Source organism: Pseudomonas sp. (assembly GCF_035497915.1).
Lineage (GTDB): Bacteria > Pseudomonadota > Gammaproteobacteria > Pseudomonadales > Pseudomonadaceae > Serpens.
Map to the genome: position 1 here is coordinate 56248 of NZ_DATJCS010000054.1, position 53548 is coordinate 109795.

48 protein-coding genes, 1 tRNA gene and 4 pseudogenes (1 of these 53 cut by a window edge) are annotated in these 53548 nt (G+C 66.6%); 15 read left to right on the forward strand and 38 right to left on the reverse strand.

The features are described from left to right. The 5 genes from VL129_RS16790 to VL129_RS16810 all read right to left on the reverse strand — a co-directional run. A protein-coding gene (locus tag VL129_RS16790) for a flavohemoglobin expression-modulating QEGLA motif protein (RefSeq protein WP_325414758.1) crosses the window boundary here: on the reverse strand, positions 1-1288 show its 5' portion. Its footprint begins 2 nt before the window's first position; only the first 1288 of its 1290 coding nucleotides appear in the window; its start codon is at positions 1286-1288; only part of the stop codon is in view: it crosses the left edge, with 1 base visible at position 1. 6 nt (positions 1289-1294) lie between these two features. Continuing rightward, entirely contained in the window at positions 1295-1846 is a 552-nt protein-coding gene (locus VL129_RS16795) for a hypothetical protein (protein WP_325414760.1), read from the reverse strand. Between the two features lie 120 nt (positions 1847-1966). Then, positions 1967-3469 (reverse strand): lysine--tRNA ligase, encoded by a 1503-nt coding sequence (gene lysS, locus VL129_RS16800; protein WP_325414762.1) that lies wholly within the window; start codon positions 3467-3469, stop codon positions 1967-1969. 138 nt (positions 3470-3607) lie between these two features. Further along, a protein-coding gene (gene prfB / locus VL129_RS16805; RefSeq protein WP_325414764.1) for a peptide chain release factor 2 occupies positions 3608-4703 on the reverse strand; the annotation gives its coding sequence in 2 pieces (ribosomal slippage) (positions 3608-4630 and positions 4632-4703; 1095 coding nt in all). Positions 4704-4966: 263 nt separating this feature from the next. Beyond that, positions 4967-6058, reverse strand: coding sequence for an NADH:flavin oxidoreductase/NADH oxidase (locus tag VL129_RS16810; RefSeq protein WP_325414766.1), 1092 nt, complete (start codon positions 6056-6058; stop codon positions 4967-4969). A gap of 191 nt (positions 6059-6249) precedes the next feature. Between VL129_RS16810 and VL129_RS17250 the strand changes: the two are divergent. Together VL129_RS17250 and VL129_RS17255 are read left to right on the forward strand one after the other, a co-directional pair. Beyond that, positions 6250-7026, forward strand: a pseudogene (locus VL129_RS17250) (MCP four helix bundle domain-containing protein); the annotation flags it as partial. A gap of 339 nt (positions 7027-7365) precedes the next feature. Further along, positions 7366-7884, forward strand: a pseudogene (locus VL129_RS17255) (methyl-accepting chemotaxis protein); the annotation flags it as partial. A 180-nt stretch (positions 7885-8064) separates the two neighbouring features. Here VL129_RS17255 and recJ read toward each other — a convergent pair. Beyond that, the gene (recJ, locus tag VL129_RS16820; protein ID WP_325414770.1) at positions 8065-9780 is read right to left on the reverse strand and encodes a single-stranded-DNA-specific exonuclease RecJ; all 1716 of its coding nucleotides are present in this window, start codon (positions 9778-9780) and stop codon (positions 8065-8067) included. A gap of 72 nt (positions 9781-9852) precedes the next feature. Beyond that, positions 9853-10392 (reverse strand): YaeQ family protein, encoded by a 540-nt coding sequence (locus VL129_RS16825; protein ID WP_325414772.1) that lies wholly within the window; start codon positions 10390-10392, stop codon positions 9853-9855. A gap of 165 nt (positions 10393-10557) precedes the next feature. Between VL129_RS16825 and VL129_RS16830 the strand changes: the two genes are divergently transcribed. Further along, entirely contained in the window at positions 10558-12267 is a 1710-nt protein-coding gene (locus VL129_RS16830; protein WP_325414774.1) for a hypothetical protein, read from the forward strand. A 21-nt stretch (positions 12268-12288) separates the two neighbouring features. Here the strand turns inward: VL129_RS16830 and VL129_RS16835 are convergent, their stop codons facing one another. From VL129_RS16835 to VL129_RS16870, 8 genes are all read right to left on the reverse strand, one after another. Then, entirely contained in the window at positions 12289-12975 is a 687-nt protein-coding gene (locus tag VL129_RS16835) for a phospholipase D-like domain-containing protein (RefSeq protein ID WP_325414776.1), read from the reverse strand. After that, positions 12972-18248, reverse strand: coding sequence for a DNA repair ATPase (locus VL129_RS16840; RefSeq protein WP_325414778.1), 5277 nt, complete (start codon positions 18246-18248; stop codon positions 12972-12974). Before VL129_RS16840 ends, VL129_RS16835 begins: the two co-directional genes overlap by 4 nt. Before the next feature lie 95 nt (positions 18249-18343). After that, positions 18344-20386: a flotillin family protein gene (locus VL129_RS16845; RefSeq protein ID WP_325414780.1), complete on the reverse strand. Its 2043-nt coding sequence runs from the start codon at positions 20384-20386 to the stop codon at positions 18344-18346. A 43-nt stretch (positions 20387-20429) separates the two neighbouring features. Continuing rightward, positions 20430-21059, reverse strand: a complete 630-nt coding sequence (locus VL129_RS16850; protein ID WP_325414782.1) for a hypothetical protein — start codon at positions 21057-21059, stop codon at positions 20430-20432. Positions 21060-21117: 58 nt separating this feature from the next. Beyond that, the gene (locus VL129_RS16855) at positions 21118-21813 is read right to left on the reverse strand and encodes a PspA/IM30 family protein (RefSeq protein WP_325414784.1); all 696 of its coding nucleotides are present in this window, start codon (positions 21811-21813) and stop codon (positions 21118-21120) included. A 245-nt stretch (positions 21814-22058) separates the two neighbouring features. Then, positions 22059-22325, reverse strand: coding sequence for a DUF3509 domain-containing protein (locus VL129_RS16860; protein WP_325414786.1), 267 nt, complete (start codon positions 22323-22325; stop codon positions 22059-22061). Between the two features lie 71 nt (positions 22326-22396). Next, positions 22397-23455: a quinolinate synthase NadA gene (nadA, locus tag VL129_RS16865; protein ID WP_325414788.1), complete on the reverse strand. Its 1059-nt coding sequence runs from the start codon at positions 23453-23455 to the stop codon at positions 22397-22399. A 147-nt stretch (positions 23456-23602) separates the two neighbouring features. Beyond that, positions 23603-23678 (reverse strand) — tRNA-Lys (locus VL129_RS16870). A gap of 140 nt (positions 23679-23818) precedes the next feature. Here VL129_RS16870 and VL129_RS16875 point away from each other — a divergent pair. Both VL129_RS16875 and VL129_RS16880 read left to right on the forward strand, forming a co-directional pair. Continuing rightward, entirely contained in the window at positions 23819-24850 is a 1032-nt protein-coding gene (locus tag VL129_RS16875) for a cytochrome-c peroxidase (RefSeq protein ID WP_325414789.1), read from the forward strand. Then, the gene (locus VL129_RS16880) at positions 24847-27447 is read left to right on the forward strand and encodes an EAL domain-containing protein (protein WP_325414791.1); all 2601 of its coding nucleotides are present in this window, start codon (positions 24847-24849) and stop codon (positions 27445-27447) included. The genes VL129_RS16875 and VL129_RS16880 overlap by 4 nt, the downstream gene beginning before the upstream one ends. 51 nt (positions 27448-27498) lie before the next feature. On the opposite strand, the gene ybgF is transcribed toward VL129_RS16880, so the two are convergent. The 12 genes from ybgF to aspS all read right to left on the reverse strand — a co-directional run bounded on the left by ybgF (position 27499) and on the right by aspS (position 37740). After that, positions 27499-28263 carry a tol-pal system protein YbgF gene (gene ybgF, locus VL129_RS16885; protein WP_325414793.1) on the reverse strand — a complete coding sequence of 255 codons (765 nt, stop codon included), beginning with the start codon at positions 28261-28263 and terminating at the stop codon, positions 27499-27501. A 5-nt stretch (positions 28264-28268) separates the two neighbouring features. Further along, positions 28269-28781, reverse strand: coding sequence for a peptidoglycan-associated lipoprotein Pal (gene pal / locus VL129_RS16890; RefSeq protein WP_325414795.1), 513 nt, complete (start codon positions 28779-28781; stop codon positions 28269-28271). 54 nt (positions 28782-28835) lie between these two features. Next, the gene (gene tolB, locus VL129_RS16895; RefSeq protein WP_414705219.1) at positions 28836-30122 is read right to left on the reverse strand and encodes a Tol-Pal system beta propeller repeat protein TolB; all 1287 of its coding nucleotides are present in this window, start codon (positions 30120-30122) and stop codon (positions 28836-28838) included. Positions 30123-30136: 14 nt separating this feature from the next. After that, complete coding sequence (gene tolA / locus VL129_RS16900) at positions 30137-31027, reverse strand: cell envelope integrity protein TolA (protein ID WP_325414799.1); 891 nt, start codon at positions 31025-31027, stop codon at positions 30137-30139. Then, positions 31027-31485: a protein TolR gene (tolR, locus tag VL129_RS16905; protein ID WP_325414801.1), complete on the reverse strand. Its 459-nt coding sequence runs from the start codon at positions 31483-31485 to the stop codon at positions 31027-31029. The genes tolA and tolR overlap by 1 nt, the downstream gene beginning before the upstream one ends. Positions 31486-31495: 10 nt before the next feature. Next, complete coding sequence (gene tolQ / locus VL129_RS16910) at positions 31496-32191, reverse strand: protein TolQ (RefSeq protein ID WP_325414802.1); 696 nt, start codon at positions 32189-32191, stop codon at positions 31496-31498. A gap of 2 nt (positions 32192-32193) precedes the next feature. Beyond that, positions 32194-32634: a tol-pal system-associated acyl-CoA thioesterase gene (gene ybgC / locus VL129_RS16915; protein WP_325414804.1), complete on the reverse strand. Its 441-nt coding sequence runs from the start codon at positions 32632-32634 to the stop codon at positions 32194-32196. 19 nt (positions 32635-32653) lie between these two features. Next, positions 32654-33679, reverse strand: coding sequence for a Holliday junction branch migration DNA helicase RuvB (gene ruvB / locus VL129_RS16920; RefSeq protein WP_325414806.1), 1026 nt, complete (start codon positions 33677-33679; stop codon positions 32654-32656). Continuing rightward, positions 33680-34285, reverse strand: coding sequence for a Holliday junction branch migration protein RuvA (gene ruvA, locus VL129_RS16925; protein ID WP_325414808.1), 606 nt, complete (start codon positions 34283-34285; stop codon positions 33680-33682). 40 nt (positions 34286-34325) lie between these two features. Continuing rightward, positions 34326-34850 carry a crossover junction endodeoxyribonuclease RuvC gene (ruvC, locus tag VL129_RS16930; RefSeq protein ID WP_325414810.1) on the reverse strand — a complete coding sequence of 175 codons (525 nt, stop codon included), beginning with the start codon at positions 34848-34850 and terminating at the stop codon, positions 34326-34328. A 208-nt stretch (positions 34851-35058) separates the two neighbouring features. Further along, positions 35059-35808: a YebC/PmpR family DNA-binding transcriptional regulator gene (locus tag VL129_RS16935; protein ID WP_325414812.1), complete on the reverse strand. Its 750-nt coding sequence runs from the start codon at positions 35806-35808 to the stop codon at positions 35059-35061. Positions 35809-35964: 156 nt separating this feature from the next. Next, a complete protein-coding gene (aspS, locus tag VL129_RS16940) occupies positions 35965-37740 on the reverse strand; it encodes an aspartate--tRNA ligase (RefSeq protein ID WP_325414814.1) in 1776 nt (591 codons plus the stop codon). A 218-nt stretch (positions 37741-37958) separates the two neighbouring features. Between aspS and VL129_RS16945 the strand changes: the two genes are divergently transcribed. The 5 genes and pseudogenes from VL129_RS16945 to VL129_RS16965 all read left to right on the forward strand — a co-directional run bounded on the left by VL129_RS16945 (position 37959) and on the right by VL129_RS16965 (position 41513). Beyond that, positions 37959-38426, forward strand: a complete 468-nt coding sequence (locus VL129_RS16945) for a Dps family protein (protein WP_325414816.1) — start codon at positions 37959-37961, stop codon at positions 38424-38426. Between the two features lie 218 nt (positions 38427-38644). Further along, a pseudogene (locus VL129_RS16950) lies at positions 38645-38965 on the forward strand (cold shock domain-containing protein membrane protein); the annotation flags it as partial. 81 nt (positions 38966-39046) lie between these two features. Further along, a pseudogene (locus tag VL129_RS16955) lies at positions 39047-39259 on the forward strand (cold-shock protein); the annotation flags it as partial. A gap of 167 nt (positions 39260-39426) precedes the next feature. Continuing rightward, positions 39427-40644 (forward strand): serine/threonine transporter SstT, encoded by a 1218-nt coding sequence (gene sstT / locus VL129_RS16960; protein WP_325414818.1) that lies wholly within the window; start codon positions 39427-39429, stop codon positions 40642-40644. A 14-nt stretch (positions 40645-40658) separates the two neighbouring features. Next, a complete protein-coding gene (locus tag VL129_RS16965) occupies positions 40659-41513 on the forward strand; it encodes a pseudouridine synthase (RefSeq protein ID WP_325414820.1) in 855 nt (284 codons plus the stop codon). On the opposite strand, the gene VL129_RS16970 is transcribed toward VL129_RS16965, so the two are convergent. After that, a complete protein-coding gene (locus tag VL129_RS16970; protein WP_325414822.1) occupies positions 41507-41713 on the reverse strand; it encodes a SlyX family protein in 207 nt (68 codons plus the stop codon). The genes VL129_RS16965 and VL129_RS16970 overlap by 7 nt on opposite strands. Then, positions 41710-42141, reverse strand: a complete 432-nt coding sequence (locus VL129_RS16975) for an HIT family protein (RefSeq protein ID WP_325414824.1) — start codon at positions 42139-42141, stop codon at positions 41710-41712. Before VL129_RS16975 ends, VL129_RS16970 begins: the two co-directional genes overlap by 4 nt. A 294-nt stretch (positions 42142-42435) precedes the next feature. On the opposite strand from VL129_RS16975, the gene VL129_RS16980 reads away from it, so the two are divergent. Continuing rightward, on the forward strand, positions 42436-43710 hold the full coding sequence (locus VL129_RS16980) for an OprD family porin (protein WP_325414826.1): 1275 nt from the start codon (positions 42436-42438) through the stop codon (positions 43708-43710). Between the two features lie 153 nt (positions 43711-43863). On the opposite strand, the gene VL129_RS16985 is transcribed toward VL129_RS16980, so the two are convergent. Continuing rightward, positions 43864-44271, reverse strand: a complete 408-nt coding sequence (locus VL129_RS16985) for a PaaI family thioesterase (protein WP_325414853.1) — start codon at positions 44269-44271, stop codon at positions 43864-43866. 101 nt (positions 44272-44372) lie between these two features. On the opposite strand from VL129_RS16985, the gene VL129_RS16990 reads away from it, so the two are divergent. Continuing rightward, a complete protein-coding gene (locus VL129_RS16990; RefSeq protein ID WP_325414828.1) occupies positions 44373-46088 on the forward strand; it encodes a proline--tRNA ligase in 1716 nt (571 codons plus the stop codon). 260 nt (positions 46089-46348) lie between these two features. Here VL129_RS16990 and VL129_RS16995 read toward each other — a convergent pair whose 3' ends face one another. From VL129_RS16995 to VL129_RS17005, 3 genes are read right to left on the reverse strand one after another with little or no spacing between them, the layout of a single operon-like run. Continuing rightward, positions 46349-46621 (reverse strand): acylphosphatase, encoded by a 273-nt coding sequence (locus tag VL129_RS16995; protein ID WP_325414830.1) that lies wholly within the window; start codon positions 46619-46621, stop codon positions 46349-46351. Continuing rightward, a complete protein-coding gene (locus VL129_RS17000) occupies positions 46618-47076 on the reverse strand; it encodes a TlpA family protein disulfide reductase (RefSeq protein WP_325414832.1) in 459 nt (152 codons plus the stop codon). Before VL129_RS17000 ends, VL129_RS16995 begins: the two co-directional genes overlap by 4 nt. Beyond that, positions 47073-48302, reverse strand: coding sequence for a YihY family inner membrane protein (locus VL129_RS17005; RefSeq protein WP_325414834.1), 1230 nt, complete (start codon positions 48300-48302; stop codon positions 47073-47075). Before VL129_RS17005 ends, VL129_RS17000 begins: the two co-directional genes overlap by 4 nt. Before the next feature lie 99 nt (positions 48303-48401). Here VL129_RS17005 and arsC point away from each other — a divergent pair, with 99 nt between their 5' ends. The 3 genes from arsC to VL129_RS17020 are packed head-to-tail and all read left to right on the forward strand — an operon-like array spanning position 48402 to position 49760. After that, positions 48402-48755: an arsenate reductase (glutaredoxin) gene (arsC, locus tag VL129_RS17010; protein ID WP_325414836.1), complete on the forward strand. Its 354-nt coding sequence runs from the start codon at positions 48402-48404 to the stop codon at positions 48753-48755. Continuing rightward, positions 48752-49357, forward strand: coding sequence for an NAD(P)H:quinone oxidoreductase (gene wrbA, locus VL129_RS17015; protein ID WP_027590433.1), 606 nt, complete (start codon positions 48752-48754; stop codon positions 49355-49357). Before arsC ends, wrbA begins: the two co-directional genes overlap by 4 nt. After that, on the forward strand, positions 49350-49760 hold the full coding sequence (locus tag VL129_RS17020; protein ID WP_325414839.1) for a DUF2069 domain-containing protein: 411 nt from the start codon (positions 49350-49352) through the stop codon (positions 49758-49760). Before wrbA ends, VL129_RS17020 begins: the two co-directional genes overlap by 8 nt. Positions 49761-49889: 129 nt before the next feature. On the opposite strand, the gene VL129_RS17025 is transcribed toward VL129_RS17020, so the two are convergent. The 5 genes from VL129_RS17025 to VL129_RS17045 form a co-directional block, all read right to left on the reverse strand. Then, positions 49890-50915, reverse strand: coding sequence for a pirin family protein (locus tag VL129_RS17025; RefSeq protein ID WP_325414841.1), 1026 nt, complete (start codon positions 50913-50915; stop codon positions 49890-49892). Between the two features lie 33 nt (positions 50916-50948). Next, positions 50949-51650, reverse strand: coding sequence for a hypothetical protein (locus tag VL129_RS17030; protein WP_325414843.1), 702 nt, complete (start codon positions 51648-51650; stop codon positions 50949-50951). A 47-nt stretch (positions 51651-51697) separates the two neighbouring features. Next, positions 51698-52294, reverse strand: coding sequence for a class I SAM-dependent methyltransferase (locus VL129_RS17035; protein ID WP_325414845.1), 597 nt, complete (start codon positions 52292-52294; stop codon positions 51698-51700). A gap of 120 nt (positions 52295-52414) precedes the next feature. Then, on the reverse strand, positions 52415-52951 hold the full coding sequence (locus VL129_RS17040) for a DUF4256 domain-containing protein (RefSeq protein ID WP_325414847.1): 537 nt from the start codon (positions 52949-52951) through the stop codon (positions 52415-52417). 3 nt (positions 52952-52954) lie between these two features. Next, positions 52955-53269, reverse strand: a complete 315-nt coding sequence (locus tag VL129_RS17045; protein ID WP_325414849.1) for a hypothetical protein — start codon at positions 53267-53269, stop codon at positions 52955-52957. Positions 53270-53548 lie beyond the last annotated feature (279 nt).

The following is a 53548-nucleotide window of genomic DNA, read 5'->3' on the forward strand; positions in this document are numbered from 1 at the left end:
ACAGGATATTCGCGTAATCCGCCTCGACCCGGTCCAGGCTCAGGTGGTTGAGGAAGTTGGAGAAGCACATCCAGGCCGACAGCGCATTCATGTCACGAAACTGCGCCGGCAGGTACTTTGGTGGCGCCACCAGCCCCTCTTCCACCAGCTGGCGCAGGGTGCGCATGTCTTCCAGGGTGGTCTTGCCGCAGAACAGCAGCGGAATCTGCTCCAGCTTGCCCTGGCGCACCGCCAGCTGGATGTAGTTGTAGATGAGGATGAAACCCTTCAGGTACGACAGGTCCTTGGTGAACGGCAGGCCGTCCGGCGCCGAGCCGCGGAACACCCGGCTGGCGTTGCCGTAGCTCTCGTCCTCCCCATAGCCCTGGGCCAGGAAGAAGCGGTAGACGTCGATGAAATCGGCGCCCTCCTCGGCCATGTGGATGGCCCGGGTACGGTTGGTCAGCTTGCGCAGGCGCGACGGGTAGGAGGCGAAGGCAATCACCTCCATGAGGATCGCCAGGCCTTCCTGGGTCACCGTGGAGGTCGGCGGACCCTTGGCCAGGAAGGTGCAGATCGGCTGGCTGAGGCCGTTCAGGGTGGTGCCCACGTGCACCAGTCCTTCGTGCACTTCCAGTGCCTGCAGGTCGCGCTCGTTGAACATCGCGTCACTGCGGATCTTGATGTAGTCGGCGCCGGCCGCCGCGTCGGCGACGATGCCGTCGGACTCGAACACCCGCACCACACCCTCGCCCCCGTCCTCACCGAACACCCGATCCAAGCGCCACTGGAGGATCTCCACCGCCTGGGCGGCGTTGAGGGTCTTGGGCTCGTCGGCCAAGTCGCCGCGGCTGGCGATGTTGTTCAGGTAGTCGGAGAGCATCAGCCCCAGGTCGGCCAGGGTCGGGTCGCCGGCGTGGAAGGCGTCCGAGGCCGCGCCGTAGAGCTCCTGGGAAATCAGCCCAAAGTCGCTGGTCCCGCGTGCCTCGAGCATGCGGATGACCATGCGGTACTCGCGGCACATGCGGCGCATGATCTGCCCGACCGGGCTGAACTGGCCGAGCTGACGGGTGATGTCCCGCTCGATCTCCTGGAACTCGCGCTTCTTGGCCTCGGCGTCGAAGGCCAGCGGCCGGGTGTGGTAGTAGCTGCGGTCCACCTCCGGCAGGCGCTGGCCGCCAGAAGCCAGGAACGCCTGGCGGATCGAGTCGTCCCACTTCACCGCATCGAGGATGCGGATCGGCACCTGCGCCTCGACGAGACGGTCGGAGAGGTCACGCACCCTCTGCTGATAGGGATCCAGCGGCATACCACCTCACTGCTCGGCGCGCTGCAGGCGCGCCACTTCGATGAAGACATCGGCGTTGGCCGGGTCGTCCAGGTAGGTGAAGACCTCGGCCAGCGCCGAGCGGATCAGCACGCCCTCGCCTTCGGCGGTGTCCACCGCCTCGCCGGCCAGCCGGCCGGACTCGATTTCCCGCAGCAGGCGCGTCACGTCCAGGTTGAACAGCACCAGCTCGCCGCCACGGGTCAGCTCGAAGCCGAGGATGGCGAAATTGCCGCCCAGCCGGCGCGGCAACCCGGCCGACAGGTACCAGCGTCGGCCGTGGCGGGCCACGGTGAAACCGTATTCTTCAGCGCTGTCGAGATCGTCCGGATCCCCTTCGCTGCGCACGGCACGGTATTGATGGTTGCCCACCCGACTGATGCGCAGGAACACGTCCTCGCCCCAGTCATCCTCGCCCTGCCAGGTGCCAAGCAGCGGAATGGGCGCCGCCTCGCTGGCCGGCAACGGTTCGCGAAAGGTCGCCAGGCAACCGCCCAGCAGCAGCACGGATGCAATCACCAGCGCATGCCAGATGCGCATGCCTTCTCTCCTTGTCGAAACGACCCTGAACCAAGCGTAGGGGCAGATCTTCCGCCCAGCCGCAAGCGGCGTCAAACGCCTACAAAAAACCGCCCGAAGGCGGTTTCTTGTAGGCGGCGATCAGTTCTGCGGACGCATGTGCGGGAACAGGATCACGTCGCGGATCGACGGTGAGTTGGTCAGCAGCATCACCAGGCGGTCGATGCCGATGCCTTCGCCGGCGGTGGGCGGCATGCCGTATTCCAGGGCGCGCACGAAGTCGGCGTCGAAGTGCATGGCCTCGTCGTCGCCGGCGTCCTTGTCCTTGACCTGCTGCATGAAGCGCTCGGCTTGGTCTTCGGCGTCATTGAGCTCTGAGTAGGCGTTGGCGATCTCGCGGCCGCCGATGAACAGCTCGAAGCGGTCGGTGACGCTGGGATCGTCATCGGAGCGACGCGCCAGCGGCGACACTTCGAACGGATAGCGGGTGATGAAGGTCGGCTGTTCCAGCTTGTGCTCGACCAGCTCCTCGAAAATCATCGTCTGCAGCTTGCCCAGACCCTCGAAGCCCTTTACATCGGCGCCGGCCTTCTTGGCGATGGCGCGGCACTTGTCGAGGTCCTGCAGATCCTCGGCGGAGATTTCCGGGTTGTACTTGAGGATCGAGTCGAACACCGACAGGCGTGCGAACGGCTCGCCGAAATGGAACACCTTGTCGCCGTACGGCACGTCGGTGCTGCCGAGCACCGCGAGGGCCAGCTCGCGGAACAGCTCCTCGGTGAGGTCCATGTTGTCCTCGTAGTCCGCGTACGCGTGGTAGAACTCGAGCATGGTGAACTCGGGGTTGTGGCGCGTGGACACACCCTCGTTACGGAAGTTGCGGTTGATCTCGAAGACCTTCTCGAAGCCGCCAACCACCAGGCGCTTGAGATACAGCTCCGGCGCGATGCGCAGGAACATCGGCAGGTCCAGCGCGTTGTGGTGGGTTTCGAACGGCTTGGCCGCCGCGCCGCCCGGAATCACCTGCAGCATCGGGGTTTCCACTTCGAGGAAGCCGCGCTCGGCGAGGAACTTGCGGATGTGGGCGATGACCTGGGAGCGCACGCGGAAGGTCTGGCGAGTTTCCTCATTGACGATCAGGTCGACATAACGCTGACGATAGCGCTGCTCGGTGTCGGTCAGGCCGTGGTGCTTGTCCGGCAGCGGACGCAGCGACTTGGTCAGCAGGCGCACCTTCTCCATGTGCACGAACAGGTCGCCCTTGTTGGAGCGTTGCACGGTGCCCTCGGCGCCGATGATGTCGCCCAGGTCCCAGGTCTTGATCTCGGCCAGAGTCTCTTCCGGCAGGGTCTTGCGATCCACGTACACCTGGATGCGCGCGCTGGTGTCCTGGATGACCATGAAGGCGCCGCGGTTGAGCATGACGCGCCCCGCCACCTTGACCGGGATGCGCTCCGCTTCCAACTCTTCCCGGGTCTTGTCCGCGTAGTTCTGCAGGATGTCGCCAGCCAGGCAGTCGCGGCGGAAGTCGTTGGGGAAGACATTGCCCTTGGCGCGCTCGGCGGCAAGTTTTTCCTTGCGCTGGGCGATCAGGCGGTTTTCTTCCTCGTGCAGGGCGTGCGGGTTCAGCGGTTGTTCGCTCATGGTGTCTGTGTTTCCCGTCAGGGCGCGGCGCCGTGCCGCGTCATCGCTGGGTGCGCGGGCGCACCGGGTTGTTTCGTCTGCACGAAGGCAGGCATTCGAATCGGGGCGCGCCGTATGCACGCCCCGGTGGATGGGGGCTTACAGGCCCTGTTTCAGGCTGGCCTCGATGAACTCGTCCAGATCGCCGTCGAGCACCGCGTCGCAGTTGCTCTCTTCGACGCCGGTCCGCAGGTCCTTGATGCGCGACTGGTCGAGCACGTAGGAGCGGATCTGGTGACCCCAGCCGATATCCGACTTGGTGTCTTCCAGCGCCTGGGAGGCCTCGCGGCGCTTCTGCATCTCCAGCTCGTACAACTTGGCGCGCAGCATCTTGAAGGCGCGGTCCTTGTTGGCGTGCTGGGAGCGTTCGTTCTGGCAGCTCACCACGGTATTGGTCGGCAGGTGGGTGATGCGCACCGCAGAGTCGGTGGTGTTCACGTGCTGGCCACCGGCGCCCGAGGAGCGGTAGGTGTCGATGCGCAGGTCCGCCGGGTTGATCTCGATCTCGATGTTGTCGTCGATTTCCGGCGAGGCGAACACCGCAGTGAACGAGGTGTGGCGGCGGTTGCCGGAGTCGAACGGACTCTTGCGCACCAGACGGTGCACGCCGATCTCGGTGCGCAGCCAGCCGAAGGCGTATTCGCCGCGCACGTGCACGGTGGCACTCTTGATGCCGGCCACTTCGCCTTCGGTGAGTTCGACGATTTCCGCGTCGAAGCCGTGCTTGGCGGCCCAGCGCAGGTACATGCGCAGCAGCATGTTGGCCCAGTCCTGGGCCTCGGTGCCGCCGGAACCGGCCTGGATGTCCAGGAACGCGTTGCTGGCGTCCATATCGCCGCTGAACATGCGGCGGAACTCCAGTTTTTCCAGGGCTTCGCGCAGACGCGCCAGCTCGGCGACCACATCGTTCACCGCGCCTTCGTCGTCTTCTTCGACGGCCATGTCCAGCAGCTCGCGGGAGTCGGCCAGGCCGCTGCTCAGCTCATCGAGGGTTTCGACGATCTGCGCCAGCGTGGAACGCTCACGACCCAGGCTCTGTGCGTATTCCGGGTTGTTCCAGACGTTCGGATCTTCGAGCTCGCGGTTTACTTCGACCAGGCGATCAGCTTTCTGATCGTAGTCAAAGATACCCCCGAATGGTCTGGGTCCGTTCGGACAGGTCCTTGATGCTGTTCAGGATCGGATTGATTTCCATGGCAGGCGGCACTCGCAGATGAAGCTTCGGAAAAGCCGGCGAGTATACCGCAGCAGGTTGCGGCTGGCAGCACGGGCGTCGCTTCGACGCCGCCCGGGGCCGGGGTCGCAGCGCTGCGGTCGGCCCCATCGGCGTAGCCAGACGGATTGACGGGAAACCTGTGGGGCCGGGTATATCCCGGCCAGCGGGATACGCCCTGCACGCGGAGCTGGACCGCAACTCCGTCGGCCGGCGTCAAGCCGGCCCCACAGCGGGGCCCCACGCTAGCGGATCGGCGTATCCCGCTGCGCCGCCCGCACGTACTGTGCTGGCCAGGGCACCGAGGTATCGCCCAGGTAGCCGGCGGCATGCAGCGGCCAGTAGGGATCGCGCAGCAGCTCGCGGGCCAGCAGGATCAGGTCGGCCTGGCCGGTGCGCAGCACGTGTTCGGCCTGCACCGCTTCGGTGATCAACCCCACGGCGCCAGTGGCGATACCCGCTTCGCGGCGGATGCGCTCGGCGAACTGCGTCTGGTAGCCGGGGCCGATGGGGATTTCCGCGTTCGCCGAGGTGCCGCCGGAGGACACATCGATCAGGTCCACGCCCAGCGCCTTGAGCCGGCAGGCCAGCTCCACCGTCTCGTCCGGGTTCCAGCCATCGTCCACCCAGTCGGTGGCCGACAGGCGCACCAGCAGCGGCAGTTCCGCGGGCCAGACCCGACGCACCGCCTCGCTCACCTGCAGCAGCAGGCGGATGCGATTCTCGAAGGAGCCGCCGTAGTCATCCTCACGGCGATTGGAGAGTGGCGAGAGAAACTGGTGCAGCAGGTAGCCGTGCGCAGCATGCACTTCGGCGACCTTGAAGCCGGCGGCCCGCGCCCGCTCGGCGCCTTCAACGAAGGCACGCACCACCTCGGCGATGCCGGCCTCGTCCAGCTCGGCGGGCACCGCATGCTCGGGATCGAAGGCCAGCGGCGACGGGCCGACCGGCACCCAGCCGCCCTCGTTCAGGGGCACGCTGCCGCGCTTGCCGCGCCAGGGCTGCCAGGTGCTGGCCTTGCGCCCGGCATGGGCCAGCTGGATGCCGGCCAGCGCGCCCTGGGACGCAATGAACGCGGTGATACGCCGCAGCGGCTCGATGTGCGCATCGCTCCAGATGCCCAGGTCATGGGGACTGATGCGCCCCTCGGGCAGCACCGCCGTGGCTTCGAAGATCACCAGGCCGGCGCCGCCGACGGCCCGGCTGCCCAGATGCACCAGGTGCCAGTCGGTGGCCAGGCCATCCTCGGCGGCCGAGTACTGGCACATGGGCGACACCACGATCCGGTTGGGCAGGGTCAGTTGACGCAGGGTCAGGGGCTGGAACAGCAACGACATGACGAATCTCCCGGGCAGTTTCCCACCAGTAAAGACCTCCTGCGACAGCCTGAAGCAGGCAAACCGCTATAAAGCCGGCCCAGCGGTCAGCCGATAACCCTTATGGTCAGCATGGGAAACCCGGCCGCCGCGTGCGCGGACGGCGAATCCAGCGGCCCACTACAACAACGAAACACAAGGGAAGGTGCCCCATGCTTCGCCTGTTCGCCGATCTGAAATTCCGCTGGAAAATCGCCCTCCCCATCCTTGTCCTGTCCGTGCTGCTGATGCTCATGGGCCTGCTGGCCATGCGCAGCATCGAGCAACTGGTGCAATCCAGCACCCAACTGATCGGCCGATCGCTGCCGGCGGTGAGCCTGCTGCTCAATGCCGACCGCGACCTGTACCAGGCGTTCATCGCCGAACGCAGCCTGCTCGGCGACTTCACCGCAGAGCATGCCCAGGCGCTGCGCGACAGCCACCGCGAGAACCTGGGCCAGGCCCACGAGCGCGTCAATCGCTACGCGACGCTGCAACCCTCCCCCGAAGCCCGCCGCCTGGTGGAGGAATTCAACCAGGGCTTCGCGCGCTGGAAGGCCACTTCGGAACGCGTGCTGGCGATGACTCGGGAATACCCGGCCGGCGCGACCGCGCTGAGCTTCGGCGAAAGCGAGAAGCTGTTCGAGGCGGCCCGCGACGCCATCGACAAGCTCGGCGAGCTGGAAGACGCCACTGCCAAGGCGCTGGGCCAGTCGGCCATCGACCAGGGCATCGCCAACCGCGTGCAACAGGGCGCGCTGGTGGGTATCGGCCTGCTGATCTGCGCCCTGCTCGCCTTCGCCTTCCCGACGCTGGTCACCCGGCCGCTGCAACGCCTGCTGCAGCGGCTTGAGCAGATCGCCGATGGCGACGGCGACCTGCGCGGGCGCGTGGACATCACCTCCCGGGACGAGCTGGGTCAGCTCGGGCGCGCCTTCAACCGTTTCCTCGACAAGCTGCAGCCGATGATCGCCGAGATCGGCTCCCTGGCCGAATCGGTGTCCACCTCGGCCCGCGAGCAGGCGGGGCTGGCGGCGCGCAACGACGAGCTGATCAGCCACGAGTTCGCCGCCGTCGACCAGGTCAGCACCGCCGCCACCGAGATGAGCGCCGCCGTGCATGAAGTGGCGCGCAGCGCCCAGCAGGCCGCCGACACCGCGCGCGAAGCCGACGATCAGTCGCGCCATGGCGCGCAGGTGGTCGGCGCCAGCATCACGGTGATCCGCTCCCTGGCCAGCGACGTGGGCAACGCCGCGCGCACCATCGAGGCCCTGGAGGAGGAAACCGCCAGCATCGGTGCGGTGCTGGAAGTGATTCGCACCATTGCCGAACAGACCAACCTGCTGGCCCTGAACGCCGCCATCGAGGCCGCCCGGGCCGGCGACCAGGGTCGCGGCTTCGCGGTGGTGGCCGACGAGGTGCGCGCCCTGGCGGCGCGCACCCAGGAGTCGACGGTGGACATCCAGGCGCGCATCGAGCGGCTGCAGAGCGGCGTGCAGCAGGCGGTACGCGCCATGGAGAACGGCGGCGCCAAGGCCAGCGACAGCGTGCAGCGGGTGGCGGACGTGGAGCAGGTGCTCGACGGCACCCGCGGCGCGATCCAGCGCATCAACGACATGGCCGCGCAGATCGCCACCGCCTGCGAGGAGCAGAGCAGCGTGACCGAGGAGATCGCCCGCAACATCGACGAGATCCGCACGCTGTCCAACCAGGCCATGCAGATGTCCGAGCAGAGCACCCAGGCCAGCCGCGGCCTGTCGGAGCTGTCCGGCCAGTTGGCCGGGCTGGTGGGGCGTTTCCAGGTCTGACCGCGGCCGACCCGGAACCCTGTAGGGCCGGCTTTACGCCGGCCAGCGGGGTCGAGTTCGGCACTTCGGTGCCGTACCCACCCCGGCCGGGATAAACCCGGCCCCACAAGGCCTGCCTAACGCACGCGGCGGCCTTCAGCCGCCGCCCTCGCGGGGCCAGCCCATCCCATTACAGGGCCGTCAGCGCGGCGCCAGGTGGCTGACCAGCAGTTGCACGCTTTCCTGGCCACGGAATTCGTTGACGTCCAGCTTGTAGGCCAGCTCGACCCAGCGCACCGTCGGGTTGGGCCACTGCTCGCGGTCGATGTTGAAGGCGATGGCATCCAGGCTGCGGCTGCCGCACTCGGTCTTCACCACCAGTTTCAGATGGCGCTCGCCCACCAGGCGCTGCTGCACCACCTCGAACACGCCATGGAACAGCGGCTCGGGGAAATGCTGACCCCAGGGTCCGGCGTGGCGCAGGGCGCGCGCCAATTCCAGGTGGAATTCCTCGGCGCTCAATTGGCCGTCGGACAGCAAGCGGCCAGTGAGGTCCTCGTCGCTGAGCTGACGACGCACCTCGGCATCGAAAGCGGCGGCGAAAGCCCCGAAGTTCGTTGCCGGCAGCGACAGGCCGGCGGCCATGGCGTGGCCGCCGAACTTGCTGATCAGTCCGGGATGGCGGGCCGCCACCGCGTCCAGCGCGTCACGGATGTGGAAACCGGGCACCGAGCGCGCCGAGCCCTTGAGCACGCCGTCGCCGGCATCGGCGAAGGCGATGGTCGGGCGGTGGTAACGCTCCTTGAGGCGCGAGGCGAGGATGCCGATCACGCCCTGGTGCCACTCCGCCTCGAACAGGCACAGGCCGAACGGCAACTGCTCGGCGCTCAGTTCCTTGAGCTGGGCCAGCGCCTCGCGCTGCATGCCCTGCTCGATGGCCTTGCGGTCCTGGTTGAGCTGGTCGAGCTGTACCGCCATGTCGCGGGCCAGGGCCTCGTCCTCGCAGAGCAGACATTCGATGCCCAGGCTCATGTCGTCCAGCCGCCCGGCGGCATTCAGGCGCGGGCCGAGGATGAAGCCCAGATCCGTGGAGGTGATGCGTCCGGCCTGCTTGCCGGCGACTTCGAGAATCGCCTTGAGACCCGGCCGCGCCCGGCCGACGCGGATGCGCGCCAGGCCCTGGTGCACCAGGATGCGGTTGTTGGCGTCCAGCGGCACCACGTCGGCGACGCTGCCCAGCGCCACCAGATCCAGCAGCTCGCCGAGGTTCGGCTCCGCCAGACCGGCGCGGGCGAACCAGCCGATTTCGCGCAGGCGCGCGCGCAGCGCCAGCAGCACGTAGAAGATCACGCCCACCCCGGCCATGGCCTTGCTCGGGAACGGACAGCCCGGCTGGTTGGGGTTGACGATGGCATCGGCTGCCGGCAGCTCGGGCCCGGGCAGGTGGTGATCGGTGACCAGCACCTTGAGCCCCGCCGCCTTGGCCGCCGCCACGCCATCGACGCTGGAGATGCCGTTGTCCACGGTGATCAGCAGGTCCGGCTGGCGCTGCAGGGCCACTGCGACGATTTCCGGGGTCAGGCCGTAGCCGTACTCGAAGCGGTTGGGCACCAGGTAGTCGACATGCGCCACGCCGAGCATGCGCAAGCCCAGCACGCCCACGCAGCTGGCGGTGGCGCCGTCGGCATCGAAGTCGCCGACGATCAGCACCCGCTGGCGCCGTTCCAGCGCCTCCACCAGCAGCGTCACCGCTGCGTCGATGCCGGCCAGTTGCGGGTAGGGAATCAGCCGCGCCAGCCCCTTGTCCAGCTCGGCGGCGCTGCGCACGCCACGGGCGGCGTACAGGCGGGTCAGCAGCGGCGGCAGCTCGCCCAGGTCGGGCAGGGATTCGGGCAACGGGCGGGGTTCGATACGCATGGACAACTCGGATCGCAGGGCAGTCGTAGGGGGGATCGCGCTTTGTCGATCCACCGCGCGGTGGGCGCGGGCTCAGCGTTCGCCGGCCAGCCACTCCAGGGGAATCTCGTGCTGGCCGCGCTCATCGGTGACGAACAGCTCGCCGTCGCTGATCATCACGCTCCAGCTCAGCGAGCGCGGCATATCGCGGGCGAGATTCTCCAGGGCCGCCTGGTTGACCGCCACCACGCTGAGATTCTTCAGGTTGCGCACGCTGTCGAGCACCTTGGTCTGCCAGACCCGCAGGCTGCCATAAGCCACCAGGCTGAAGCGTTCGGCGCGCCGCGAACACCAGGTCATGCGCTCGGCATCCGGCTGGCCGACCTCGATCCAGTGCAGCACACGGTCGTCCAGGCTCTTTTCCCACAGTGCCGGCTCGTCGACATCGGACAGGCCGCGGCCGAAGCCCAACTGCGGGTCGTACCAGAGCGCGTAGGCGATCAGCCGCACCGCCAGGCGCTCCTCGGTTTCCGAGGGGTGGCGGGCGACGGTGAAGCGCAGGTTCTCGTAGACCCCGCGATCCAGGTCGGTGAGGTTGAGTTCGACTTTGTAGGGCGTGGCTTGCAGGGCCATGGAGGCAGTACCGGCTGGGAGCGAAAGGGCGCAAGTCTACCGCGAAAACCGTGGCCCGGCGCGGGCGACAAGTAATGGCAAAATCACATCGCCGGGTTGCCGGATCCCGGCGCACGCGATTATAAGACCGCGCCCCGCTTCTTCTGGATCCAAGGAAAGGTTGTCATGGAAATCTTCTTCTTCCTGCTGTTTCTCGCCATCGTCGTGATGCTGATCTTCGCCCTGACCGGCAACGAACCCTCCGACGGGCGCCTGCAGATCGAGGGCAGTCCCGCACGGATCACCCTGGAGGAGGCCTCGCAGATCAACCGCGTTGCCACCCTGAGCATGCTGGATCCGACCCTGGCTCGCACTCTGGTCACCGACCTCGAGGGCGATGCCTGGCAGGTCGCCCAGAGCAGCCTGTGCACCTCGCTGCTCGACGAGGGGGACCAGGAGGCCCTGCTGCAGCTGCTGGCCAGGCTCGACGAGCACCACCGCGGTGTCGCCCTGCTCAACCTGCTGACCCACCTGATAGACCAGGGGAACGCGTCTCGGGCACTGGAGCTGCTGGCGGCCACTGGTGACGACCTGCCGGCCGAACCCCTGCCGAGAATCGCCCTGCTGCACGCCAGCGGCCGCCTGGCCGAGGCGAGTGCCGCGCTGGCGGAACTGGAGCGGGATACCGACACCCTCGCCCCCCTGCAGCTGCCGAAGCTGGCCAGGGAACAGCGCCGGCTTGCGCAACACGAGGCGGCGCTGAGGTCGCTCGACCTGGCCTGGCGGCGGATGCAGGAAAGCGCTGCCACCCAGGGCTATCTGGGCATCGACGACCTGTTCAGGGAACTGGCCGAACTGGGGGAATTCCAGCGCCTGCAGGAGATTGGCGCGCAACTGCCCGCCGAGCGCCGCTCGCCGGCCATCACCGAGCTGACTGGCGCCGGGCGCTTCGATCAGGCCCTGGCGTTACTCGAGGGTCTGCCGTCATATCAGCGGAACGCTTTCCACGAGCAGGTATTCGCCGCGATGCTGGAGCGCGAGCAACTGCCCAGGGCACTCGAACTGCTGGCGACGGTTGACGACCTCGCGCACAGGGATCTGCTGATGCAACTGGCGCAGTGGCATATCGACCGGGGCACCTTTGCCACCAGCGAGGCGACTGTTCAGGCCCTGGCCCGCAACCCGCACGAACGCATCGATCTCTACCTGTCGCTGGGGGCACTCAACGCCCCCCGGCACCCTGACCTGGCGGCACGACTGCTGGATGATGCCGATCGCTGGGTGTCCGAACTACCCGACGATGAACAGGGCCAGCTGCGCTTCTTCGTGTTCGACGCGCGTCTCACCATCCAGAGCCGGCTACCGGAGCGCGAACGCGTCAGCTATGAGGTTCGCCGTGGCCTGGAACAGATGGAGCGGCTGCTATCGCGCATGGACCGGCACGAAAGGATCGCCAACCTCGAGCGGCTGGCCGGCCTGCTGCAGAAACTCGGACGCCGCGAAGACGCGCTGCGCAAACTGGAACAGGCGCGCGACCTGTTGCGCCACAGCACGGCGCAGGACGACCTGGACGACTTCGACAAGGCCCTGCTGCTGGCGGCCATCGCCAACCGCTATCTGCAGCTGGACCGCCTGGACCTCGCCCGGGCCTGTCGCGCCGACATTCCAGAGGCGGAGGCCGGCTACGACGAGCATGAATGGATCGGCGTGCTGATCAGCCATGGGCACCTTGAGCAGGCCATCCACGACATGCGCTTCATCCATCTGCACGACACCACCCAGCCGCTGGCCCGCCTGCGCACGCGGATCGACGAGCTGGCCGAGCAGGGCCAGGCATTACGGGCACAACTGCTGGATCGGCTGCGCAGTGAGGCGTTCTGGGGTGCGCCCGCCTGATGACGACGGCGGCACGCGGGTCTAGCGGCCCGCGTAGCGCTCCCAGAGGGTTTCGAATTCCCGGCTGTATTCGGCGAGCAGATGGGCGTCGTCGGTGACCAGCAGGTTTTCCTCGTTGCTGGTGGTGGCGCTGCGGGTCCAGTTGAAGCTGCCGTTGAGCAGCAGACGACGGTCGAACAGCGCGAACTTGTGGTGCATGTGGTAAGGGCTGTTGTCGATGCGCACCGGCACGCCCTGCGCCAGCAGCTGTTCGATGTCGCTGCCCGGATCGAAGCGCTTTTCGCTGTCGCTGATGACCCGCACCCGCACACCGCGCCGGTGGCAGGCGATCAGGGCATCGCTGAGCAGGTTGTCGGAAATGGTGAACACACAGACGTCCACCGCTTCGCGGGCCTGCCGGCACAGTTCGCGGATCCGTGTCCGGCAACTTTCGCCCGGGCTGAAATGCGCGCTGCTGTGGCTGCGCGTCACGGCGCAGCGCACCTCCAGGGTGCGGATCACCTGCTCCAGCCATTTCAGCGCCGGCAGCGCCGCCTCCGGCTCCGCGACCCGCTCGCGCACCAGGGCGAAGGCGCGGTTGCGCAGGAAACGCACCTGGTCGGGCGACAGGTTGTCGCCCAGTTCGCGCAGTTCGTTGCGCTCCTCGTTGCTCAGGCGCAGGTCCGCCAGACTGTCACGCAACTGCTGGTCGAGCTGCTCGAAGTTCATGCCTCAGCATCCTGTTCGAAGGCGGGTGTACCCGCGTCGGACCGGCTGTCCGTTCCGCGTGCCGCGCGGCTGGCCAGCTCGCGCAACTGGTGCGCCATGTCCTGCATGTTGCGGTGGGTGCCCAGGTCGATGTCGATCTTCTTGTCCATGGCGTTGAGCAGCGGCAGGAAGCTGTGCTGCAGGCTGTCGGCCAGGCGCTCCAGCAACTGCTGGATACCCGGCTGCGGCGGCGCGACCACCTGCAGGTCGACCTCGACCCGCGGCTCGACCTGGCGCAGGCGCTCCAGGCCGGCCAGCAGCTGCGCCCAGGGCTGCTCGGCGTCCGCCGGCGCGCCGGCGCGCCGTGCACCCAGCGCGCGCACGCCTTCCACCAGGTCGTTGAGCTGGGCCACCACGCGGCCGCCGACATCCGCGTCGCTGCCGCCGATGGCCTTGTTGCGCAGGAAGTCGCGCTTGATCTGCGCCCAACGCTCGGCCTGTTCGGCGCTCAGGGTGCCGCGCAGTTCGGCCAGCTTGAGGAGGTTCTCCTCGGCGCCGCTGGTCAGCAGTTGCGATTCGCCCTGGTAGTGGTCGGCGATCAGCTGCAGCAGCTCGGCCTCGTTCATCACCGCACTGATCTTCTCGGCCAGCTTGTTCATGTTGCGATAGCTGCCCTGCAGCTTGAACGGCGGCTCGGTGCGGTACTGCTCGGCCTGGGCGGCACTGGCGATGTACTGCTGGTTGACCTTGAGCACGGTGTCGCGCACCTGCAGCAGCCGCTGCAGGGTGGCGGTGATCTCGTTGATCTCCGCGCCGCTGTAGTCATGGCTCAGTGCGTTGGCCGAGAACGGCTTGCCCTCGGCGCGCTCGACGAACCGATAGAGATCGGTCAGCTCGCGGGTGGCCAGCGGCGCCAGCACCGGGTTGGCGGTCAGGCTGTTCTCGATGTAGCTGAGGGCGAAGGCGTCCTGCATGCCGCCGAGGGTGTCGCCGAGGTTATAGATGTCGGCACGGTTGGCCAGCATGTCGGGGATCTTGAACAGCTCGCCGGACTCGGTGTAGGGGTTGCCGGCCATCACCACGCAGAACTTCTTGCCGCGCATGTCGTAGGTGCGGGTCTTGCCCTTCCACACGCCCTCGATGCGCCGGGTGCCGTCGCACAGGGAGATGAACTTCTGCAGGAACTCCGGGTGGGTGTGCTGGATGTCGTCGACATAGAGCATCACGTTGCTGCCCATCTCCAGCGCCAGGTTGAGCTTCTCCAGCTCCTGGCGCGAGGTGGCGTCCGGCGCCTGCGCCGGGTCGATGGAGCGCACCTCGTGACCCAGCGCCGGACCGTTGATCTTCATGAAGATCAGCCCGAGGCGGTGGGCGACGTACTCCATCAGCGTGGTCTTGCCGTAGCCCGGCGGCGAGATCAGCATCAGCAGGCCCATCAGGTCGCTGCGCTTGCCCTCCCCGACCGTGCCCATCTGCTTGGCCAGGTTGTCGCCGATGAAGCCCAGGTACACCTCGTTGATCAGCCGGTTGCGCACGAAGGAGGTCAGCGGCCGCGGGCGGAACTCCTCCAGGCGCAGCGCCGCGCGTTCGCGTTCGAGCACCGCCTGGCGCAGCGCCTGGTAGCGCTGCAGCGCGGGCAGCACCTGGGTGCGGTGGTGGCGCAGGCGCTGGAAGAAATCGTCCAGGCTCAGCTCCAGGGCGCCCTCGCGGATGCGCGGGTGCTCGCCGAGCAGGCCGTCGACGCGAAAGCGCAGGTCGGCCTCGACGATGCGCGGCGCCAGCGTTTCGCCGACCAGGCTCAGCGCCACCGCTTCCGGCACGTAGTTCTGCAGATCGGGCGCCTGACTGCGGCAATAGCCCTGCAGCCAGTTGGTGGCCAGCGCCCAGCGCTGTGCAGGCTGCGCCTGCAGCCTGTCCAGCGCCTGCCGGTGGGCGTCCCACAGGTGGCTGGCCTGCAGGTGCCGGCGCAGGCCTTCGAGCAGCTCGCGGGCGTACTTGCTGCAGGCGAATTCCACGCGCTCGGCGGCCAGCTCTTCCACCAGGTACTCCGCCGCGTCCCGCAGCAGCGGGTCGGCCTGCCCGAGCGCATGCTGCGCCTGGAAACCGCGCATGGCCTCGCAGACCTCGGCGCGCAGTTGCTCCACCCCGTTGGCATGGCCGAACAGACGGCGCACCTGCGCACTGCTGGCCGCCCGTTGCGGCCAGAGCGCCGCCTGCGCCTCGCTGCGCCAGCACGACCAGAAGAACAGCGCGAAACCGCGCGCCGCCGGGCCATGGATCAGCAGCCCGGCGCTGTCGCGCAACTCGAGCACGCGGAGCAGGATGGCCAGGGCGTCCTGGTCGTGGATGCCGCGCTGGTAGCCTTCCCGGTAGCGCGGCGCGGCGAACTCGCGGATCAGCCCGAGCAGCTCCTGGGGCTGGCTCATGGCGGCCTTCAACCGATCCCGGGACAGGCCGTCACTGCCGCGCTCGGCGGCCTCCAGCAGCGCCCCGGCCAGGTATTCGGCGCGGCACAGCTGCTCGGATTCGGACTCCAGCGACACCTGCCAGTAGTCGCGCAGGGCTTCCAGCTCCGGGGCGTGCAGCGGCTCGAGGAAATCGGTGCCGGTCAGGTGCAGGTGCAACTGGTCGCCACGCGGCAGCAGGGTCAGGTCCAGCTCCTGGGTGTTGACGCTGAAGCGATGGCGCGGCCCCAAACGGATGACGTTGCCGCCCTCCTCGAACAGCTCGCGCTGGTCGCGCTGGGCCCGCACGGCCTGGTCGCGTACGCCCTTCAGGCGCGCCTCGATGTCGTCGGCGCGCACGCTGTCGCCCAGCTCGCGCAGCCGCTCGGCCAGTTCGCGCAGCTTGAGGATCAGCGGGTCGCCGGCGAAGAACGCGTTGAGTTCCTCCGCGCGGCTGAAACGCGCGGTGCGCCGGCCCAGGCCGTCGAGGATGCGCCGGGCGGCATCGGCCAGCGATTGCGCCTTGCGCTGGCGCTCGTCGAGCAGCGCCTGGCGATGGGCCTCGAAGGTTTCCAGCAGCTCCTCGCGCTTGCCCAGGATGTCGCCGAGGAATTGCTCGTGGTTGCCGAACTGGCTTTCCAGCTCCTCCAGCTGCACCAGCAGCCGCGACAGCTGCTCGTCGCAGCGCTCCGGGTCGGTGGCCAGCGCCAGGGCGCCGGTGACGCTCTGGCCGAACAGCTTGAACTGGGCGCCGAACTGCGCCACCGCCTCGCTCGACCCGAGGCCCTTGCGGCGCTGTTCGGCGCGCGCCTTGGTCTGGTTGAGGCGGGCGTAAACCTCGGAAATGCCTTCGACGATGCGCGTGCGCTGGGTGGCGTCGTCGATCTTCAGCGAGGCCATCAGCCCGGACAGCATGTCCAGGTCCGCGGCCATGCCGGCCATCGTCCGCAGCGGCTCGGCCAGCCCCGCCACGGTTTCCGCCGCCTGGGCGGCCTGGTCGAGCTGCGCCAGTCGGTCGAGGAATGGCTGGAGCGCCTGCGCCCCGGCGAGGAACGCCGAGGTGGCGGTGGCCACCCGTTCATGGGCGTCGAGCAGCGCGCGCTCCATCGCGTCGATGCGCGCCACGTCGATGTAGCGCAGCTCGCGGATGGTCAGCAGCAGACCGCGCTGGGCGCCGAGCTGGTTGAGCGCCTCGACGTACTCCTGGGCCTGCTTCCAGCCATCCATCCAGAGGCCGTCCAGCAGCGCCTTCTGGCGCGCTTCGGCATCGGCCATGGCCCGCGCCGACTGCTGGCGGATGCTTTCCACCTTCTCGAACTCGTCCAGCACCAGCTCGCCGGTGGCCGCCACCTCGCGCAGCAGGGGCGCCAGCCCGGCGCACTCGGGTTCGCCGAGCCAGTGGTAGGCATCGAACAGCCGCCGAGTGTTCTGGCACAGCTGGCTGAAGCGGGCCACCGAGACTTCCGGGCTGTCGATCTCCCGGGCCAGGCCCAGCAGGTCGGAAATGCCGCGCACCAGCTCGGCATTTCCGATGCGCCCGAAGAAACCGCCCCGGGCCGGCTGGCGGGCGGCGTATTCCTCGCTGTAGAACGGCGTCTGCCAGATCTGCATCGGATGGATGCGGGTCGGTTCGTCCCCTTCGGCGGAGAAGATCACCATGCGCCCGTCTTCCAGGCGCGCGTGGCCGTGGCCGAAGATCGGGTTCTGCAGGCGGCGGCTGATCAGGTTGTAGGTCAGCAGCACCGAGCGGCCTTCAAGCGGTTCGTAGAACACGAACTGCACGTCCTCGCCGTTGGGCGAGCGCAGCATGCGCTTGAAGCGCATGCCGCCCATGGACTGCTCGAAGGTCTTGTACTCGCCGTTCTGCAGGTAGTAGCCGCCGGGGAAGATGATGCCGTGGTCTTCCGGCAGCTGGATGCACGCCTGGCCGATCGCGTCGATGCGCTCGACCTTGCGGGTCAGGCTGTTGAACACCAGGTAGCGCCAGCGCTCCTCGCGGTAGGGCAGCACCTTGAGCAGGATCAGGCCGCCCAGCCGGGCGTACTCGATCTGCGCGTCGTCCAGCGACTGGCTCTTGTCCAGCACCGGCTCGCGGTAGATGCCCTGGCCGTCCTCGGTGTTGTTCTCGACCTTGATGGTGAGATCGCCGCCCAGGGTTTCCACGAACACCGTGTCGAGGATGTTCAGATGCGGGTGGCGGCCGTTGACGGCCATCTCGCGGGTGGTCTTCTGCCACTCGAAATCGAAGGACGCCGGCAGGGCGATGTCGCGCTCGCCACGGTTGTCGATGTAGCGCACCTGCTGGCCATCGGCGGAAACCGACCAGCGGAACACGCGGATGTCGCTGACCCGCTCGCCGATCTGGAAGCTGGCCAGCAGCTTGCCGTCACGCCGGGTGAGCTGCAGCAGCCGGGTGTTCTTGTAGTAGGTGTACAGCTCGTTGAAGTCGTTGACGAAGCTCTGCTGGCCCAGGAAGCTGCCGGCCAGCTCCAGCGGCTCGGCCTCGTAGCCCTGCTCGTGCTCCACCAGGCGGTACAGGGAGAACACATCCTCGATGCGCGTCTCGCGCTTGAGACCCAGGAAGACGTTGTAGCCGAACAGCAGGTGGTCGCCGACCTGGACGATGTCGCGCGCCACGCAGTTGTTCTCGGTGCGGATGCGCACCCTGCCGGCCACCTCCATGCGGCTGTCGCCGAACGCCTGCAGGCGCTGCTGGTTGAGGGTCTCGGCCTGCTGGCGAACCTGGCGGCCCTGCTCCAGCAGACGTTTGTGCAGCACTTCATAGGCGCCGCCCTCGGCGACTGCCTTGTCCACCAGGTCCTGGGCCTGGGGAGCGGCCTGTTCCGACATCGTGCTCGTCCTGATCGAAAGTCCACGGGGCGACCGGGCCCGCGCACGGGCCCGGTTCGACGGGAAAGGGTCCGCGCCGCGGCGCGGACCGGGCATCAGCTCTCGGCGGCCGACTTGGCGGCATCCAGGTCACGGCCAGCGCGGCCGTTGAGCAGGCGCGACAGCATGTCCTGGACCACCGGGCTCTTGCCGACCACGCCTTCGATGGCCTTGCCCACCGACAGCGACTTGGCGAAGGAGTTGAAGAAGTCGCCCTCGCCGCCGACGATCTCGATCTTCGCCTGGCCCAGCGCGGCGGCGAGTACCTCGGCCTGCTCCTTGGCGATGTCCTTGTTGGCGGCGATGGCGGCCAGGGACTCCTCGAAGTGCTTCTCCAGCTGCATGCGGAACTCTTCGTGCTGGCGCGCGTTGTCGCTGAGCGCGTCCAGGGCGCCGAACTTCTTGCCCAGGCCCTCGGCCTCGGCGCTCAGCCGCTCCAGCAGCACCTGCGCCTCGGCCAGACCCAGGTCCTGGGTGGCCTGGGCCTTGGCGCTGCCCAGCTGCTGTTCGCCGCGCGCCTGGGCGCCGAGCTTCTCTTCCAGCACCTTGGCCTCGGCCAGGCCGTCCTTCTCCCGGGCAGCGGCCTGGGCTTCCAGCACGCGGGCCTGCGCCAGGCCTTTCTCCTGCTCGCCACGGGCTTCGGCAATCAGCTGCTCGGCCTTGACGCGGGCCTGCGCCAGCCCTTCCTTCTCGACCGCCGCGGCGGTGACTTCCAGCACCCGCGCATCGGCCAGGCCCGGCGCGGCGCGCTCGGCCTCGATGCCCTCGGCCATGCGCTTCTTGGCCTCGGCACTCTTGGCCGCGGCTTCCAGCTCGGCCTGGGCCAGCGTGTTGATCTCCACGGCCTTGTGGCGGGAACGGGTCTCGTCGGCCTCGGCCTGCTTGACCTGGCGCACCAGCTCTTGTTCGGCTTCGGCCTGGGCCTGCAGCACGACGACCTGCTTGAGGCGCTCGGCCTCGGAGACCTCGCGCACTTCCTTGATGCGCTCTTCCTCCTGGGCCACGGTCTTCTCCACCGCCACCCGCTCGCGAATCACACCGGCGATGTTCTTGCGCTCTTCTTCCAGCGCCTTTTCCTTCTCGATGCGCTGCAGCTCCACTTCACGCTCGCGGGCCACCACTTCCAGGTCACGGGCACGGGTGACCTTCTCCACCTCGATGACCACGGCGCGCTGGCGGTTCTGCACCGCCACTTCCACCTCGCGCTGATGGTTCTCGGCGCGGATGTCCAGTTCCTGCTGGGTCTGGATGCGCGCCTGCTCGGCCTTCAGCCGCTCTTCCTCGCGCACCTTGAGCGTTTCGGCCTCCTCGCGGGCGCGGATGGTCTCGATCTCGCGCTTCTGCCGCGCTTCGGCATCGGCCTGCTGGCGCTCCAGGGCCAGGGTGGCCTCGCGGGTCTCGACGTTCTTCTTCTTGATCGCCAGCTCCTCGTTGCGCTCCAGCTCGTTGGTGATGACGTTCTGCGCGGCGGTCAGCTGGGTGATCTTGCGGATACCCTCGGCGTCGAGGATGTTGGTCGGGTCCAGGGAAACCTTGGGGGTCTGCTCCAGGTAGTCGATGGCCACGTCTTCCAGCACGTAGCCGTTGAGGTCGTTGCCGATCACCTCGACGATGCGGTCGCGGAAGCTCTGCCGCTCCTCGAACAGCTGGACGAAGTCGAACTGCTTGCCGACGGTCTTCAGCGCTTCGGAGAACTTGGCGTTGAACAGCTCGTTGACCGCGCCACGGTCGGAGGCGCGATCGACGCCGATGGCCTTGGCGACCTTGAGCACGTCTTCCTGGGTCTCGTTGACGCGCAGGTAGAAGGCCACGGTGATGTCGGCGCGCAGGTTGTCACGGCAGATCAGGCCATCCTTGCCACGGCGATCGACTTCCAGGGTGATCAGGGAGATCTTCATGAACTCCTTGAGGTAGATCACCGGATACACCAGCGCGCCGGTGAAATGCACCTTGGGCGTGGAGGACAGGTCGTTGACGATCAGCGCGGTGCCCTGCGGAACCTTGATGTAGAAGGCCTTGAACAGGACATAGAAGCCCATCAGCAGCAGGAAGAACACGCCCACTCCGACCAGGAACGGCATCAGCATGGCGAAACTCATGGGTAAACAATCTCCTTGTTTTTAAAGCGGGTGCGTGCGTCCTTCAGGACACGGACAGGCCGTCGAACTCGGCTTCGCTGATCACCCGATAGGCATGCGGCTCCGGCAGGTACTCCAGCAGTACCACCCGGTCGCCGCGCTTGAAGTCACGGGACGCTTCGGCGCGGATGCGCAGGATCAGCCCGGCGCCGCCGTTTTCCAGCATGGCTTCGCCGTGCTGCTCGGTGACCCGCCCGCTGCGCACCAGCGCCCGCTGGCCAAGCAGCGAACGGCTATCCGTGGATTCCAGCTTGCGAAACAGCGGACGCAGCGGACGGATCAGCAGGGCCACCAGCGGTACAGCGGCCACCACTGCGGCCACGGCCGCCAGCAGACCCAGCGGGTAGCGCAGCAGGCCCAGCGGCAGCGGGTCGAGAATCAGCAACTGAACGAAGTAGCAGCCCAGCCAGGCGAAGAAGAACAGCAGGGTGAGCACCAGGGTGACCGGCACGCCGTTGAGCCCGCACTTGAGCAGCAGGCCGGCCAGTCCCTCCAGCGCCGTGTCATCGCCGTCCAGCAGCTCGACATCGACCAGCCCCAGGGCGGCAACCAGCCAGTAGAGGATGGCCACGCAGAGCAGGAAGCTGAGCAGGACAGTCGGAAAGGACAGCGAGGTATGCAGAAACAGTTCCATCGGATCGCAACTCGAGGCGGCCCGAACGCCCGGGAAGAGCGCTCAGGCCTTTTGACGGTCAGTCGGCCTGGCGGGCCTGCAGGCGGGCCAGTACCTGCTCGGCGCTGCTGCCGCTGGCCACCAGGCCCGCCGCATGCAGCTTGCGCTCCAGCGCCTGGTCGCCGTTGCCTTCGGCAGCCAGCTCCGCCGAGGCGTCCATCAGCGCGGCGCGCTCGGCCTGCTTCTGCTTGATGCGCTCCAGCGATTCCACGGCGGAGTGCAGCCGCGACTGGGCGTCGCCATGCCGCTGGGCGACCGCCTGCTGTGCTTTCTGCACGCTTTCGGTGGCCTTGACCGTATCTATCTGCTGCTTGAGCTGCTTGATGTTGCCCTCGGCCTGGCCGATGGCGGCGCGCAGGCGCGTGGCGCTGGCGGCGAATTCCTCACCCTGCAGGCGCTCGCCCGCCAGGTCGTTTTCCAGTCGGGCGATCTTTTCCGCCACCTCGCGGGCCAGCCCCGGGTTGTCGGCGTCGAGCGCCTTGAGGGCGTATTGCTCGTACTCGCCGATCTGCTGCCGCAGGTTGGCGACCCGCTCCTCGGCCAGCTTCTGCCGGGCCATGATGCTCGCCAGGGCTTCACGGGACCTGTGCAGCTCCTGGTCGGCGTCGCGAATCTCCTGATCGAGGATCCGCAGGGCCTGGCCATCGACCAGCGACTCCCCCACCTCGCGGGCACCGCCGCGCAGGGCGGTGAGCAGTTTGCTCCAGACGTTCATCGCGCGCTCCTTGTTGAGAGGAAATCCTCATAGGCCTCGGTGGCCGGGCTACCGATCGGCCGGTCCTGCTCGCGCAGACGCTGCGCTACAGGCACCGGGAATGGACGGAGGACAGGCCTCCCATGCGGCGCGCACGCTAGCGGCTCGCATACGAGGCAGACAACCCTTGGGGGCGGCTAACACGTCAAGGTGTGACGCAGGTCACGGTTGTGCAACGCGGACGCGTACACGGGAGGGAGGGGATATTAGGCGTAGGTGCGCACCCGGTCGCTGCCGCGCAACGCGGCGAGCACGGTTTCGTCGGTACTGCCGCCGGCGACCAGCAGATCGCGGCGCACGCTGTCCAGCACTTCGGCCAGGCCGGCAGGATGACCGAGCAACGCACGGCCAACCACCCGGCTGATCAGCGGCTCTCCGTTCTCGTCATGCAGGGTGATGACCCGACCGCCATCGGGCCGGCGCGGCCCCAGGGTGACGTTGTAGGAAGCCAGTGCGGCCAGCAGTGCATTCATGTCCATCCGATACAGCCCCGGTAACCGATTGAAAACCGGGGCTTTGAGGCTGGCGAAGACGGAAAGTTCCGTCAGGCGTTGCCGGCCAGGCGCAGGCGCGCGGCCTGGGTGAAGTCCAGCATGCGCTTGAGCGGCTTGACCGCACGCGGCACCAGCGCCGGGTCCACCAGGATCTCGTTGCTGCCGTCGCGCAGGGTCTGCAGGGTACGTTCCAGGGTATTCATGGCCATCCACGGGCAGTGCGCACAGCTGCGGCAGGCGGCGCCGCTGCCGGCGGTGGGCGCCTCGATGAACTGCTTGTCCGGGCACAGCTGCTGCATCTTGTAGAAGATGCCTCGGTCGGTGGCGACGATGAAGGTCCGGTTAGGCAGCGTCTGCGCGGCCTTGATCAGCTGACTGGTGGAGCCCACCGCGTCGGCCAGCTCGATGACCGCCTCGGGGGATTCCGGGTGCACCAGCACCGCTGCCTCCGGGTAAAGGGCCTTCATGTCGGCCAGCTGCTTGGCCTTGAATTCCTCGTGGACGATGCAGGCGCCTTCCCAGAGCAGCATGTCCGCGCCGGTTTCACGCTGGATGTAGCGGCCCAGGTGCTGATCGGGTGCCCAGATCAGTTTCTCGCCGTTGTCCATCAGGCTTTCGACGATCTCCAGCGCGCAGCTGGACGTCACCACCCAGTCGGCCCGCGCCTTCACCGCCGCCGAGGTGTTGGCATACACCACCACGGTGCGTTCGGGGTGCTGGTCGCAGAAAGCGGCGAACTCCTCCACCGGGCAGCCGAGGTCGAGGGAACAGGTCGCCTCGAGGGTGGGCATCAGCACGCGCTTTTCCGGATTGAGGATCTTGGCCGTCTCGCCCATGAACTTCACGCCGGCCACCAGCAGGGTGCTGGCCGGGTGCTGGCTGCCGAAGCGGGCCATTTCCAGGGAGTCGGCGACGCAACCGCCGGTTTCCTCGGCCAGCGCCTGCAGCACCGGATCGCAGTAGTAGTGGGCGACCAACACGGCATCCTGGCGTTTCAGCTCGGCGGCGATCTCGCCACGCAGGCGGGCCTCCTCCTCGGGGGTCAGCGGCCGGGGCTGCTTGGCGGCGAGGTGGGCTTGAACCAGGATGCGCTCGGGGATCTGGGACATGACGGCGGGACCTGCAAACTCGACTGAAGCGGAAGGCGAGTATACACCCGGCCCGCCCGCAGGCGGCTGCCTGCGGGCAACAGGGGCGCATACGAAAAAGCCGGAAATCAATCTTTCAACTGATTTCCGGCTTCTACTCGTTTCAACTGGTGGGTCGTGTAGGGCTCGAACCTACGACCAATTGATTAAGAGTCAACTGCTCTACCAACTGAGCTAACGACCCGATGGCTGTGCATCATACTGATTTAATTCAGGAAATCAACAGGTTTTTTAAAAAGCATCTGAGCGGCCGGGAACGGCCTACCTGCGTTTCCTTTGACCGGCCTCAACAGCCGTGCCGGGCCGGGTTTCTACCATACGCGGATGAAATCGAGCCTGTCCCAGCTGTTCCTGCTACCCCTGCTGGCAGCCCTGGCCGCACTGCTGATGGTGCTGACCTGGAGCGAGCCGGCCAGCGCCCCGTCCGCCGCAGCCGTTGCCCACCTGCCGACCGACAGCCTGGAACCCATCGCCCCCCTGCCGCCCGAGGTTGGTACGGTCCTTCCCCGGCGCGCCGCCCTGGGCGCCCGCCTGTTCCACGATCCGCGCCTGTCCATCGACGGCACGATCAGTTGCGCCAGCTGCCATCCCCTGCCCCACGGCACCGATGGTCGCAGGCGCTCGCTCGGCGTGGGCGGCGTGCCGAGCGAGCGCAACGCCCCCAGCGTGCTGAACGCCGCGCTCAACTTCACCCAGTTCTGGGATGGGCGCGCCAGCACGCTGGCCGAGCAGGTCCGCGGCCCGCTGCTCGATCCCCGGGAAATGGCCGCCAGCTGGACCCATATCGAAACCAGCCTGCGCGCCGATGCCGAGTACGCCCAGGCGTTCGAGCAGGCCTACGGCGCCATCGACCCGCACAGCGTCACCGACGCCCTGGTCAGCTACCTGCAGACCCTGCTCACCCCCAACGCCCCCTTCGACCGCTATCTGCGCGGTGAAGCAGCCGCCATCGACGCCGACGCCCGGCGGGGCTACGAGCTGTTCAAGTCGCACGGCTGCGCCAGTTGCCATCAGGGTGTGGGCGTCGGCGGCAATCTGTTCCAGCGCCTCGGCGTCATCGCCGACTATTACGCCGACCACCCAACCAGCGCCGCCGACACCGGCCGCCAGCGCATCACCGGACGCGAGGAGGACCGCCACGTCTTCAAGGTGCCGAGCCTGCGCAATGTCGCGCTGACCGCGCCGTATCTTCACGACGGCTCGGTGGCGCAACTACCCGACGCGGTACGCATCATGGGCCGCTACCAGCTCGGTCGACGCCTGACCGACGAGGAGATCCACCTGATCGTCGCCTTTCTCGACACCCTGACCGGGGAACTCCCCGCAGCGCAGCTCGCGGCCCACCACCAGCCATGAAACAGACCGCCCTCTTCCCCGTCGACTGGCGACGTGCCGCCCGCACCCTGCTGCTGGTGCTGCTGATCGGCACCCCGCTGGTCTGGCTGTTTTTCCGCGCCGACAGCATCTCCATCGAGCAGCACCAGGACTACTCCCGGCAACTGCTGCACCTGCAACAGCTGGACGCCGAACTGAACGCCTCGGTCCTGGCCAGCCGCTACAACCTCTACCGCAACTTCGACCGCAGCAGCCAGGGTGTGCGGGATCTGCTGGCCATCAGCCAGGGCTTGGCCGACCTGCCCGGCTACCTCCCCCGGCACGAACGCCAGCAACTCGAACAACTGGTCGACCAGTTGCGCCGGGTGAGCCTCGACAAGGCCGACGCGGTGGACCGTTTCAAGCGTGAGACGGCGATCCTGCGCAATTCCCAGAGCTATTTTCCGCTGCTGACCGACGGACTGATTCGCCAGGGCGTGCTGGGGCAATCGCTCTCCCGCGAGGTGGGCATCTTCGGCCGCTCGGTGATGACCTTCCTGCTGGACGACGACCCCGAGCGCGCCGTACGGCTGCGCCTGGAGCACAGCCGGCTAAGCCAGGTCGCCGCGGGGCTGGAGCCCGTCACGGCGGAAACCCTGCGCATCCTGCTCGGCCATGCCGATCTGATTCTGACCCACAAGCCCGCGTTGGATGCCATTACCCACGACATCCTCGAACTGCCGACCCATGCCCTGGGCGACGCGCTGATTCGCAACTACGCCCTGGCCTACAACCAGGCACTGCAGAACGCCCGTCGGTACCGGGTACTGCTGTTCGTGGTGGCGCTGGGCCTGGGCATCTATCTGGTCGCGGCGGTGGCGCGCCGTCGGCGCCTGGCCGCGCAACTGGCGGAAGCCAACCACGAACTGCATGCGCGCCTGGAAGCGCTGCACCAGGCGCAGGACGAACTCAAGCGCTACGCCACGGTATTCACCAATGCCCGCGAGGGCATGGTCATCACCGATAACAAGACGCGAATCATCGCCGTCAACCCGGCCTTCACCGAGATCACCGGCTACTCGCTCGGGCAAATCGCCGGCGCCACGCCGGCCAAGTTGTCCTCGGGACGCCAGGACCCGGAGTACTACCGCAAGATGTGGACCGCCCTGCAGGAGCGCGGCCAGTGGCAGGGGGAGATCTGGAATCGGCGCAGCAATGGCGAGATCTATCCCGAGTGGCTGTCCATCGCAGCCGTGCGCGACAGCGCCGGCGAGACCACCCACTACATCGGCATCTTCTCCGACGTCACCGAGCGCAAGGAGGCCGAGGCGCGCATCCATCATCTGGCCCACCACGACGCGCTAACCGGCCTGCCCAACCGGCTGCTGTTGCAGGACCGGATCGGCCAGGCAATCCGCGAAGCCAGGCGCAAGGGCAATCAGGTCGGCATCCTGTTCATGGACCTGGATCGTTTCAAATGGATCAACGACACCCTGGGCCACGACGCCGGCGACCACCTGCTGCGCACCATCACGCGGCGCTGCCTGGATGTGCTGCGCGAATCCGACACCCTGGCACGCCTGGGTGGCGACGAGTTCGTGGCCATCCTGCCGGACCTGAACGACGCGCAGGACGCCGGCCTGGTCGCCCGCAAGCTGCTGACCGCCATCACCCAGCCGTGCATGCTGGACAGCCATGAACTCAGCGTCACCTGCAGCATCGGCATCGCCGTCTTCCCTGGCGACGGCCTCACGGACTCCCTGCTGCTGAGCAATGCCGACGCCGCCATGTACCGGGCCAAGGCCGAAGGCCGCAACCGCTTCCAGTTCTATTCGACCGACATGAATGCCGCGCGGCTGGGCGAACTGCTGCTCGAACACCAGTTGCGCGGCGCCCTGGAACGCCAGGAACTGTGCCTGTTCTACCAGCCGAAGGTGGATGCCCACGACGGCACGCTGCGCAGCTGCGAAGCGCTGCTGCGCTGGCGGCACGCCGAGGAGGGCCTGCTGACGCCGGATCGCTTCCTGCCGGCCGCCGAAGAATCCGGCCTGATCGTGCCGATCGGTGAATGGGTGATTCGCGAAGCCTGCCGGCAGATCCGCCGCTGGCTCGACGAGGGCCGCGAACCGGTGCGGGTGGCGGTCAACCTGTCCGGCCAGCAGTTCGCCCACCAGAACATCGTGCAGCTGGTGCGCGAAGCACTGCAGGAGCATCGTCTGCAGCCGCACTTGCTGGAGCTGGAGCTGACCGAAACCATCCTGATGCGCGACATCGAGCGCACCCTGCTCATTCTCGGTGAACTGTGCGAGCTGGGCGTCAGCCTGGCCATCGACGACTTCGGCACCGGCTATTCGTCACTGGCCTACCTGCGCCAGTTCCAGGTGCATACGCTGAAGATTGATCGCAGCTTCGTGAGCGACATCCAGGTGGGCGCCAACGAGGCCAAGATCGCCTCGGCGGTCATCGGCCTGGCCCACAGCCTGGGATTGCGGGTGGTCGCCGAAGGGGTGGAAACGCCGCTGCAACAGGCATTTCTTGCCGCCCATGCCTGCGACTACCTGCAGGGCTACCTGTTCGGCAAACCGGAACCGGCGGAGCAGTTCAGTGCGCGTCTGGAGACCAGGCAAACGCCGGCCTGAAAACGAAAAATCCCGCCGTGTGGGCGGGATGCTTCGTGCGTCGAGACAGGTTCAGCGCAAGGCTTTCAGGTCGCGCTCGGCCAACTTGGCCGCCGATGTGCCGGGGTACTTGGCGACCACCTGCTGCAACGCGGCGCGCGCCTTGTCGGTGCGCCCCAGGCGCCGCTCGACATCCGCCAGCTTGTAGAGGGCATCCGGCACCTTGCTGTGGTTCGGATAGTCCAGGGGGACGCGGGCGAAGGCCTGGCCGGCGGCCTGCAGGTCGCCCTTCACCAGATTCACCTCACCGAGCCAGTACTGCGCATTGGCGGCGTAGCGGCTGGCGGGGTAACGGCGCAGGAAGGCGCTGAACGCCTGGCTGGCCTTGTCGAAATCCTTGGCCTTGATCAGATCGAAGGCGGCGTCGTAGTAGAGCTTTTCCTTGGCAGGATCAGCCGGTTCGCTGGCCGCCGGGGCCGGCGTAGACGCATTGGTCGGTGCCGGTTGCGGCACGGACCCTGCCTGATTCAGGCGATTGTCCAGTTGCTGATAGCGTTCCAGCGATTCCTGCTTCAGGCGCTGGATCTCATGCTGCTGTTCTTCGACCATGCCGCGCAGGCGGGCCAGTTCTTCCTGCATCTGCTGCAGCTGAATGAAGAGTTCGCCCTGGGCCGAAGGCGGGAGCGATGCCCCGCCTCCTGCCTGGACCCCGCCGGAACCGCTCACCGTCGGCAGGGGGCGCAACTTGCCCCCGCCTTCGGTAACCGGAACCTGTGCCATGGCCACCAGCGGCAGGCTGGCCAGCCAGGCGATCAGAATCTGGCGGTAACGAGTCATCGCGATTACTGCTGACGCAGTTCCACGCGACGGTTCTGCGCCCAGGACTGCTCGCTGCTACCCAGGGCAACCGGACGCTCTTCGCCGTAGGACACCAGCTCCAGCTGGGCCGGGGCGACGCCCTGCAGGCTCAGGTAGCGCTGTACGGAACCGGCACGGCGCTCACCCAGGGCCATGTTGTATTCGCGGGTGCCACGCTCGTCGGCGTGACCTTCCAGTACCACACGCACGCCGGTGGACTTCAGCACCTTGGCATGGGCGTCCAGGGCGCGCATGGCTTCGGGCTTCAGATCGGAGCTGTCGTACTCGAAATAGAAGGTGGTGATGGCGCGCAGGGCAGCATCGGCGTCAGCCTGGGAATTGTCGACGGTGGAGTCGACCTGAGCCGGGGCGCTGCTGACAGCATCGGCTTCAGTGGTGGTTTCACCAGCGGTTTCGCCGCCGGAAGAGGCGCAGCCAGCGGCAACGGCCATGGCGAGAGCCAGGGCGGAGAGCTTACCGAACTTCAGCATTTCCATATAACAACTCCAACAGTCAGGGATGATAGGAACACTTTTATGGCGCCCCGCTACCTAGTTCAGGTAGGGGGACCAGGATGGTTCGCGAACTTCACCTTGTGCGGTGGGCAACGCGATCCGGACTCGTCCGTTGATGGAGACGAGCATCAACACCTCACGCCCCTGGTGACGAGTGGCGTAGATTAGCATCGTGCCATTAGGCGAAACAGTGGGCGATTCATCAAGTGTGGTGTCTGACAACAAGCGCAGATTACCGCGCTGCAAGTCTTGTGCCGCCACTTTGAAATTGGTGTAACCCTCCTGGCGATGCACCATCACCAGGGTCTTTTCGTCGGCCGACAGCTTCGGCGCGGCGTTGTAGTTGCCGACGAAGGTGATGCGTTCCGCCGCCGGACTGCCAATGCGCTGACGATAGATCTGCGGCCGTCCGGCGCGGTCCGAGGTGAAGTACAGGGTCTGCCCGTCGCGCCCCCAGAACGGCTCGGTGTCAATGGCGTAGTGGTTGGTCACGCGCTGCATCCGCCGGCTCGCCAGGTCCATCACATAGATTTCCGGGTTGCCGTCGCGCGACAGCACGAACGCCAGCCGGCTGCCGTCCGGCGAGAACGCCGGCGCCCCATTGAGCCCTTCAAATGCGGTGATGCGCTCGCGCTTTCCGGTATCCACTTCCTGGATGAAGATGCGCGGCCGGCGCCCCTGCTCGAACGAGACGTAGGCGATGCGCTTACCGTCCGGCGAATAGCGCGGCGACAGGATCGGCTCGCGCGACTGCAGCAGCGTCACCGCCCGGGCGCCGTCGTAATCCGAGCGCTGCAGGGTGTAGCGGGTATTGGTGGTGCCCAACCGTTCGGCCGTCACGTACAGCAGCCTGGTGGAGAAGGCACCCTTGGTGCCGGTGATCTTCTCGTAGGCCAGGTCGGCGATGTGGTGGGCCAGGTCGCGCAGCTGGCTGGCGCTGCCACCCACCGTACCGGTCAGCATCTGCTGCTGGGTGGCCACGTTGAACAGCACGAACTGCGCCTGGTAGCGGCCGGCGTCCAGGTCCAGGCTGCCCAGCAGCACATACTGGGCCCCCAGCGCCTGCCAGTCGCGGTAGATCATCTCCGAGGCCTGGGTCGGCAGGCTGATCATGTTCTGACGCGGAATGGGTTCAAAGATGCCGGAATTGCGCAGGTCGTTGCCGATGATGCCGGCCAGGTCCTCGGGCAACACCGTGGCGCCCTGCCAGCCAAACGGCACCACCGCCACCGGAATGGCGCGGTCGACACCGCTGGTGACGCGAATGTCGGCTTCCTGCGCCATCGTCACGCCGGCCAGGCTGCACAGACCGAGCAGAAGCATTCGAAAGACAGTTTTCACAGCGCGAGATCCTCTGGCGTGAAGGTCATGGTGAAAGAGCGGTACCGGTCGAACTCATTGGGCTTCAGACTTTGTACCTCGCTGACGCGCCCAATGTTACGCACCGCGGCGACCGCCGAGTTGTCGAAGGCGACATCGCCGCTCTTCGTCTCCACGTTGACGCTGGTAATGGTGCCGTCGGGCAGCATGGTCACGCGCAGTCTGACCATCATGTTGGGGCGCGCCGAAGGCGGGCGACTCCAACCCTGGGCGGCGCGTAGGCGCAGCAGATCGTCGATGTTGCCCATGGCCTCTTCGCTCACCTCGTCGGCCAGCGCGGCCTGACGCTCCGTGTCCTCCTTGAGCAGCTCGGCCAGCGCCTGGGCACGGAGGTTCTCCTGGGCCTTGCGGGCGGCCTCTTCCTCGGCGGCCTTCTTCTTGGCCACTGCCTCGGCGGCCTTGCGGGCCTTCTCTTCCTCGGCTTTCTTGCGTGCCTCTTCGGCCGCCTTCTTCTTCGATTCTTCCTCGGCCCTCTTGCGGGCGACCTCCGCCTGACGCTTTTTCTCGGCCTCGGCTTTTCGAGCCGCTTCGGCGCGCTTTTGTTCCTCGGCCTTGGCGGCGGCGATACGCTGCTCTTCGGCCTTGCGCTGCTGCAGCTGTTCCATCTCGTACTCGCGGGCGCCGGTCTTCTGCGCCTCGCCGGCAATTTTCTGTCGAGTCTGGCTCTCGGCGTGGCTCTTCGACTTCATTTCATACAGGGTGGCCTGCACCACCGGACGCGCCGGCGGCAGTTCGGGCGTGCTGGCGAAACTCGCGAACAGCAGACCGAACAGCACCAGATGCAGGCCCACGGCGCCGAGCACCGGCCAGAACCATGGCGACGAGGAAGTCTGTTCCACGGGACGCATCAGGGGGCCTCGGTAATCAGGCCGACATTGCCGACCCCGGCCTGCTGCAGACCGCCCATCACGGCCATCACCGCACCGTAATCCACGGCCTTGTCACCACGCACATACACCTGCACCTTTTTCCCCTGCCGGCTGTTCTCGGCGAGGATGCCGCGCACCGCGCCCACCAGCTTGTCCAGGGACACCGCCGACTCGCTGTTGCGGGTCTGCTCGGTGCGCACCTCTTCGCCCATGTTCCAGTAGTAGGTGCGGTCAGCCTTGATCGACACCGTGAGCACGCGGGCGTTGTTGTCCTGCGGCAGCACCTCGGTGCTGACCTTGGGCAGGTCGACCTTGACGCCCTGGTTGAGCATCGGCGCGGTCACCATGAAGATCACCAGCAGCACCAGCATCACGTCGATGTAGGGCACAACGTTCATCTCGGCGACCGGCTTGCGTCTGTTGCGAATTCTGGCCATCAGCCGCGCCTCATTCTTCAGAGGTGTGCACCTTGCGGTGCAGGATCGCCTGGAACTCGTCCGCGAAGGTGTAGTAACGGGCGATCAGCTGTTCGCTACGGGCGGAGAAGCGGTTGTAGGCAATGACCGCGGGAATCGCCGCGAACAGGCCAATGGCGGTGGCGATCAGCGCCTCGGCGATGCCCGGTGCCACGGTGGCCAGCGTGGCCTGCTGCACCTGGGCCAGGCCGCGGAAGGAGTTCATGATCCCCCACACGGTACCGAACAGGCCGATGTAGGGGCTGGTGGAGCCGACGGTTGCCAGGAACGGCAGCGCCTGCTCGAGCTTTTCCTCCTCACGGGAAATCGCCACGCGCATGGCGCGGTTCACGCCATCCATCACCGCGTCCGGACCGACACCCGACTGCTGGCGCAGGCGCGAAAACTCGCGGAAGCCGGCGCGGAAGATCTGCTCCACACCGCTGTTCGCTTCCGGGTTGTTGCCGGACTGGCGATACAGCTTGGACAGGTCGATGCCCGACCAGAAGCGCTCTTCGAACTCTTCCAGGGCATGCTTGGCGCCGCGCATCAGGCTGCCGCGCTGGAAGATCAGCACCCAGGAAACGACCGAGGCGCCCACCAGGATCAACATCACCAGTTGCACCAACAGGCTGGCGTTGCTGATCAGACTCCACAGGGACATGTGATCGACGGCGTTGGGTTCCACGCTTACTCTCCTGGACGGGTACTGGCCAGGTCGTCAGCGAAGGCGGCACGCAGCGCTTCGGGGATCGACCGGGTTTTCAGGGTATCGGCACGCACGCAGACCACCAGGACGCTGCCCTCGCAGAGCAGCAGCCCGTCGGTGACACGACGCACCTGTTGACGGAAACGCAGGCTGGCACGGTTCAGCTCGACCACCTCGGCCGAGACGCTCAGTTCGTCATCCAGGCGGGCCGGCGCGTGATAGCGCGCCTCGCACGAATGAACCACGAACAGCAGGTTGTCCTGCGCCAGTTGCGACTGAATGAAACCCAGGCGGCGCAGGCGCTCGGTGCGCGCACGCTCCATGAACTTCAGGTAATTGACGTAGTAGACGATGCCGCCAGCGTCGGTGTCTTCGTAGTAGACCCGGCAGGGGAGCGCGAACGGCTGACTAAGAGTGTTCATTTCAGAAAAAGTTCCCGAGTCATGCTTCATCGGTGCCCAGGCGTCCGGGCAACGGCAGACCGAAGTGCAGGTAGGCATGCCGGGTGACCACGCGCCCGCGCGGGGTGCGCATGATGTAGCCCTGCTGGATCAGGAAGGGCTCCAGCACATCCTCGATGGTGTGGCGCTCCTCGCCGATGGCCGCGGCCAGGCTGTCGATGCCCACCGGGCCGCCGTCGAACTTCTCCATCATGGTCAGCAGCAGGCGGCGGTCCTGATGATCGAAGCCGCGTTCGTCGACATCCAGCATGTTCAGCGCCAGGTCAGCCACCTGACGGGTGATCTCGCCCTTGCCGCGCACCTCGGCAAAATCGCGCACGCGGCGCAGCAGGCGATTGGCGATACGCGGCGTGCCGCGTGCCCGGCGGGCGATTTCGAAGGCCCCTTCCGGCTCGATGGGCAGGCCGAGGATCCCGGCCGAACGGCTGACGATGGTGGTCAGGTCCTCGGCGGAATAGAACTCCAGGCGCTGCACGATGCCGAAGCGGTCGCGCAACGGATTGGTCAGCATGCCGGCCCGCGTGGTCGCCCCCACCAGGGTGAACGGCGGCAGGTCCAGCTTGATGGAACGCGCGGCCGGGCCCTCGCCGATCATGATGTCGAGCTGGAAGTCTTCCATGGCCGGATACAGCACCTCCTCGACCACCGGGGACAGGCGGTGGATCTCGTCGACGAACAGCACGTCGCCCGGCTCGAGGTTGGTCAGCAGCGCGGCCAGATCGCCGGGACGTTCCAGTACCGGGCCGGAGGTGCTTTTCAGGGAAACGCCCATTTCCTGGGCGATGATGTTCGCCAGGGTGGTCTTGCCCAACCCGGGCGGACCGAAGATCAGCGTGTGGTCCAGGGCTTCGGTGCGACCCCTGGCGGCCTGGATGAACAGCTGCATCTGCTCGCGCACCAGCGGCTGGCCGATGTAGTCGGCCAGCCGGGCCGGACGCATGGCGCGATCCAGTTGCTCGTCGCGATCCCGGGGGGAGGCGGTCACCAATCGATCGGCTTCGATCACTTAAGCCATTCCCTTCAGCGCGCGCCGAATCAATTCTTCACTGCTCAAACCGTTCTCCTGCACCGCGGCGACAGCGCGACTGGCTTCCTGGGGCTTGAAGCCCAAAGCGATCAACGCGCTCACGGCATCATTTTCGGCGGATGAGACCGCCGCCTGCCCGGAAGGTTCCAATACCAGCGGCGCAATACCCGGAATCGCCTCCCAGGCCTTGAAGCGGTCCTTCAGTTCCACCAGCAACCGCTCGGCGGTCTTCTTGCCCACGCCAGGAATCTTCACCAGCGTGGACGTGTCCTGCGCCTGCACACAGCGTACCAACTCATCCACTTCCAGCCCGGACATCAAGGCCAGCGCCAGCTTGGGGCCCACGCCATTCAGGCGGATCAGCTCGCGAAACAGCTCGCGCTCGCGCTTTTCCGCGAAGCCGTAGAGCAGCTGTGCGTCTTCTCTGACCACCAGATGGGTATAAAGCGTCAAGGAATCGCCGACCGGCGGTAGACGATAAAGGGTCGTCATCGGCACTTCCAGCTCGTAACCGACGCCATTCACATCCAGCAGCAAAAAAGGCGGCAGTTTGTCCGCCAGGGTGCCACGCAATCGACCAATCACGGGTCCAGTCCTCTCACGTCAATCGGGGTCGCAGCGCCGCTCACAGCCGCAGCCGGCCGCTGCGCCGTTTGGCCTGGGTCAGGCCATGGGGAATCAGGCTTTGCCGGTGATGGGCGTGGCAGAGCGCGATGGCCAGGGCATCGGAGGCATCGATCTGGGGTTTCTGCAGCAGCTTGAGCAGGTGCATGACCATCATCTGCACCTGCTGCTTGTCGGCGCCGCCGGTGCCGGCGATGGCCTGCTTGACCTGGGTGGCGGTGTACTCGGCGATCTCCAGGCCGGATTCGGCACCGGCGACGATCGCCGCGCCGCGCGCCTGACCGAGCTTGAGGGCCGAATCGGCGTTGCGCGCCATGAACACCTGCTCGATGCCCATGGTCACCGGCCCGTACTGGCGAATCACTTCGCTCACGCCGCGATACACCGTCTGCAGGCGTTCCGGCAGCGCTCCGCTGCCGGTGCGGATGCAGCCGGAGGCGATGTACTCACAGCCCCGCCCGGTGTCGCGCACCACACCGAAGCCGGTGATCCGCGAGCCCGGGTCGATTCCTAGGATCAGCGTCATGCCACCGCCATCACTGTCTATTTATCCAGCCCGCGAGTATACGGACCGACTTCCGTGCCGTCACCCGTCGTTTCCGGCCGGCATGCTGCCAAGAGTGGCTTCAGCCGCGATGCTTTTCCCAGAAGCATCGCGGCTGAAGCCGCTCCTGCAAGATGCATAAAAAAGGCAGCGCCAAGCGCTGCCTTTCTGGGTCGCCGTCACCGGGCAATCAGCCCAGCTGTTCCATGATCTCGTCCGGGATCTCGGCGTTGTGGTAGACGTTCTGCACGTCGTCCAGATCTTCCAGCATGTCGATCAGCTTGAGGACTTTCTGCGCGGTTTCCAGGTCGGTGACCGGCGCGGTGATCGACGGGATCATCGCCACCTCGGCCTCGTCACCCTTGAACCCGGCGGCGCCCAGCGCCTCGTTCACCGTGAGGAAGTCGGCGAAGCTGGTGTAGACCTCCACCGAACCGTCGTCGGCGGCGACCACGTCGTCGGCGCCGGCTTCCAGCGCGGCGTCCATCAGGGCTTCCTCGTTCACGCCCGGGGCGTAGCTGATCTGGCCCTTGCGGTCGAACATGTAGGCCACCGAGCCATCGGTGCCCAGGTTGCCGCCGCACTTGCTGAAGGCATGACGCACTTCGGCGGCGGTGCGATTGCGGTTGTCGGTCATCGCCTCGACGATGATAGCCACGCCGCTCGGCGCGTAGCCTTCATAGCTCAGCTCGACCATGTTGTCGGCGTCGTTGGAGCCAGCGCCGCGCGCGATGGCGCGATCGATGGTGTCGCGGGTCATGTTGGCGGTCAGCGCCTTGTCCACCGCCAGGCGCAGGCGCGGGTTATCCGCCGGGCTGCCGCCGCCATGCTTGGCGGCCACGGTCAGTTCGCGGATCAGTTTGGTGAAGATCTTGCCCCGCTTGGCGTCCTGACGTTCTTTGCGGTGCTTGATGTTGGCCCATTTGGAATGACCAGCCATAACTCACTCCATCTCGTTTTGGATTCCGGAACGGGCCGATCCGATCGGCCCGCCTGTCTAGTCTGGCACCTATACGGGCAGCCACCAGGCCGCCCGCCGCCATTGTTGCCACCCCGAACGGAGAAGCCCGGTTTTCACCGGGCTTCTGAGGGGGGATTACTCCGCCTTGGCTTGCTCGCGCAGGCGAATATGCAGCTCGCGCAGCGCCTTGTTGTCCACGATACCCGGCGCCTGGGTCATGACGCAGGCCGCGCTCTGGGTTTTCGGGAAGGCAATCACTTCGCGGATCGACGATGCGCCGGTCATCAGCATGACCAGGCGGTCCAGACCGAAGGCCAGGCCGCCATGCGGCGGCGCGCCGAACTTCAGCGCATCGAGCAGGAAGCCGAACTTCTCCTGCTGCTCCTCTTCGCTGATGCCCAGCACGCGGAACACCGCCTGCTGCATCTTGCGGTCGTGGATACGGATCGAACCGCCGCCCAGCTCGGTGCCGTTGAGCACCATGTCGTAGGCGCGCGACAGGGCGGCAGCCGGGTTGGCCTCCAGCTCTTCCGGCGAGCACTTGGGCGCGGTGAACGGGTGGTGCATGGCGGTCAGGCTGCCGTCGTCGTTTTCCTCGAACATCGGGAAGTCGACCACCCACAGCGGCGCCCACTCGCAGGTGAGCAGGTTGAGGTCGTGACCAACCTTGATGCGCAGGGCGCCCAGGGCGTCGCAGACCACTTTGGCGCGGTCGGCGCCGAAGAACACGATGTCGCCATCGACCGCGCCGACGCGATCGAGGATCACGTTGAGGTTCGGCTCGGCGATGTTCTTGACGATCGGCGACTGCAGGCCTTCAACGCCCTTGGCGCGCTCGTTGACCTTGATGTAGGCCAGGCCCTTGGCGCCGTAGTTGCTGACGAACTTGGTGTAATCGTCGATCTGCTTGCGCGGCATGCTCGCCCCGCCCGGGACGCGCAGCGCGGCAACGCGGCCCTTGGGATCGTTGGCCGGGCCGGCAAATACCTTGAAGTCCACATCCTTGAGCTGATCGGCCACGTCGACCAGTTCCAGCGGGATGCGCAGGTCGGGCTTGTCCGAACCGAAGCGACGCATGGCCTCGGCCAGGGTCATGTGCGGCAGCTCGCCGAACTCGACATCCAGCACTTCCTTGAACAGCTGACGAATCATGGTCTCGGTCAGGCCCATGATGTCGGCTTCATCGAGGAAGCTGGTCTCGATGTCGATCTGGGTGAATTCCGGCTGGCGGTCGGCGCGCAGGTCCTCGTCGCGGAAGCACTTGGCGATCTGGTAGTAGCGGTCGAAGCCGGCCACCATCAGCAGCTGCTTGAACAGCTGCGGGGACTGCGGCAGGGCGAAGAAGCTGCCAGCGTGGGTGCGGCTCGGCACCAGGTAGTCGCGCGCGCCTTCGGGAGTGGCGCGGGTCAGGATCGGCGTCTCGACGTCCAGGAAGCCGTTGTCGTCCAGGTAGCGGCGGATGCTCGAGGTGATGCGCGAGCGCAGCTTGAGCTTGGCGGCCATTTCCGGGCGGCGCAGGTCGATGAAGCGATAACGCAGGCGGGTTTCCTCGCCGACGTCGGAGTATTCGTCCAGCGGGAACGGCGGGGTCTCGGCCTGGTTCAGCACTTCCAGTTCATAGCCCAGCACCTCGATGGCGCCGCTGGCCATGTTCGGGTTGCGCGCGCCCTCGGGACGCATACGCACCTTGCCGGTGACCTTCACCACGTACTCGCTGCGCACCCGGTCGGCCTTGGCGAAGGTTTCCACGCGGTCCGGGTCGAATACCACCTGAGCCAGGCCTTCACGGTCGCGGATGTCCAGGAAGATGACGCCACCGTGGTCGCGACGGCGATGGACCCAGCCGCAAAGGGTGACTTCCTGACCGTCGAGGGCCTCGTTCAACTGGCCGCAATAGTGGCTGCGCATCATGGTGTGTTCGCTTCTCTTCTGGAGTCTGGTTCGTCTTGGCCGGCCACCCGCTGGCGCCGGGGTCAGGCCAGTGTGGCAAAGCGCGAGATTATATAGGGTAAATCCCTGCCGCGCAGCCGTGGCGCATGGCGCGCTGCTGGTTGATCCAGATCCATGACCGCAAGCGAAAACCCCTGTTAGGCTGACATCACCTCATTGCACGCATCGGAGGAGTCATCATGGATATCGACATCGGCATTTCCCAACAGGACCGGGCGGCCATCGCCGAGGGCCTGTCCCGCCTGCTGGCCGACACCTACACGCTCTACCTGAAGACCCACAACTTCCACTGGAACGTCACCGGCCCGATGTTCAACACCCTGCATCTGATGTTCGAGACGCAGTACACCGAACTGGCGCTGGCGGTGGATGCCATCGCCGAGCGCATCCGCGCCCTGGGTTTCCCGGCGCCGGGCACCTACGCCGCCTACGCGCGGCTGTCCTCCATCAAGGAAGAAGAAGGCGTGCCCAGCGCCGAGGAGATGATCCGCCTGCTGGTGCAGGGCCAGGAAGCCGTGGTGCGCACCGCGCGCGGCATCTTCCCGCTGCTGGACAAGGTCAGCGACGAACCCACCGCCGACCTGTTGACCCAGCGCATGCAGATCCATGAAAAGACCGCCTGGATGCTGCGTAGCCTGCTGTCCTGAACCCTGCCCGCCGGGGCGGCCGTCCGGCCGCCCCGCGACTTCGCACGCACTTGCAGCGCCGCGATTTGAGCCCCCTTCCGCTTTGCTGTTAAATACGCGCCGTGCCGCACGTCCTACGCGGCATAGGCCTGCCGCCGTCCCACTCCTTCCCTGTATTCGCGGAGCTGCGCGGCGACTGGCTCTTCCCCTGCATCATGCTGACTGTGAGTTCATTTCCCATGCTGAAAATCGTCCAACTTCTCGCGGGCGTTGCCGCCCTCCTGCTGTCCTTCCTACCCAGCCTCACCGGCGATTCCCTGCCCTACCTTCTCCAACCCGACGCGCTCTACCTGGCCCTGTTCGGCCTGCTCAACCTGGCCTTTGCCGCCCTGCCGGAGCATGCCCAGCTCAGCAACCGTCGCCCGCTGCAGATCCTCGCCAGCGTGCTGCTGATCATTGCCACTGCCGTTCAGGCCGCGGTACTGCTGGCGCCGCTGGAATTCATCGCCGGCCTGCCGGGCGTTGCCGCCGCCCTGCCGCTCGCCGCACTGGCCGTGCTGCTGCACCTGCTGCTCAACTGGCAACCGTCCCGTTCGTCGCGCCGGGCTTCGGGCGATGCCTACCAGGCGCCGCTCGGTGAAAACCGCGAGACCGGCACGGTCAAGTGGTTCAACACCACCAAGGGCTTCGGTTTCATTTCCCGCGATTCGGGCGATGACATCTTCGTGCACTTCCGCGCCATTCGCGGCGAGGGCCACCGCGTGCTCGTCGAAGGCCAGCGAGTGGAATTCTCGGTGATGCAGCGCGACAAGGGCCTGCAGGCCGAGGACGTGGTCACCACCGACCGCCGGTGACACCCGCCCCCGAAGAACGCCGCGCCCCCATGGCGCGGCGTTTTTTTATCCGGCAAAGGACCGACGGCATCGACAATGCCCGCACTTTGACCGCCATACTCCGTAAAATCGCCCCGCCCCGAGCGCCCGCCTCCGGCCTCCTCGATCCTCGTTCCGGTTACGTACACATGATCCAGCGTCCCCTCCTGCAGTTGTTCACCCGTACCAGTCTGGTCGCGCAGATTTTCATCGGCCTGGTCGCCGGTGTCCTGCTGGCCCTGTTCCTGCCCCAGGCCGCGCCGCAGGCGGGCCTGCTCGGCGAGCTGTTCATCGCCGCGCTGAAGGCTGTGGCCCCGGTGCTGGTGTTCCTGCTGGTCACCTCCGCCATCGCCAGCCACCCGCAGGGTCAGCCGACCCACATCCGCCCGGTGCTGGTGCTCTACCTGCTCGGCACCCTGTGCGCCGCCATCGTCGCGGTGCTCGCCAGCAGTCTGTGGCCCACCACGCTGCCGCTAGCCGAGGCCGCCACCGGCACCAACCCGCCCGGTGGCATCGGCGAGGTGCTCAAGACCCTGCTGTTCAACATCACCAGCAACCCGATCAAGGCCCTGCTGGAAGCCAACTACATCGGCATTCTCGCCTGGGCCATCGGCCTCGGCCTGGCGATCCGCCAGGGCAGCGAAACCACCCGGGCGGCCTTCGGCGACCTGGCCCGCGGCGTCACGCTGATCGTCAAGGTGGTCATCCATTTCGCCCCGTTCGGCGTGTTCGGCCTGGTGGCCACCACCCTGGTGGATACCGGCCTGCAGGCCCTGCTCGGCTATGCGCGACTGCTGCTGGTGCTGGTCGGCTGCATGCTGGTCGTGGCCCTGGTGGTCAACCCCGCCATCGTCTGGTGGAAACTGCGCCGCAACCCCTATCCGCTGGTCTTGCTGTGCCTGCGCGAGAGCGGCCTGACCGCCTTCTTCACCCGCAGCTCGGCGGCCAACGTGCCGGTCAACCTGCAGATCTGCGAACGCCTGGGCCTGCACAAGGACACCTATTCGGTGGCCATCCCGCTGGGCGCCACCATCAACATGGCGGGCGCGGCCATCACCATCAGCGTGCTCACCCTGGCTGCCGTGCACACTCTGGGCATCGCCGTCGATCTGCCCACCGCCCTGCTGCTGTGCCTGGTTGCGGCGATCAGCGCCTGCGGCGCTTCCGGTGTCGCGGGCGGCTCCCTGCTGCTGATTCCGCTGGCCTGCAGCCTGTTCGGCATTCCCAACGAGACCGCCATGCAGGTGGTGGCCATCGGCTTCGTGATCGGCATCCTGCAGGACTCGGCGGAAACCGCCCTCAACTCCTCCACCGACGTGCTGTTCACCGCCGCCGCCAGCCTGGCCGAAGAGCGCAAGCAGGTCTGAGCGCCGGGGCGGCAATGAAACACAGCACCCTGCACCTGCCCGCCGGCCCCTGGCCCACAGTGCTCGATGGCCTTTGCGCGCACTTTCCGGCGATCGGCCGCGAGGCGTGGCTTGATCGCTTCGCCCGCCAGCGCGTGCAGGACGAGCAGGGCCGCCCGCTGCCGGCCGATCACCCCTACCGGGAAGGACTGCGCATCCGTTATTTCCGCGAGGTGATGAACGAGGCGCGCATCCCGTTCGAGGAACAGGTGCTGTATCGGGACGAACACCTGCTGGTGGTGGACAAGCCGCACTTCCTGCCGGTGGTTCCGGCTGGCGGCTATGTGCGGGAAACCCTGCTCCACCGGCTGGTGGAGCGATTCGACAATCCACAACTGGTGCCGCTGCACCGGCTGGACCGGCTGACCGCCGGACTGGTGCTGTTTTCCTGCAACCCGGACAGCCGCGACGCCTACCAGGCCCTCTTCCGCCACCAGCGCATCGCCAAACGCTATGAGGCCCTGGCGCCAGCACTGCCTCGGCTGGACTTTCCGCTGCTGCGCCAGACGCGCCTGGAGCCGGGCGAGCCGTTCTTCCGCATGTGCGAAGCCGAAGGTGCGCCCAACAGCACAACGCGCATCGAAGTCCTGGAGCGCCTCGGCGACTACTGGCGCTACGCGCTCTACCCGGTCACCGGCCGCAAGCACCAGTTGCGCCTGCACCTGGCCGGGCTCGGCGCGCCGATTCTCAACGATCCGCTGTACCCGAACCTGAGCGACGCGCCCGAAGACCACGCCCGCCCCCTGCAGCTGCTCGCCCGGAGTCTGCGTTTCGAGGACCCGCTGGACGGGCAGGCCCGCACGTTCACCAGCCGACTGGCCCTTCAGTAATGGGGCGGCACCTCCTCATCGTCTTCGCTGCCGATCTGCGTCTGCAACTCGTCCTGGCGCTGCGATAGCGCACTGACCAGCAACTGCAGCCGCTCGATGTCACGTTGCTGGCGCACCACTTCGTCGTTCAGCGCCTGCAGGGTGTCGTCCTGGAAAGCCAGGCGGCTTTCCAGGTCGGCGATACGTTCTTCAACCGTCATGCCTTGCCCTCCTCGAAATGGAACTCTTCGGTCAGCACCAGGCCAAGCTTGTCCCGGATGCCTTGCAGCTCGGCTGCGGAATACGGCTGCGCCGGATGCTTGCCCCACACCGGCGCCGGCCAGGCCGGGTCGCCCTTGCGCCGCACGATCACGTGCATGTGCAGCTGGCTGACCATGTTGCCCAGGGTGGCGACGTTCATCTTGTCCGCCGCGAAGGTGTCCTTGAGGATTTCCGCCAGTTGCGTGGTCTCCTTCCAGAGCTGGCGCTGGTCCGGTTCGTCGAGCTGGAACAGCTCGCTGACGTCCTCGCGGCGCGGCACCAGGATGAACCAGGGGTATTGCCTGTCGTTCATCAACAGCAGGCGGCACAGCGGAAAGTCGCCAATGGGCAGGGTGTCTTTTGCAAGTTGCTCGGCCAGCACGAACATCGTGGGTTCTCCTGAGGTTTCTCCGGCGCCGATGGCGCTGCCGGCAGGATAGCGCCTGCCCCGGGGTTTTTCATCGCCCACACGCCCCCGGTCGCGTTGACTTGGCGGCATTTGTTGCTATGCCTTTCTGTGAGCGCCGTCACGCTTCTCCGGCAGGAGGAGTGTGTCGACGTCCAATGCCGCAGCGAACACGACCACAGGGAGACGTGGTGCCGAAGACGTACCAGAACGCCTGACGGGGACCCGCCTGGCAGCGCCAGGACGACCTCGACCCCATTCAAAAGGAGCTGTCACATGCACGTGATGAAGTTGAGCGCAATCGCCCTGGCTGTCACCGCCGGCGCTTCCCAGCTGGCCCTGGCCAGCGCCCAGTCCGAAGCCAAAGGATTGGTCGAAGACAGCAGCTTCGACCTGTTCAACCGTAACCTGTATTTCAACCGCGACTTCCGCAACAACGGTGACGACCCGGACGGCCAAAGCAAGGTCGAGGAATGGGCGCATGGCTTCACCGCCACCTTCGAGTCCGGCTTCACGCCGGGTATCGTCGGCTTCGGCTTCGACGCCTACGGCATGGTCGGCCTGAAACTGGACAGTAGCCCGGACAGAACCCGAACCGGCCTGCTGCCGGTTGGCTCCGACGGCTACGCCGAGGACGAATATGCCGAGGCCGGTGGCGTCATCAAGGCGCGAATGTCCAGCAGCGTGCTCAAGTACGGCCAGCAGATCGTCGGCGTGCCGGTGTTCGCCACCGACGACAGCCGCCTGCTGCCGGAAACCGCCACCGGTTTCCTGCTGACCAGCAATGAAATCGAAGGGCTGGAAATCAACGCCGGTCATTTCACCGCCCTGAATGCCCAGGCACAGACCGGGCACGACAGCCTTGGCCTGACAAGCGCCGATTTCATTGGCGGCACCTACGCCGTCGACGACAACTTCTCCGCCTCGCTGTACTACTCGGATGTGAAGGATTTCTGGCAAAAGGTCTATGGCAACCTCAACTACACCGTGGCGCTGGCCAACGAGCAGGCGGTGAACCTGGACTTCAACATCTACCGCACCGACTACGAAGAGGTTTACACCGGCACCGGCGACGAGGAGGGCAACACCATCTGGAGCCTGGCGGCCTCCTACAGCCTGGGCGCCCACCGCTTCATGCTCGCCTACCAGAAGTCCATCGGCGGCTTCGACGGCATCGGCTACGACTACGGCGTGGACGGCGGCGGCGCCGTCTATCTCGCCAACTCGGTGCAGCGCTCGGACTTCAACGCCGAGGACGAGAAATCATGGCAGGCCCGCTACGACCTGGACCTGGCGGCGGTCGGCCTGAACGGCTTCAAGTTCATGACCCGCTATACCTATGGCGACGATGCCGATGTGGGCACCACCGACAACGGCAAGGAATGGGAACGCGACATCGAAGTGCGCTACGTGGTGCCCGAAGGCCCGGCCAAGGACCTCAGCCTGCGCCTGCGCCAGGCCACCTACCGCAGCAGCGACGGTGTCTACTACGGCTCGCCGAGCATCGACGAGGTGCGGGTGATCATCGAGTACCCGCTGAGCATTCTCTGATAACGCCAGCCCATTGGCAGGAAACCTGCGGGGCCGGGTTTATCCCGGCCGTCGGAGTCACGACGAGCCCAGTACGGCACGTCAACCCCGCTGGCCGGCATAAAGCCGGCCCCACAGGCATCAGGCCAGGGGCGCCTTCTGACCGTGCGCAGCTCACCCCGGCAACGCATAGGTCCCGGTGACATGCGCCACCAGCACATTTTCCTGCCCCGCGCTGAACAGGGAGACCTCACATACTGCCTGGCGTCGGCCCAGGCGCAGGATGCGCGCCTCGGCCAGCAGATCCACCGGCGCCGGTTTGGCCAGGAAATTGATGTTCAGGTGACTGGTGACCGCCATCTCCACCCGACCCAGCGCCCCCAGCACCACGGCATACATGGCCGTATCGGCCAGCGCCATTTGCACCGGACCCGACAACGTGCCGCCCGGCCGCACCAACCGCCCGTTGAACGGCACCCTTGCCAGCGCCCGCTCCCCATCGACCCGTTCGATACGCAGGTCGATGTCCTCGGCCATCGGCACGCCTGCGCGGATCAGTGTCTGCACCTCGTGCGCGCTCAGATTCGCCATATTCCCTCCCCGGTTTGTGCCTGTACGCCTTGTTGGCGTGGCCGTACAATGCCGGGCTCTATTCCGCTCCCGCAACGGACGAAACGGCCAACATGCGTACCAGTCAGTATCTCCTCTCGACCCTGAAAGAAACCCCGTCGGATGCCGTGGTGATCAGCCACCAACTGCTGCTGCGCGCCGGGATGATCCGCAAGCTCGCCTCCGGCCTGTACACCTGGCTGCCAATGGGCCTGCGCGCCCTGCGCAAGGCCGAAGCCATCGTGCGTGACGAAATGGTCAAGGCCGGCGCCCTGGAAGTGCTGATGCCGGCCATCCAGCCCGCCGAGCTGTGGCAGGAGTCCGGCCGCTGGGAGCAATACGGTCCCGAACTGCTGCGCCTGAAGGACCGCCACCAGCGCGAGTTCTGCGTCGGCCCGACCCACGAGGAAGTCATCACCGACCTGGCCCGCAACGAGCTGAACAGCTACAAGCAGCTGCCGATCAATTTCTTCCAGATCCAGACCAAGTTCCGCGACGAAATCCGTCCGCGCTTCGGCCTGATGCGCGGCCGCGAGTTCATCATGAAGGACGCCTACTCCTTCCATATGAGCCAGGAATCGCTGCAGGAAACCTACGACCGCATGCACCAGGCGTACTGCAACGTGTTCACCCGCCTGGGCCTGAACTTCCGCCCGGTGCAGGCCGACACCGGCTCCATCGGCGGTACCGGCTCCCACGAATTCCACGTGCTGGCCGAGTCCGGTGAAGACGATATCGCCTTCAGCGACAGCTCCGACTACGCCGCCAACATCGAGAAGGCCGAAGCCATCCCGCGCGAGAAGGCGCGTGGCGCCGCCAGCGAGGCCATGCGCCTGGTCGACACCCCGGACGCCAAGACCATCGCCGAGCTGGTCGAGCGCTACAACCTGGCCATCGAGAAAACCGTCAAGACCCTGGTGGTGCACGCCGCCGAGGAAGGCAAGCTGATCGCCCTGATCGTGCGCGGCGACCACGAGCTGAACGAGATCAAGGCCGCCAACCACGAACTGGTCGCCAGCCCGCTGGTGTTCGCCTCCGAAGCCGAGATCCGCGCCGCCATCGGTGCCGGCCCGGGTTCGCTGGGCCCGGTCAACCTGCCGCTCCCCTGCATCATCGACCGCTCCGTGGCGCTGATGAGCGACTTCGGCGCCGGCGCCAACGTCGACGACAAACACTACTTCGGCATCAACTGGGAGCGCGATCTGCCGCTGCCGGCCGTCGCCGACCTGCGCAACGTGGTGGAAGGCGACCCGAGCCCGGATGGCCAGGGCACCCTGGTGATCAAGCGCGGCATCGAAGTCGGCCACATCTTTCAGCTAGGCACCAAGTACAGCGAGGCCATGAACCTCAACGTACTGGGTGAAGGCGGCAAGCCGGTCACCCTGATCATGGGCTGCTACGGCATCGGCGTGTCCCGCGTGGTGGCCGCCGCCATCGAGCAGAACTACGACGAGCGCGGCATCCTCTGGCCGGCCGCCCTGGCGCCCTTCCAGATCGCCATCGTGCCGATGAAGTACGAGAACGACAGCGTCAAGCAGGCCACCGATGCGCTGTACGCACAGCTCACCGCCGCCGGCTACGAAGTGCTGCTGGACGACCGCGACAAGAAGACCAGCCCCGGCGTGAAGTTCGCCGACATGGAGCTGATCGGCATCCCGCACCGCATCGTGGTCAGCGACCGCGGCCTGGGCGAAGGCACCCTGGAGTACAAGGGCCGCCGCGACAGCGAAAGCCAGAACGTCGCCCTCGACGGCATCCTGGAGTTCCTCAAGCAGCGCATCGCCGGCTGAAGACCCTGTAGGGCCGGGTGGGCCACTGCGGGGCGGGGCCGGCGCGGCTCCGGGTGGGTGCAACCCCGTCTGGTGGATCGGTTAAGCGTTAACTCGACTCCGCTGGCCGGCATAAAGCCGGCCCTACAGGTTTAATCCCGGCCGATGGGGTGGGCCGACGTAGGGTGGACCACGCTGTTCTTGTCCACCACCGCGCCGGCGCGGCGCGCCTTGCGCCGCGCTTGGTGGATCGGTAAAGCGCGATCCACCCTACGATTGCTTCAGCGCCGGACTTCGAATTCCGCATATCCCTGCGGCGTCTGTTCCTGTACCTCCACCCCGCTGACTTCCGCTTTCGGCGGCCCCTGCTCCAGCCAGCGCGCCAGGGCATGCACCGCCTGCTGCTCACCTTCCAGCCAGGCCTCGACCCGGCCATCCGGCAGGTTGCGCACCCAGCCATGCACGCCCAGCGCCGTCGCCTGTTCGGCGGTGCCCTGGCGGAACCACACGCCCTGCACCCGGCCGCTCACCCACGCCTGCAACGCGATGCTCATGAGCCCTCCCGCAGCGCCTGCAGTCGCGCCACCAGGCCGTCGGCGGTCTGCTCGCCGAGCAACCGTGCGCGGACCTTGCCGCGCTCGTCGACCAGATAGGTCGCCGGTAGTACACCGCTGGGCTCCAGGCCGAAATGCGCGGCCGGGTTATCAGCCAGCACGCTGAACTCGATGCCCATGCCCTCGGCCGCCCGCAGCAGCGCATCACCCTGCAGGCCGTCGAAGTTCACGCCCAGTACCCGCACCTTGTCGATCCGCGACGGCAGGGCATTCAGCTCGGGAATCTCCTTGCGGCACGGCGCGCACCACTCGGCCCAGTAGTTGATCACCAGCCACTGGCCCTGCAGGCTTTCGGAGGTCACTACCTGCCCATGCTGGTCGATCCCCAGATCAGCCGCGCCGCAGCCGGCCAGAGCCACGCACAGGCCCAGCGCCCATTGCTTCCATCCGTTCATGTCTTCTCCCCACGACCGACGCTCAGCCAGTCACCCAGGTTGCCGTGAAAAATGTCCACTCGCGCCTGCTCCAGCTCCGCCAGGCCGTCGCGCAGCGCCGGATACCAGCCCTCCGGCAGCTCCTCGGGCAGGCTCTGCAGCGCCGGCAGCACCCAGGGGCTGCGCGCCAGCAGGCGGTCCAGCGGGTAGGCATTCAGGTCGCGACATAGCACCCAGGCGTTGCCGGCCGTGCGGCACACCAGATGTTCGCGCTGCAGGAAGCCGAGGATCTCGTGCCATTCCTCCTCCGGCAGCGGCCAGCCCTCGCGCCGCAGCTGGGCATGGCGCAGCGTCGCGCCGGTACGCTGGCGATCCTGGAACACGCGCAGCACGCCGAGGGTCGCCAGCAGGCGAGGCAATGGCCGCGTGCGCCAGGCGCGCGTCGAGGAGAGATTGCAGGCCAGCTCCGCGCCCAGCAGCACGATCAGCCAGCACACGTAGATCCACAGCAGGAACAGCGGCACGGTGGCGAACGCGCCGTAGATAAGCTGGTAGGCCGGAAACGCGCTGACATACAGGCTGAACAGCTTCTTCGCCGCCTCCACCAGCAGCGCGCTGAACAGCCCGCCGAGCAGCGCATGGCGCACCGGCACGCGGGTATTGGGCACCACCGCATACAGCAGGGTGAACGCGGCGACCTCCAGCAGCAGCGGCGCGACGCGAATCAGCCAGGTGACGTCGAACAGCGCCCCCGGCCCGACCAGCAGCGACAGCGACGCCACATAGGTGCTGATGGCAAAGCCCGCACCGAGCAGCAGTGGGCCGAGGCTGAGAATCGCCCAGTAGATCAGGAAGCTGCTCACCCCACGGCGCGGCTGGCGCACCCGCCAGATGGTGTTGAAGGCCTTTTCGATGGTCAGCATCATCATCAGCGCGGTGACCACCAGAAAGATCACCCCCACCCAGGTCAGCTGCCTGGCCTGCTCGCTGAACGCCTGCAGATAGGAGAGCAGCGTCGCCCCGGTGGAGGGCACGAAGTTGCGGAAGATGAAGCTCTGCAGCTCGCCGCCCAGCTCGCGGAACGCCGGCACCAGCGAGATCACCGAGAAGGTCACCGTCATGGTCGGCACCACCGCGAACAGCGTGGTGTAGGTGAGCGACGCGGCACTGTCCAGGCCGTTGTCGTCCAGGAAGCGGCGAAACAGGAACCGCCAGAACTCCGCCACGTTGGCCAGCCACTGCCGCATGCCGTCTCCTTGCCGAATACCGGCGCCGCGAAAGGCCTCGCGCCTCCGCCAACCCGGGCGGGTAGAATACCCGCCACCTTACGTCGGAGGCGACCTGCCATGAGTGAATTGACCCTCTACCACAACCCGCGTTGCTCGAAATCGCGCGGCGCGCTGGAACTGCTCGAAGCCCGCGGCCTGGCCCCCACCGTGGTGCGCTACCTGGAAACCCCGCCCAGCGCCGCCGACCTGCGCGACCTGCTCGCCAAGCTGGGCCTGAGCGCCCGCCAGCTGCTGCGCAGCGGCGAAGAGGAGTACCAGACCCTCGGCCTGGCCGATGCAGCATTGAGCGAAGACCAACTGATCGAGGCCATGGTCGCCCACCCGCGTCTGATCGAGCGCCCGATCCTGGTGGCCGGCGACAAGGCCGTGGTTGGCCGTCCGCCCGAGAAAGTCCTGGAGATCCTGCCTTGAGTTCACCCTACATCCTGGTGCTGTATTACAGCCGCCACGGCGCCACTGCCGAGATGGCCCGGCACATCGCCCGCGGCATCGAGCAGGCCGGTTTCGAGGCGCGCCTGCGCACCGTGCCGGCGGTGTCCACCGAGTGCGAAGCCGTGGCCCCGGAGATTCCCGCCGAAGGCGCGCTGTACGCCACCCTCGACGACCTGAAGCACTGCGCCGGCCTGGTGCTCGGCAGCCCGACCCGCTACGGCAACATGGCCGCCGCGATGAAGTACTTCCTGGACGGCACCAACAGCCTGTGGCTGACCGGCGCGCTGGTCGGCAAGCCGGCGGCGGTGTTCACCTCCACCGCCAGCCTGCACGGCGGACAGGAAAGCACCCTGCTGTCGATGATGCTGCCGTTGCTGCACCACGGCATGCTGATCTGCGGCCTGCCCTACAGCGAAGCGGCGCTGATCGAGACCCGTGGCGGCGGCACGCCGTATGGCGCCAGCCATCACGCTGGCGCCGACGGCAAGCGTCCGCTGGACGAGCACGAAATCGCCCTGTGCCGCGCCCTCGGCCTGCGCCTGGCGCAGACCGCCGGCCAACTGGGAGAGCGTCGTGGCTAAGCAAAAGAAACCGCTGCCGGCCGTGGAATGGCTGCAACCGCGCGTGCGCTTCACCCGCTGGGTCAGCCTGATCGGCTACCTGGCGCTGATCCTGCTGATCGGCATCTGGAACGGCGTCTTCGCCGATCTGCACGGCGCACGCACCTGGGTGGTGCTGAGCATCGTGCTGGTGCCGCTGCTGATCCTCGCCCCCAGCGTGCTGCTCGGCCACGCACGCGGCCATGCCTGGCTGTGCTTCGTGGTGAACATCTACTTCATCCAGGGCGTGCTGGCCGCGTTCGACCCGGCCCGTGCGTTGTACGGCTGGGCCGAGGCGCTCATCAGTCTGGTGCTGTTCTGCAGCGCGCTGCTTTACACACGCTACAAGTTCCAGCTGGACCGCAAGCTGGCCGGGGAAAGCTGAGCCGGATCGCGAAACCGTGCTGTGGGAGCGGACTTGTCCGCGAGCTCTTTAGCCGGCTGGCAAGGTGCAAGCCGCTCCTGAAAAGCTCGCGAATGAATTCGCTCCCACGAGGTCCGTGCGGACCGCGGCTTAAACCGCCTCCGGCCTTTCCACCCGCCCATCCGGATGCTGCGCAAAGCGCCCGGATGTGCCGTGGGTATGCTCGCGACTCGGCCACGGCCAGCCGCCGAACTCGGTGCGCTGGTAATCCCGAATGGTCTGCACCAGCTCTTCCTGGGTGTTCATCACGAACGGTCCGCGCGCGGCCACCGGTTCGGCGATCGGCTTGCCTTGCAGCACCAGTACCTCGATCCCCTCGGCGCTGTCGTTGTGCAGCGGCGCAGGCTGGTTGGCGCGCACCTCCACCATCACCCGGCGGTCGAAGCGGGTGACGCCGACCACGAAGGAAGCCCCCGTGGTCAGGTAAATGGCCCGCCGCGCCCGATCCGAGGCCGCCGGCAGCGTGACGCTTGCGCCCGGCTCCAGGCGCACGATCCAGATGGCCACATCGGCGTCCGGCTCGCTGGCCCAGGACGCACGCGGCGGCGGCAAGGCGCGCACGGCACCGTAATCCCCGGCGATCACCTCCACCTCGGCACCGGGCAGCGTCACACGCGGAATGGTATGCGCCCAGAACATGGTGAGATCCGGCGCCGCCAGCTTGTTTTTGGCCGGCAGGTTCAGCCAGATCTGGAACAGGTCCAAGGTGTTGTCCTGGTCCTCATGCACCAGCGGAAACATCTCGCCGTGCTGCACACCGCTGCCGGTGGTCAGCCACTGCACGTCGCCTTCGCCGTAGCGCGCGGTGGCGCCCAGCGAATCGGCATGGTCCACCACCCCCTGGCGAACGATGGTCACGGTCTCGAAGCCGCGATGCGGGTGCGCCGGAAAGCCCGGGATTTCTTCGCCGTGGTACATGCTCCAGCCGTCCCGGCCGCTGAAGTCCATGCCGATGTCGCGCCCGCGCAACAGGGCGGCATCCGGCCCGAGGCGGCCGTTGCCCCTGGGGTAATGATCCTGGTGGTAGGCGGCGAAGATGAACGGATCGATGCCGGGCATCTGCGCGCCGAGGGGTTGGGCGCCGAGGATCAGCTCAGCGTTGTCGGACGTATTCATGCGCATGACTCCTGCTGCGTAACGGAGGGGGCTTCACTCACACCAGATCTGGATCTTCCCGTCCACCCAGCAGGACGGACTCATGGCATCGATAAAGAGCGGATCACCCGCATCGACGCTCTCCCAGCGGACCACCGGGCGGGACTCCTCGAACTCGTTCAGCCCGGTTGTCACCTTCCGCTTTCCGGTCAGGAAGTTGATGCTGCGCTCGGTGCGCTCACCGCTGTTGCGCATGAAGCCCCAGGTGTCCAGCCCGATCAACCGAAAGCGGCCCTCCTGATACCTGAACTTGAAGGTGCGATTGGAGACCGCATAACTGCCGCAGCTCAGCCAGTAGTGGAGCGAAACCTCCAGCAACCCTCGATTGACCTCGACACCACCCATGCTCAGCGGATCATCCAGGCACGGCGTCTCCTCATCGTGTTGGCTGGGCAGGAAATGGTCCACCGACAGCACCGGTCGATAACCGGCCTCACCGCCGAACAGCACCAGCAGGCGCCGAGGATTGAGGTTCAACTCGGCAGGACCCATGTAGTCATTGCCCTTGCGGTTAAGCGGATTGTCTTCCTCCAGGACCAGGACCCCATCCGGCCGGCCGTCCTTGTCGAGGTCGCCCATGGCCTGCAGGAACAGCGTCCAACCTTCGGGCACCCAGGCCCCGAACATGTCCTCGGTGGCCGGCTTGCCTACGACGACACCGCTGAACAGCAGCAGCGCCAACAAAACCATTCGCATGCTTACGTATCCTTGTGCGCTCGATCCGCGCCTGCCACAGCCGATAATCAGCGGCCCGCGTCCTTCACCGCGATGGCCTGCACCACCGCACCCAGACCGGTGTGGTAGATGCCTTCCACCACCTCGCGCTCCAGCTCGGCCAGGTGGGTGAAGGTCAGCCCGCGCAGATCCTCGATTAGCGATTCCCGGCTGGTCTTGGTTTCCAGCGACGGCCCACCCCCGGTGCCATAACGGAGCTGCTCGGGCGTGTAGGCTTCCAGCAGGAACACGCCACCGGGCTTCAGGCCGGCCACCACCTTGCGATGCAGCGCCGCGCGCGGGCCGGCCGGGAGCGGGCAGAAGATGGAGACGATGCCGTCCCAGCAGTTCTCGCCGATCTCGTAGTCGAGCAGGTCGGCCTGCACCAGCTCGATCTCCACGCCATGCTCGCGGGCGAGCTTTTCGGCCTTCTGCAGGCCGACCGCCGAGCCGTCCACCGCAGTCACGGCATAGCCCTGACGCGCCAGGAACACCGCGTTGCGTCCCTCGCCCTCGGCCAGGCTGAGCACCCGACCCTTGGGCAGCGCCTGAAAGTGTTCGGCCAGAAACTGATTGGGCTCCGTGCCATAGGCGTATTCCTCGGCGGCGTAGCGTTCATCCCACATGACGTTCTCCAACAGCGGTTGCAATGCTGCGCAGGCAACCATTCCAGCGGGGTAGGGGTCAACCGGAACATGGCGCCTCAGGCGAAGCGGATTCCAACCAGAAGTACCGGCACGAACGGCTCAAACCCGTAGCACTGCGCGAAAGCCCCGAGCGGCGTAATACGACTGCGCGCCATTGTGGTAGACAAAGGTCCGGCCGTAGCGGCGGTCCGCGAAGAGCGCCCCGCCGAGCGCACGCACCTCCGCCGGCGTCTGTATCCAGCTGGAGGTTCTCAGATCGAACTCGCCCAGTTCCTGGAGCGCCCGATATTGCGCTTCGGTCAGCAGGCTCACGCCCATGGCAGCGGCCATTTCAAGCGCGCTGCCCTGCGGCTTGTTGGCCTTGCGGGCGTCAAGGGCGGCCTGGTCGTAACAGAGGCTGCGGCGGCTAGGCGGGCTTTCCGCGCAGCAGTCGCAAAAGAGAATCTGACCGGAATCGTCATCGCGTCCGACCACATCCGGCTCGCCCCCCGTCTCCTCCATGGCGCGCAGGGCGGCAAGCGCCTCCGGAGCCCGTTCCAGCCGCGCCTGAACCTCGGACCAGCCGATGGCCGCGTGGCGCTGAGGGTGCTTGTCGAAACGGGTCTTGAGGGTCTCGAGCAGGGTGGCGTCGTTCATAGGCTATTGGCCCGGCCGAGGGTTCAGCAGCGCCTGCGCCTCTTCACTGAACCGAGCCAGCTCATCCGGCTCAAGTAAGTCGCGCACCTTGAGCTCGACCAGTTTGATGAACAGGTTCGAGCGCCGGGGATCGTCGAAACAGACCGCGACATCCTCGTTTCTTTCATTGATCAGGTAAAAAACCTTGAGAAACCGCTTATGTGCCGACTGCGTCTCGTCAGCCATCGCCTGAACACACTCTTGAAGAGCTCGCTCACACAGTCGGTTGAGCAGGGTAGGTTTCAGCGTTTGGAACAGCTTCCAGTCAGATTCCTTCATCGTTGTGCTTTGTCGATAGTCAAACGGTAGTGGGTGGGACAGTGACGGAAGGGGCTTTTCACAGGAACCCAGCTCAACGGTGCCCGAGGCGTCATTCCTGCGCCCCCTGCGATTGGTATGCGAGCGTATCAGTGGGTGAAGTGGCTGGTAGCAGGTTTTTCTACAGCCTCAACGATTAGCTAACAGGCGAGCAAAAGCGCAGCTTTTGCGAGTCCAGTGAGCGGAGCGAACGCCGTTAAGGATGGCCTGAAGTAGCCCCGTATTTCTGGCCGACTACAG

Coding starts and splice junctions, on each gene's coding strand:
- VL129_RS17030 (WP_325414843.1), bottom strand. CDS start 51,650: ATGCGAATGGTTTTGTTGGCGCTGCTGCTGTTCAGCGGTGTCGTCGTA.
- VL129_RS16995 (WP_325414830.1), bottom strand. CDS start 46,621: ATGAGCATCGCGTTGCAGGCGTGGGTGAGCGGCCGGGTGCAGGGCGTG.
- tolR (WP_325414801.1), bottom strand. CDS start 31,485: ATGGCCAGAATTCGCAACAGACGCAAGCCGGTCGCCGAGATGAACGTT.
- VL129_RS17045 (WP_325414849.1), bottom strand. CDS start 53,269: ATGAAGGAATCTGACTGGAAGCTGTTCCAAACGCTGAAACCTACCCTG.
- tolA (WP_325414799.1), bottom strand. CDS start 31,027: ATGCGTCCCGTGGAACAGACTTCCTCGTCGCCATGGTTCTGGCCGGTG.
- VL129_RS16880 (WP_325414791.1), top strand. CDS start 24,847: ATGAAACAGACCGCCCTCTTCCCCGTCGACTGGCGACGTGCCGCCCGC.
- VL129_RS16840 (WP_325414778.1), bottom strand. CDS start 18,248: ATGTCGGAACAGGCCGCTCCCCAGGCCCAGGACCTGGTGGACAAGGCA.
- VL129_RS16825 (WP_325414772.1), bottom strand. CDS start 10,392: ATGGCCCTGCAAGCCACGCCCTACAAAGTCGAACTCAACCTCACCGAC.
- VL129_RS16855 (WP_325414784.1), bottom strand. CDS start 21,813: ATGAACGTCTGGAGCAAACTGCTCACCGCCCTGCGCGGCGGTGCCCGC.
- VL129_RS16970 (WP_325414822.1), bottom strand. CDS start 41,713: ATGACGGTTGAAGAACGTATCGCCGACCTGGAAAGCCGCCTGGCTTTC.
- aspS (WP_325414814.1), bottom strand. CDS start 37,740: ATGATGCGCAGCCACTATTGCGGCCAGTTGAACGAGGCCCTCGACGGT.
- VL129_RS16980 (WP_325414826.1), top strand. CDS start 42,436: ATGCACGTGATGAAGTTGAGCGCAATCGCCCTGGCTGTCACCGCCGGC.
- nadA (WP_325414788.1), bottom strand. CDS start 23,455: ATGTCCCAGATCCCCGAGCGCATCCTGGTTCAAGCCCACCTCGCCGCC.
- VL129_RS17005 (WP_325414834.1), bottom strand. CDS start 48,302: ATGCGGCAGTGGCTGGCCAACGTGGCGGAGTTCTGGCGGTTCCTGTTT.
- ybgC (WP_325414804.1), bottom strand. CDS start 32,634: ATGAACACTCTTAGTCAGCCGTTCGCGCTCCCCTGCCGGGTCTACTAC.
- lysS (WP_325414762.1), bottom strand. CDS start 3,469: ATGAGCGAACAACCGCTGAACCCGCACGCCCTGCACGAGGAAGAAAAC.
- ybgF (WP_325414793.1), bottom strand. CDS start 28,263: ATGACTCGTTACCGCCAGATTCTGATCGCCTGGCTGGCCAGCCTGCCG.
- VL129_RS16850 (WP_325414782.1), bottom strand. CDS start 21,059: ATGGAACTGTTTCTGCATACCTCGCTGTCCTTTCCGACTGTCCTGCTC.
- VL129_RS17035 (WP_325414845.1), bottom strand. CDS start 52,294: ATGTGGGATGAACGCTACGCCGCCGAGGAATACGCCTATGGCACGGAG.
- arsC (WP_325414836.1), top strand. CDS start 48,402: ATGAGTGAATTGACCCTCTACCACAACCCGCGTTGCTCGAAATCGCGC.
- pal (WP_325414795.1), bottom strand. CDS start 28,781: ATGGAAATGCTGAAGTTCGGTAAGCTCTCCGCCCTGGCTCTCGCCATG.
- VL129_RS16795 (WP_325414760.1), bottom strand. CDS start 1,846: ATGCGCATCTGGCATGCGCTGGTGATTGCATCCGTGCTGCTGCTGGGC.
- VL129_RS16845 (WP_325414780.1), bottom strand. CDS start 20,386: ATGAGTTTCGCCATGCTGATGCCGTTCCTGGTCGGAGTGGGCGTGTTC.
- VL129_RS16860 (WP_325414786.1), bottom strand. CDS start 22,325: ATGAATGCACTGCTGGCCGCACTGGCTTCCTACAACGTCACCCTGGGG.
- VL129_RS16810 (WP_325414766.1), bottom strand. CDS start 6,058: ATGTCGTTGCTGTTCCAGCCCCTGACCCTGCGTCAACTGACCCTGCCC.
- VL129_RS17025 (WP_325414841.1), bottom strand. CDS start 50,915: ATGAATACGTCCGACAACGCTGAGCTGATCCTCGGCGCCCAACCCCTC.
- ruvC (WP_325414810.1), bottom strand. CDS start 34,850: ATGACGCTGATCCTAGGAATCGACCCGGGCTCGCGGATCACCGGCTTC.
- VL129_RS16835 (WP_325414776.1), bottom strand. CDS start 12,975: ATGAACTTCGAGCAGCTCGACCAGCAGTTGCGTGACAGTCTGGCGGAC.
- VL129_RS16875 (WP_325414789.1), top strand. CDS start 23,819: ATGAAATCGAGCCTGTCCCAGCTGTTCCTGCTACCCCTGCTGGCAGCC.
- VL129_RS16830 (WP_325414774.1), top strand. CDS start 10,558: ATGGAAATCTTCTTCTTCCTGCTGTTTCTCGCCATCGTCGTGATGCTG.
- recJ (WP_325414770.1), bottom strand. CDS start 9,780: ATGCGTATCGAACCCCGCCCGTTGCCCGAATCCCTGCCCGACCTGGGC.
- VL129_RS16975 (WP_325414824.1), bottom strand. CDS start 42,141: ATGTTCGTGCTGGCCGAGCAACTTGCAAAAGACACCCTGCCCATTGGC.
- VL129_RS16990 (WP_325414828.1), top strand. CDS start 44,373: ATGCGTACCAGTCAGTATCTCCTCTCGACCCTGAAAGAAACCCCGTCG.
- sstT (WP_325414818.1), top strand. CDS start 39,427: ATGATCCAGCGTCCCCTCCTGCAGTTGTTCACCCGTACCAGTCTGGTC.
- VL129_RS17040 (WP_325414847.1), bottom strand. CDS start 52,951: ATGAACGACGCCACCCTGCTCGAGACCCTCAAGACCCGTTTCGACAAG.
- VL129_RS16935 (WP_325414812.1), bottom strand. CDS start 35,808: ATGGCTGGTCATTCCAAATGGGCCAACATCAAGCACCGCAAAGAACGT.
- VL129_RS16965 (WP_325414820.1), top strand. CDS start 40,659: ATGAAACACAGCACCCTGCACCTGCCCGCCGGCCCCTGGCCCACAGTG.
- VL129_RS16945 (WP_325414816.1), top strand. CDS start 37,959: ATGGATATCGACATCGGCATTTCCCAACAGGACCGGGCGGCCATCGCC.
- tolB (WP_414705219.1), bottom strand. CDS start 30,122: ATGCTTCTGCTCGGTCTGTGCAGCCTGGCCGGCGTGACGATGGCGCAG.
- VL129_RS17000 (WP_325414832.1), bottom strand. CDS start 47,076: ATGAACGGATGGAAGCAATGGGCGCTGGGCCTGTGCGTGGCTCTGGCC.